The sequence below is a fragment of the Methylorubrum podarium genome (assembly GCF_040270385.1).
Taxonomy (GTDB): Bacteria; Pseudomonadota; Alphaproteobacteria; order Rhizobiales; family Beijerinckiaceae; genus Methylobacterium; species Methylobacterium podarium.
The window spans coordinates 57,672-114,551 of sequence record NZ_JBELQE010000091.1; the positions used below are offsets into that span (position 1 = coordinate 57,672).

Below are 56,880 nucleotides of genomic sequence, written 5' to 3' on the forward strand. Positions count from 1 at the left end.
GGCAGGGCACCTGCCGCCCGGTACGACCGCGCCGAAACATCAAACTTCTTCTTTACGGGCCGTGGAGGGCAGAACCGTCTCCGCGCGGGCGCCGATTTGGAAAACTCGGCCATTGCTGTCGCGCTATGCTCTGCCGATCTTTTGTGAAGCTCCTCGAACTGCGCGTAGCACCATGCGTCCCGCCGACTTCGACTCATTCGGTGAGCCGATCGCCCCGCCCCTACGCGAAGAGCCCGTCGCCTCGCGGATGGCGCTTCGCACGGGCGTCGGCCTGTTCTGGGCGCTCGTGGTCGTCATCGTTGCCGCCCGGGCCGCCTATTTCGATCCGAATTTCGCGGAGAGATACGGCAGCGTCGCCGCGGTGATTGGCCAGATCAGGGCCATCGTCGGCGCCTGACGCGCCGGGCTCAGCGCGAATCCCGGTCGGCCCACGCCCGGTCCAGACGGGCGCCCCGGTAGGCGTCGGGGATGGACAGCGCCCAGACGAAGAAGCCGCCCGCATGGCGTCCGACGAGGCTTGCATCGGGCGCGGCAAACCGGGCGGTGAGCCAGCCGCCGAGAAGGGCGAACAGCGCGAAGCCGAGCCCCCGCGCCGCGCGGCCGGTCCAGACATGGCCCATGCCGGGCAGGAGCGCCGCGACGAGCAGGACTCGGGTCGGGTCAGGCAGCGCGCGCATGCCGTGTCTCCGAGGACGGTTCCGACAGGGTTCGGGCGAGGTCGAGGCCGTCGCGCAGGATGCCGTCGAGCAACTCCGGCGCGACGCGCGTGAGCGGGAAGCGGCTGCCGCGCAGGAGCAGGTAGGCGCCCCGCGCGCCCTGGCTCGCCTGCACCGTCAGACGCAGGCCATCCGGCGTCGCGAGAACCTCCTTCACCCTCGGATCCGCGAGGATGCGGTCCAGCGCGGGTCGCGCGAGGTCGAGGAGCGCGTCCGCGCCCGCCGTGCCGCGCACGAGGGTGTCGGGCGGCCATGTCGCGGGGACGGGAAGGCGGAGCGGAAGCCGGTCGGGCGCGTAGAACTCCGCGCCGGCCGGTCGCCGCAGGACGTCGAGGATCGCATCGGTCGGGAGCGGCGTCCGCAGGGTCACCTGCAGCCAGAGCTGCGGCAGCCGCCGATGCACCAGGGTGTCCGGCACGAGGCGGACATCGATTGCGGCCTCGCCGCGGCCACCGCGCAGCGTCGCGAAGCCGGCCCGGTCGCGCCCGAGCCGCGGCGCCGCGAGTTGCGCGGCGCACTCGTCGAGGAGCCGGCCCCGCCACGCCGCCTCCCTCCGGTGCTGGTGCACGCAGACGACGGCGCTGCCGAGGAGGATCAGGACGATGAGGCCGACGAGCATCGCCGTGCCTCAGTAGCCGCGCGGCTTCGGCCAAGGCATCGTGAACTGGTCGCCGCGGCGGACATACTTGTATCGGTGCAGGACGAACCAGGCCGAGGCGGTGATGTAGAAGGCCATCATCGCCAGGAGCTGGGTGCCGTAGCCCAGGAAGACCGCGAGATAGGTGACCACGCACAGGACGAGCAGCAGCACGGCCGGCAGCGGGTGGAGCGGATGCACGTAGCCGCGCTGGATCGAGCCGAGCGGCCATTTGCGGCGGAACAGCACGATCGACAGCGCCATCAGCGTGTAGCCGAGCAGCCCCGACAGGATCGAGAAGGTGATGGTCTGGTCGAGCGGCGTCGAGACGGCGAACAGGATCGCGATCGGTACGAAGAAGACGATGGCGCGGTAGGGCGTGCGATAGGTCGGGTGGACGGCGCCGAACCAGACCGGCATGTAGCGGTCGCGGCCCATGGCGAACCACGCCCGCGAGGCGTCGTTGATGCAGCCGTTGGCCGAGGCGACCGTGGCGAACAGCGTGCCGAGGAACAGGAACAGCTCCAGCCAGCGGCTGCCGGTGAGGCGGGCAGCGTCGTAGAGCGGCGTCACCGCCTGGCCGAGATATTCCCACGGCATCAGGCCCGAGCAGATGTACCACGTCAGCGTGGCGGCGATCAGCAGGGTCATCATGCCGGTCATGGTGCCGAGCGGCAGGGCGCGAGCGGGCGAGCGGACCTCCTCGGCGGCCTGGGTCGTGCCCTCGATGCCGAGATAGAACCACAGCCCGAAATGCATCGCCGCCAGGATCCCGAGCGAGCCGTAGGGGAGGGCGCCCAGCAGCGCCTCGTGCTTCAGCACCGCGCCGGGCGCCCAGGGCTGGGTGGCGACGAACAGCACCACGATCGCCGCGAAGGCGGCGGAGGTGATGACGAGGTTCAGCGTCAGCGTGGCGAGGACGCCGCGATAGTTGAGGAAGGCGAGCGCCACGACGGTGAGCACCATGAAGGCGCGCTTGTCGACCGCGCCTTCGAGCCCGAGGCTCTGAGCGAACGCCTCGATCAGGTCGCCCGCGACGATGGCGTTCGACACCTCCAGCATGGTGTAGGCCATGACGAGGTAGAGGCCGACGTTGAAGGCCGCGAGCGGTCCGATGATGTGCTTGGCCTGGGCGTACTGGCCGCCCGCCGCGGCCACCGTCGAGGTGATCTCGGAGTCGATCATCGCGACGCAGGTGTAGAGAATGCCCGCGAGCCAGCAGGCCGCCAGCGCCGCCACCGCGCCGCCCTTTCCGACGGCGAAGTTCCAGCCCATGAACTCGCCGACGAGGACGATGCCGACGCCGAGCGCCCAGACATGGCCGGGCCCCAGCACGCGCAGCAGCGCGACCTTACGGCTCGCGTCCGGGGGCGGCGCCGTGGCGGCGGGTGCCCCGGCGGGCGGCTGAGCGGAGACGCGCTCCGCGATCGGTTGAACGCTCGTCATCACGACCTCGCCGCCGTCTCGCCGACCTCGGAATCGACGATCTCGCCCTCCTCGGACGAGAGGAGGTAGCTCTCGTCGTAGGTTCGGTTGGTACGCAGGAGGTCGAACCCCATCCAGAGGGCGAGGGCGGCCGCGGCCGCCCAGGCGCCCCAATTCATGACGAACACCATGACGTGGTCCCCCGATGGTGCAGGAAGGTTCTGAAGACGACCTCGGCAGCGGGGACGGCGGATCGAGCGGCGGACCGCTCGAACTCAGGCCTTCGGCGTGCCGTCGAAACGCTCGGCGATGACCTCGCGGTACTCGCGATCCGAGTAGCGGAACATGAAGATGAAGTAGCCGACGATGATCGCGGCGGTGAGCGCCACGAGGCCCCAGTTGAAAGCGTAGTCGAAGCGCGTGCCGATGATCCCGGCCGCCTTTTCAGGGGTGAAGCCGAGCTTCTCCCACTGCCCGGCCATGGTCGGGTTCTGACCGAGGGATTCCCAGGTCGGGTTCGGCGCGGCGGTCGTGGTGGTGCCGCCGCCGGCGAGCTTGAGCAGGAGGGGAAGGTAGAGGGTGATGAAGACCAGGACCAGCATCAGCACCGCGTCGATGATCTGTCCGACGACGGACTGAACCGGCGGCTCGTAAGGCGTGCGCCCGGCCATGTCAGGCCTCCCCCGACCGGCGCATCGCCCGCAGGCGATCGAGATAGTACAGGTCCATCCCGTAGATGGCGTCCCGGTCCTCGCGGTAGTGCCGGATCATGGCCGCGATCGCCGCCGTGTTGAGCAGCACGACGCAGGCGCCCACACCCAGGACGAGGAACGTGACGCCGCACGCGTCGCAGGCCTGTCGCATGGTCCAGAAGGTGAAGGCGTAGACGAGCCAGACCATCCCGACGGCGAAGATGGCAGCCGCTCGATCTCGGCCGAACATGGCTGCGACGCGCGCATCCTGCATGGCACATCTCCTCCCGGAGGATCATTCTTGCAAGGAATTCTGGCTTCCTTTCGAGAAATATCCTGCCGTTTCGAACGTGCGTCAAGCCATATTCTGCGTCGCACCGCACCATATTGCCGATCGCCTGGGCACATTGCCGCCCGACCGGGCAGGGCTGACCGCCGGGTTCGCGAGCGAAGACGGGACTGGAGAAGGGAACCGGACGTTCCTCCAACTTCGTCGCGATGAGCGGGGGACGGATGCTCGACGTTGCCATCTACGACCGGCTGCTCGGCACGGCCGCCACGATCTCGGAGCCGCTGCGGGCCGCCATCGCGTCGGTCGGCCTGATCGAGATCGCGCCGCCGTCCCATCGCAGCCTCGCCGAGCGTCTGTTCGTCGAGGTCGTCAACCAGCAGCTCTCGACGAAGGCGGCCCTCACGATCTGGACCCGGGTCGAGGCCGCCGCGGCCGCCCAGCGCGTCGCGCCGCGCGATCTCTTCGTTCCAGGCTTCGAGGCGCTGCTGCGCGCGTGCGGTGTCTCGGCGAACAAGGTGCGCGCGCTGCAGGCCATCCGCGCGGCCGAGGAGGCCGGGCTGCTCGGCCTGGAACTCGCCGCGCTCCCGCATGCCGAGCGCTCCGGCGCCCTGTGCCGCATCCGCGGCGTCGGCCCCTGGACCGCCGACATGGCCGGCATCTTCCACTTCCTCGACCCGGACATCTGGCCCGCCGGCGACGTGGCGGCCGTCGGCGTCCTGCGCCGGCTCACGGGGATCGACGACACCGTCGCGACGGCCGCGCGATTCGCGCCCTATCGCTCGATCCTGGCCCGCTACATGTGGCGCAGCCGGGACGCCGCCTCCGCCGCCGCCTGAGGCCGTCAGCGGCCCGCCTCGAAGAACGGCCGGAAGTTCTCCAGCCACTCGCGCAGCCAGACCTCGACCGCCTGCTTGGCCCCGTCCGCCTCGGTCGCGTGGCCCCAGATGTCCTCGGAGAGCGGGCTCCACCATGTCCAGAGGCGGTTCGATCCGTCGTACTCGACGGTGGCGACCTCGATCGCACCGATCCGTCCGGTGAAACGCTGCAGAGGCACCTCGGAGAGGCCGCCCTGCGTCCAGGTGATCGTGTCGTTCGCCATGGCTTCACAACGCGGGCGGCGCCGCGCGCGTTCGATGGTCAGAGGGGCGGTCGAAGGGTGATGTCGGGATGCGACGGGGACGAAGAATCAGAGCGCGCAGGGCCGTTCGGACTTGACGGGATCGAACCCTTCCGGCATGCGCGCGTTGTCTGCCCATCGTCGCCGTGCGCTCGATGTGCGGCTCCACAGGAACTACCGAACCCCATGCCCGACGACAGTAGTCGATCGACCACGCCGCCTTCGGCCAACCGCGTGATCTGCGCCTGATCGTCTGATCCGGCTCACCCGCGACCGGCCTTTGGCGGCTGGTCCGACAAGAGGTGAGCCATGACTGACTCCACCACCATTTCCCGGCGTGCCCGCTCCCGCGCGGCGAAGTCCGGCCGCAACAGCAGCGTCGTGCTCGTCGTGGCGCTGATGATGGCACTCGTCTTCGTACCCGTGCTGGCCCTCCACGTGGCCGCCCTCTCGGGCGCCGTGGCCGGCGACGAGGTTCGGCCGGACGAAGTCGCCACCGCCGTGACCCACAAGAAGGTGCCGGGTTGACGCCTTAGACCGAAGGCGGCGCCGTCCTCGGCGACCGCTTTCGCTGATCGCAAGAAAAGGGGGCGCCCGAAGCGCCCCCTTTTCTCATAAGATCATGGTCTCGTACGGCTTCCGTTTGATCACTTCGGTTTCTCCCCCGTCATTGCGAGGCGAAGCCGTGGCAATCCAGGGCGCGCGCTTTCCGGAGAGGTCGCGCCCTGGATCGCTTCGGCTCCGCCTCGCGATGACGAATCAGGCAAAGCCCGAGGTGATCAGCCGGAAACCGTCTCAGGCCGCGCGCACCGTCGAGAGGAAGTGCGCGACTTCCGCCCGCAGATGCTCGGATTGCCGCGACAGTTCGGAGGCGGAGGCCAGCACCTGGGTGGCGGCGGCGCCGGTCTCTTCCGAGGCCTGCGCCACGCCCGCGATGTTGCTGGTCACCTCGCCCGCCCCGACCGCCGCCTGGGAGACGTTGCGCACGATCTCCTGGGTTGCCGCGCCCTGCTCCTCCACCGCCGCCGCGATCGTCGCGGTCACGGAGTTGATCTCGCGGATGCGCCCGGTGATGCCGCCGATCGCCGTGACCGCCTGTCCGGTCGCGCCCTGGATCTGCGCGATCTGGCCCGAGATCTCGTCCGTCGCCCGCGAGGTCTGGGCGGCGAGTTCCTTCACCTCGCTCGCCACCACGGCGAAGCCCCGGCCGGCCTCTCCGGCCCGTGCCGCCTCGATCGTCGCGTTGAGGGCCAGCAGGTTCGTTTGGCTGGCGATGTCGGCGATGAGCTTGACCACGTCGCCGATCCGGGCCGCCGCCTGGCTCAGCTCGTGGACGAGGACGGCGCTCTGGTCCGCCTCGCCGACCGCGAGCTGAGCCATCTCGGCCGAGGTGCCGACCTGCCGGCCGATCTCGTGCACGGAGGCGCCGAGCTCTTCGGCCGCGGCCGCGACGGTGCTGACGTTGGAGGCGGCCTCTTCGGCCGCCGCCGCGACGGTGGTCGACTGGCCCGCCGTCTCGGTGGCGGTGGCGGTCATCTGCTGGGCGGTGGCCTGCAGCTCGGTCGCCGAGGACGAGACCATGCCGACCACGCCGCCCACGGCGCGCTCGAAGCCGTCGGCCAGCTCGATCATGGTGCGGCGGCGCTCGATGGCGGCAGCTTCGTCCGCCGCGCGGCGGAGTTCGGCCTGCTCGACGGCCTTGCGCGCGACGAGGGCCTTGATTCCTTCCACGGCACGGGCGACGGCACCGATCTCGTCGCCGCGGCGCGCCTCGGCGATGTCGGTCTCGATCTCGCCCTCGGCCATCCGCTGAAGCACGCGAACGAGCCGGTTGATCGGCCGTGCGACGCCGGCGACGGCGATCAGACCGAGCAGGCCGAAGGCGACGATCAGGCCGGAGACGGCAATCGCCGTCAGTGCCAGCGCGGCGGACTTGCCGAGCTCCCCGGCCTGACGCTTCGCCTCTTCGAGATCGCTGATGTTCGACGCGATGCGCTTCTGGATGGCGTCGATCACCTTGGCGCGGACCGGACGGACCACTTCGAACGAAACCTTCGACGCCTCTTCGTTCCGGTTCTTCATTCCCAGATCGATCGAACGCTCCATCGTCGTGAAGAAGCCTGAGACCGTGGCCTTGACCTCGCCGAGCATGGTCCGGCGCGCGTCGGAGTCGGCAAGCGCGACCAGTCGGTCCATGCCGGCCAGCGCGCGCTCCCGCGCCTCCTCGAAGCGCCGGTGCTGGGCCGCGAGGGTGGACGGATCGGTCTCGAGGATGATGTTCTTCTCGCTGATCACCGACTCGTCGATGGCGAGGGCGGTCTGCAGCGCCGTGATCACCCGCGCCGCGCGCACGTCCACGACGTCCTGGGTCGTTCGCTCCAACTGGTCGAGCGTGTCTCGCGCAAGAACGACGATGCCGGCCGCGACGAGCGCGACCAGTGCCGCCGGAATGGCCAGCTTGCCGAGGAGCTTGAGATTGGTGAACCAGCGCATCTGTCTGCGTCGCAGGGACTGTATCGAAGTATCCGTAGGTCGCCCCGACCACATCGGATCACGAATTTGTGAGGCAACGATGGTTAATAAGAAGCAACTACAAGGAGAAAAACCCTCAATATCATATCACAACATATGTTGTTAAGTTCGTGACGCGAGTACGACCACCCTTGAATCGGATCCCGTCTCGAAGATCCGTTTTTTTACGCTCGTCGGTCCGATGCACGACGGACTGCCGTGGGAGGGGTCGGCCGATCATTGGCGTCGCCGCCGCGCTGCGTTGCGGTCGCCCGCCTTCCGATCGGGTCGAGCTTGGCGTAAGTGCCCTCGCAGGTTTCCCGGCAGCCCGCCCCCTCCGTCACTCTCCAGGCCCTGCGGACGCATGATTCGTCTCGACAAGATCGGTAAGCAGAACGGTCGCCAGATCGTCTTCATCGAGGCGTCGGCCGCCCTGCAGAAGGGCGAGAAGGCCGGCCTCGTCGGCCCGAACGGCGCCGGCAAGACCACGCTCTTCCGCATGATGACCGGGCAGGAACAGCCCGACGAAGGCCAGGTCTCGTCGGAGCGCGGCATCACCATCGGCTATTTCAGCCAGGATGTCGGCGAGATGGCGGGACGCACCGTCGTCGCCGAGGTGATGGACGGCGCTGGCCCCGTCAGCATCGTCGCGGCCGAGCTGAAGGAGCTCGAAGCGGCTCTGGCCGACCCCGACCGCGCCGACGAGATGGACGCCCTGGTCGAGCGCTACGGCGAGGTGCAGGCCCGGTTCGAAGAGCTCGACGGCTACGCGCTGGAGGGCCGCGCCTACGAGGTGCTGGCCGGCCTCGGCTTCTCCCAGGAGATGATGGACGGCGATGTCGGCCGGCTCTCGGGCGGCTGGAAGATGCGCGTGGCGCTGGCGCGCATCCTGCTGATGCGCCCGGACGTGATGCTGCTCGACGAGCCGAGCAACCACCTCGACCTCGAGAGCCTGATCTGGCTCGAATCCTTCCTCAAGGGCTATGACGGGGCGCTGCTGATGACCTCGCACGACCGCGAGTTCATGAACCGCATCGTCACGAAGGTCATCGAGATCGACGGCGGCACGCTTACCACCTTCTCCGGCGACTACGCCTTCTACGAGCAGCAGCGGGCGCTGAACGAGCAGCAGCAGCAGGCGCAGTTCGAGCGCCAGCAGGCGATGCTCGCCAAGGAGATCAAGTTCATCGAGCGCTTCAAGGCCCGCGCCAGCCACGCCGCGCAGGTCCAGAGCCGGGTGAAGAAGCTCGACAAGATCGAGCGGGTGGAGCCGCCGCGCCGCCGACAGACCGTCGCCTTCGAGTTCCAGCCGGCGCCGCGCTCCGGCGACGACGTCGCCATGCTCAAGGGCGTGCACAAGCGCTACGGCAGCCGGATCATCTACGAGGGGCTCGACTTCTCGATCCGGCGCAGGGAGCGCTGGTGCGTGATGGGCATCAACGGCGCCGGCAAGTCGACGCTGCTGAAGCTCGTCACCGGCACGGCCCAGCCCGATGCCGGCACGGTGGCCGTCGGCGGCAGCGTCAAGCTCGGCTACTTCGCCCAGCACGCCATGGACCTGCTCGACGGCGACCTGACGGTGTTCGAGGATCTGGAGAGCAGCTTCCCGCAGGCCGGCCAGGGCTCGCTGCGGGCGCTCGCCGGCTGCTTCGGCTTCTCCGGCGACGACGTGGAGAAGCCGTGCCGGGTCCTGTCCGGCGGCGAGAAGGCTCGGCTGGTCATGGCCAAGATGCTCTACGACCCGCCGAACTTCCTCGTCCTCGACGAGCCGACCAACCACCTCGACATCGCCACCAAGGAGATGCTGATCGGCGCGCTCTCGGGCTTCGAGGGGACGATGCTGTTCGTCAGCCACGATCGGCACTTCCTGGCCGCCCTGTCGAACCGGGTGCTCGAGGTGACGGGCGACGGCATCCGGCAGTACGGGGGCGGCTACACCGAATACGTGGCGAGCACCGGCCAGGAAGCGCCGGGCCTCCGAAGCTGACCGCCGCTCACGGATCGAGGGCGAGACCGTCGTAGCGGGCGACGAGACCGGGCGGCGCGACGATGCGCCAAGCGGTCAGCAGCGCCTCGCGCAGCGTCTCTTCCTCGGCCGAGTCGAGGTCGAGGCTGGTCCAGCCGCGCGTGCCCCAGGCGCCCGGCACGGGCTCGAAGGCGTCCGGCTCCCCTTCGATCAGGTGAGCCTGCGCCTCGGGCGTCAGCTTCACGACCACCCGCGCCTCGTCGGTCCAGAGCGTCGCGAAGATCCGTCCGCCGACCCGGAAGTCGGGATGGCCCTGATGCGCGCCCTCGACCGCCTCGGGCAACAGGAGCGCGAGGGCGCGCACGTCCTCCGGCAAACAGGCCATCCGGCGCTAGGCCCGGCTCGTCGGAGCCTGCCACGCGGTGCCCGGATGCTCGCGCACGTCGCCGTTCCGCGTCCCGGTGTCGCTGTCGCTCACCCATTCGCCCGGCTCGGCGATCTCGACGATCTCGTCCTCGGGGTAGGCCGCCTCCACGAACAGGCGAGCCTCGCCCTCGGCGGCGGCCCTCACGGTCACCAGAGGGCGCTCGCCGCCCGTGCCCCGCACCCGCGCGATGAAAAGCTTGGTCATGGATGGACCCCTCCGGCCGCTGTCCCAGGACACGATCAACGCCCGCGGCGCGGAAGAGATCATCCGGTTCGGCCCGCCCGCCCCATCCTCGATGGGCCGCGGCGGTGTCTTCGATCGGTCCAGGGGTCCTCAAACGCATTCGGACCGCGCGAGACGCGCGGTCCGAACGGAGTCGGCGGGGCGGGGCGGCCTTGGAGCCGGGTCCGGTCGGCTCGGGGGGCGAGCCGACCGGCGTGGGCCCTAGACCAGGGCGCCGTAGCGGAAGCCGCCGTCGGCGAAGTCCAGGCGTCCCTCGTAGAGGCCGTTCTGCAGGAAGTGCTGCATCGGATCGACCTGGGCGGCGGCCACGTCCTTGTAGGTGGACAGGTAGGTGGCGGTGTCGAAGGAGGCGGACGGGTCGCGGCCCTCCTTCCAGCCGTTCTGGTCGTAGTGGGTGAGCGGGTTGATGCCCGCCGCCTTCACGTCGGCGTAGGCGGCGAGATAGCCCTTGGTGTCGAAGACCGAGTTCGGGTTGCGGCCTTCCTTCCAGCCGTACTGCTCGAAATGCTGGGCGGCGAAGGCGAAGGTGTTGCCGGTGCCCGCGGCCTGGGCCACGTCGGGATTGGACAGGAGGTAGTACTCCGCGTCGAAGCCGCCGCGGATGTCGCTCGCCCGGCCGATCGCGTCGTGGATCGCCCGGCCCTCGCTCTGCCCGTACTGCAGGTAGTGCGCGAGCGGGTTCAGGCCGGCGGCCTTCACGTCCGCGTTGGCCGCCAGATAGAACTCGTTGTCGAAGCGGGCGCCCGGATCGCGGCCTTCCTTCCAGCCGGCCTGCTCGTACTGGTCGAGCGGGTTGACGCCGGAGGCCCGCACGTCGGGATTGGCCGCCAGGTAGCCCTTGGTCGAGAAGAAGGCGTTCGGGTCGCGGCCCTCGCGGGCACCGTACTGGGCGAAGTGGGTGTCGGCGTCCTGGCCGGCCTGGAACACGTCCTTGTTGCGGGCGAGGTAGTAGAGGTCGTCGACCAGCGGCTTGCCGTCGTTCACGACGATCGTCGCATCCGAGAACAGGTAGCGCTCGAACCCGCTGACGAGATCGCGGCCCTCCGGCCCGGTGATGGCGGTGATGCCGCCGACGTCCGTGACGGTGATGGACGCGAAGGACGAGTTGAAGACGAGCGTGTCCGTGCCGCGCCCGCCGGACAGGATGTCGTCGCCCGCGCTGTTGGTGATGATGTCGTCGCCCGCACCGCCGGAGAGGCGGTCGGCGAAGGCCGTTCCCTGCAGCACGTCGTTGCCGTTCGTTCCAAGCCCGCTGACGCCGCGGGCGAGGACGCTGTCGCCGCGGACGGCGAGGTTCTGGATCCGCGTGTCGGCGGCGGGTCCAGTATCGGCCTGGCCGTAGGGCGTCACGGTGTAGAAGGCCTTGAGATACTCGGCCATGGCGTCCTGCTCGGTGCCCTGCGCCGAGAAGGTCTCGGTGTTGGGCAGCGAGGTCGGCGCGGCGTTGCTCAGCGCGACGCGGTTCTCGCCGTAGGCCGGGAAGGGATAGTTGTCGCCGCCCAGGCCCGGGGCTGAACTCGTCCCCGTGGTCAGGAAGTCGAGGGTCACGGCGCGGATGCCCCGGTTCGCGTCGCCGACGAGCTGGCCGTTCTGCACCAGGGTGTCGACGAGGTAGCCGTCGGCATCGACGATCGCCGCCGAGATGATGCGGCGACCCTCCTGGGTGACGTTGCCGTTGACGTCGAGCGTCTGGGCCTGCCGAGTCGCGTCGAACGAGAAGCTGATGCCGCCGATCTGCGGGAAGGCACCCGGCGTCGCGCCCGGAGCGACCGACGAGACGGCGTGTTCGAGCACCCGCTCCAGTTCGGCGGCGGTGACGGTGACCATGGCGAGCGCGTTGTTGAAGCGCAGCGAGTTGGTGACGTCGAGCTGGGAGATGTCGCCGGCCGCCTTTCCTGCCGACGGGTTGGCGGCGGGGGGCAGCTCCGCGGTGCCGCCGCCGGCCGTCGAGAACGAGCCGATCGAGTCGCGGATGCCGCCGCCGTTCTTGATCGAGACGGTGACCGTGTTGTCGTACTGCTTGGCGTACCAGAGGTTCGCGTCGGCGCTCAGGTCGCCGAGGTTGGTCTCCTCGGTGCGGACCTCACCGCGGCGACCTTCGAGGTACACGCTGGTGCGGCCGAGGATGTTGCCGTCCTGCTGGCGGATGATGTCGGCGACGCCCGCGGTCTCCTGGATGCCGTCGTTGTTGGCGTCCAGGCCCTCGATCACCTCGCGCACGAGGTAGCCCTTGGAACCGGGGGTGAAGGCGGCCGCCGTCGAACCCCAGAGCTGCGCCACCGTGGCGTCATCGACCGCGACCGCACCGGAATTGTCCGGGGTGATCGAGTTGCGGATGACGTTGCCCTGATCGTCGAAGGTGACGTTGAGCCGGCCGACATAGGAATACTCGGAGGCGGTGTTCACCAGGGCCAGGGTCTGGCCGGAGGCGTTGGTGAAGAATTGCGGGTAGGCACCACCGCTGGTGTCGCCCGGCAGCAGACGGTCGTTGCTGTCCGAGAGCAGGGTGTGCGAGCCGCCGCCGATCAGCACGTCGACGTTGCGCAGGAGCGGCGCCAGCGCCTGCTCGTTGGCGAGCTGCTGCAGGTGGGTGCCGACGATGACCTTGTTGAGGCCGGGATTGGCCGCGAGCACCCGGTCGACCTCGGCGTTGATCTGGCTGGCCAGCAGCGCGATCTCGTCGCGGCCGGTAAAGCCGTCCACCGTGACGTTGCCGAGGGTGGTCAGCAGCGGCTCGACCTGCGTGGTGGCGCCGACGAAGGCGATCCGCTCGCCGTTCTCGACGATGACCGTCGACTTGGCGATCTTGTCCGCGCCGGTCCCGGTCTGGGTCGAGGTCGGGCCGGTCTGCGCGAAGGTGGCGAGGTCGCCGTCGCGATGCACGAGGCCCGACAGAGCGGCCTCGCGGGAGAAGTTCAGGTTGGTTGAGAGGTAGGGGAACAGCGAGCCGACCCAGGTGTCGTCGGCGGCGCCCGCCGCGGTGCCGAGATTCGCGCCGATGATGTTGGCGACCTCGGTCGGCCCCGCATCGAACTCGTGGTTGCCGAACACCGCCGCCTGGACGCCGATGATGTTCTGGATGGTGATGTCGGCGCGGCCCGGGGAGGCGGCGAGGCGGCCGTAGGCGCTCGCACCCGAGAGCCCGAAGAACTGGTTGTAGACCCCGTTATAGGTCGCCGCCATCTGCGGGTCGGCGCCGGCGATGTAGAACGGGCTCGGGATCCAGCCGTCGCCCGTCGAGAGCGTGATCGAGTTCGGGGTTGTGTCCTCGAGCCGGTCGACGATGGCCGCGAAGTTCGCCGCCCGCTGCGTCGCGAGCAGGCCGCCTTCCCAGTCCGAGGCGTGCAGGATCTGAAGCGTGTAGGTCATGGGGGCGGCCTGCTCCGTGGTGAAATCGAGATTGTCTTGAGCGATCCCGGCGAAGGCGTTGCCGGTGGTGTCGGTGAAGGCGCCGGCGGGCACGATCACGTCGTAGGCGGTGCCGGGCCGCAGGTCGGCGCTCGGATTGATCGTGACCGTGTCGCCGGTGATCCGGACCTGGGCGGTGTCGGAGACCGCGATGGTGCGGGTGTCGCCGGCGCCGTCGGTGAGGGTGATGCTGCCGGTCCCGGCCCGCACCGCCTCGCTGAAGCGCAGGACGATGTCGGCGCCCGGCGCCACCTTGGCGGCATTGTCGGCGGGCGTCGCCGCGACGAGGACCGGCGCGGTCTGGTCGAGGCGCAGGCCGACGAGGACGGGGTCGTGGTCGGATTCGCGCGCCGGCGTGCGGCCGTCGAAGTAGCTGGCGGGACGGCCGAAATCGAGGTTGTAGTCGATGGCGTCCGCCTCGTCGGCGTTGACGTGCCACTCGGTGACCCCGGTGACCTGACGGTTCAGGCTCGCGTTGGCGAAGCCGTGGTCGAGGGCGCCGTAGGCGCCGTCGAAGACGTAGGAGTAGGGGTTGGAAAGCCGGTCCTCGGCGAGGTTGGTGAAGCCGGACGCCTTGAGGATGTCGAGGGCATCCTCCTTGATGTAGGCGTTGAAGTCGCCGAGCAGGATCGTGTCGCTGTCCTGGCTGCCCGTCGGCCGCAGCGAGACCCACTGGGCGAGCGCCGTCGCCGCGAGTTCGCGCTGCTGCTGCCAGCCGCCCTGGCCGTCGCCCTGGTCGGCATCCGCCCCGGTCCCGGCACCGCTCTTCGACTTGAAGTGGTTGATGACCGCGGTGAAGTTCTCGTTGGTGGCGATCTCGTTGAAGGTCACCGCAAGCGAGGCGCGGCTGGTGTTCACGCCGTTGAAGATGTGCCCGAGGGTGCTCTGCTGGAGCAGGGCCGGGTTGAAGGCCGCCACATCCGAGTCGTCGAGCTTCTCGATCGTGGTGTTCATCGACACGCTGACCTTGCTCGGCTTGTAGATGAAGCCGACCGCGATCGCGTCGCCGCCGAGGAACTGGCCCTGGTCGAGCTGGGCGCCCGGATTGACGTAGGCGTAGGTGCCGGCGCCCGCGCGCAGGTTGAGCTGACCGACGAGGTATTCGAGCGCGTTGCCCGGATCGCCGGGACGGAACTGGTTCTCCAGCTCGGTCAGGCCGAGCACGTCGGCGCCGGTGGCGATCAGGGTGGTGACGAGCTTCTCGGTCTGGCGCGCCAGTTCCTGGGGGGTGTTGGCGCCCCGCGGCTGCTGGCCGATCGCCGTGCGGGCGGAGCTCCCGGTATCGAGGGTGGTGAAGTAGTTGAGGACGTTGAGGCTGCCGACCTTGAGCGTGCCGCCGACCGGGTCGGGCTCGGCGGGCCGCGGGTTGGCCGTCGTGAAGCGGTTGTCGCCGTCGTCGATGGCGCGCACCCGGAAGGCGTTGGTCGGACCGAAGCCGAGGGTGCCCGTCAGCCCAGTGACGGTGTCGCCCATCCGCGGCGCGGTGGCCGTGCCGTAGGTCGGACCGAAGCCGTCGAGGTTCTCCACCGGCAGGTTCTGGGTGTTCTGCCCGTCGTCGTAGGTGATCGAGCGCGCCGCCGTCTGGGCGAGGTAGGCGGCGTAGGCCGCCGAATTCGGCTCGAACTCGTTGGTGAAGGTCTCGGGCCGCCCCCCGGCCGCGAGACGGATCTCGTTGAAGCGGTCGAGGTTGAACTGCTCGGTGATCGAGAGGGTCTGCGGGATGCGGACCAGCATGCCCTCGTAGCGCTCGAGATCGGGCTGGGCGGTGGTGCCGGTGCCGACCGTGCCCGCCGCGGGAAGTTCGACCGCCGCCGCCGACGCCTTGACCTCGGCCGGCGTCAGCGCCCCCGGCGTCACCACCTGGATCGCCGCGGCGTTGCGGACGGTGAGCTGCGTCTCGCCGTTGAATTCGGTGACGGTGGCGGTGACGCGGACGCGGTCACCCTCGGCGACGTCGACGAGGCGGTTGCCGGTGCCCTCGTAGACGAACACGCCCTCCGAGGTCAGCGGGTTGCCGTCCTGATCGGTCGCCTCCTCCTGCAGGTAGAAGCCGCCGAGATTGCGCTTGGCGTCGGCATCGCCGTTCTGGAAATCGCCGACGACGATCGCCTCGACCGTGACGGTGCGGCCGACGAGCGGGCTCGCCGCCCCGGCGCCCTGAATCGCCGAGATCAGGCTCACGTCGTCGTTGACGATGGTGCCGGTCGCGGCGGCGGCCCCGGGGCGCACGGATGCGGCGATGCCGGTCTGGTTCGAGGCGGCCGAGCGCAGGGTCAGGGCGAAGGCCTCGTCGGCCTCCGGCAGGGCATCGCCCTGGACGCTGACGCTGACCTGCGCGGAGGCGGCGCCGGCGGGGATGGTGCCGGTGATCGTCAGCGGCAGGCCCGGCGCACCGGTGAAGTCGGCGCCGTCGGCCGCGCTGGCGCCGGTGCCGGCGAGTTCGGCGGTGAAGGTGACGGCGCCCAGCGTCCCGTTGCTGCGCTCCACCGTGAAGGTGAAGACCGTCTCGCCCGCATTGCCCTCCGGGCGGCTGACGGCGAGGGAGTTCGCGGCGAACCCGACCTCCTGGGTGAAGCCCTGGGGCAGGGCGGCGTAGAGGACGGCGCCGCCGTTGGCGACCTCGTTGGCGCTGACGAGCAGCGGCGTGCCGGTCGGGTTGCGGTCGGCGGCGATGAAGCTCAGCACCTCCGGGCCGAGGTCGGTCGTGGCGCCGGGAAGCGGCGGGACGTAGGAGACGTAGGAGGCGTTGGCCGGATCGGTGACGTCGTAGACGATGACGCCGCTCTGCCGCTCCAGGCCGATGAAGGCGTAGATCCGGCCGTTGACGGTGCCGATGGTGATACCCTCGGGCTCCGGCCCCTTGTTGTCCGAGCGGTCGTCCGGCGTGTTGGCCACGACCTGATCGTTGTTGAACCGCTCCGGCGCGATCTGCGCGAAGATCTTCTCGAACTCGCCGCCGGTCTCGCGCACCTTGGTGACGGAGCCGTCGTTCTGGCGGAAGATCGAGATGCCGCGCCCGCCCAGCGTGTGGAGCTGGTCGATCACGCCGTCGTTGTCGGTGTCGCCGGTGCGCAGCAGCACGTTGAGGCGGGCATAGGCCGGGTCGGCCTTGAGGAGTTGGAGTTCGGGCGTCAGGCGGCTGTTGGCGATGCTGCTCAGGCGGCCGACGTCGCCGGAATCGTCGGCGCCGCCGATCACCCGCTGATCGCCCTCGTTGGCGGTGACGAAGTAGGTCGCGCCGCCGGTCGCGAACGAGGCCACGGCATCGGGCTGGAGCAGGCCGTAGATCGGCGCGTTGGCGGGGGTCGCGGCGACGCGGATCGAGGTGGACCCGTTCGGGCCGTCGCGGTCGGAGGCGTCGAACTCGTTGCCGGCCAGGGAATGGTTGACCGCGCCCAGCGGCTGGATCGCGATCGGCGCCGTGCCGGGATTGGCGAGATCGATGATGGCGACGCCGTTCACCTCCTGCAGGGTGACGTAGGCGAAGCGGTTGTCCGGCGAGATCGCGATGTATTCGGGCTCGATGTCGGCCGCCGCGCTGTTCCCCGGCGTGATGGCGAGGCCGCGGGCGCGCAGGGCGGCTTCGCTGCCGTTGAGGCCGTCGAACCCGACGGTCGCGGTCACCGCGGCGTTGGCCGCGCCGCCCGAGACGTCGATGATCGAGATCCCGCCGACCGGGTTGCTGCCGGCGGTGGCCTGCTCGCCCTCGTTGGCGACGAGGATCCGGCCGCCGTCGCGGGTGAAGGTAAGCTGGTCGGGGCCGACGCCGACGGCGAGGGAGCGCAGCAGGCTGCCGTCGGCGTTGAACAGGGCGACCCGGCCCGGCGCGTCGCCGGTGGTGTTGGCGTAGGCGACGGCCACGAGGCCGTTGAAGACCGCGACCGAGTTGACCGAGCCGTACTGTTCCAGACCCGAGAGCAGGATCTCGCCGGTCTTGCTCAGGGTGCCGGCGGCGTCGAGCGCGACGATCTCGATGCGGCCCTCGTTGGTGTTCTGGATGTAAAAGCGGCTCGTCGTGGAGTCGTAGGCCACCACCTCGGCGTTGGGCGCCGCCTGCGTCGCCGGATCGTTCGTGGTGGCGTAGGCGCCGAGCCGTACCAGTTGCAGCGCGTTCGTCGGGATGGGCGCCGCCGTGGCGGTGGCGCCGGAGAGACCCTGGAGCGAGGGCGCCGCGTCGAAGATCGTGATGCCGTTGACGCGGGTGCCGATGTCGTCGGTGAGGATCGTGCCGACGCCCTGGCCGTCCGCCACGGTCGCTCCCACGACGTTGGAGACCGCGACCGAGAAAGTCTCGGTGGGCTCGACCGCGGTGTCGCCGAGGATGTCGACCGCGAAGGTCGCGCTGGTCTGGCCGGCCGCGATGGTCTGGCCGGTGACGGCGCGGGCGACGTAGTCGCTCCCGGCGGTGGCGGTGCCGTCCGCGGTCGCGATATCGAAGGTGACGCCGCCCGTGGGCGCGGGCGCGTTCAGGGACACGGTGAAGACGAGCTGCTTGGTGCCCGTATCGCCCTCGCTCACCTGTACGTCGCCGATCGACAGGCTCGGGACGACCGCCGCACCGGTCACCGTGAAGGCGTTGTAGCTGCCGGCCCCGATGCGGATCGCGTTGTCCTGACTCCAGGATCCGGCCGTGCCGATCGCCGTCAGCAGCTGATCGCGCGTGCCCGAGAAGGTGCCGTTGTAGCGGCCGTTATCGGCGCTCAGCGCCACGGCCGTCTGCCCGAGGACGAGGCCCGGCGGAAGCGCCGAGGTGCTGGCGTTGGTGCCGTTCGCCGCGAAGGTGCCGGTGCCGTCGGCGAAGTTGATGGCGTAGAGGAGCGTCGGGTTCGCCGCGCTGCCCTGGTAGGCGATGATCTGGTCACCGTCCGTGTTGAACGAGAAATTGGGAGCGTCGGTGGACGTGTAGACGGGGGTGTTCACCCCTCCCGCCGCACTCTCGGCTGTGGGGTGGATCACCGTGCCGGCGGAGAGTGCCGTCGGGGCCGTGTAGGTGTAGCTGCCCTCGGTGGTCCGGAGCGCGTTAGTGGTGGTGCTCCAGCCGTTGTCGGTGAAGGTGATGGTCGTGCCGGCCTCGATGTCGCGTAGGATGACGAACGCGAAGTCGTCGGGATTGTCCGCGTCGTACCCGACGAAAGCGATTTCGCCGGCGGCGAGGCTCGTGGCCATGTCCATCTCCAGGCAGCCGTGCAGGCCGAGCGTCGATGTCGCTCGATGCGAGGCCAAGGGTTGATCCTCGGCCGGATGCGGAGAGACGCCGCGGTGCCGACGTCCCCGGGGAGGGGACGCTCAAGGCCCGGACTCAGCGTTTCGTGGTATGCCAGCCGAGTGTCTGGCTAGCGGCGTTCCACAACAGTACTGTGAAGCCTCGGGCGCCGTTGCGCAGGGAGTTCGGGACGCTTCTGAAAAAGCTTGCGTGCCTGAGCTGACGAGGTTCCCGACCGGCTACACGGAACGATTGAGAGAGGCATGGCGCGCACTCAATGGGAGTTGCGTGAGCGAAATCTTTTGCCGTCGACCCATCGAGCCAGGGTGATCTTGTCCCGCCGTCGGCGGGCCCACCGATCCGGACGCAGTCGATTTCGGAGTACCTCGATCGAGGTAACTCCAATTCGCGGGTCTCCCGGCTCGGCCCATGTTCTAGGTTGGAGTGGCGCCGCTAGGGTGATCGCAGCAGGGGAGTCGCCGATGCAGTCGGAAGCCGAACGAGTTCGGCTCGCTGAGCGAGCACTTGAAGTCTTCCTCAGAGAAAGCTCGCCCTTCCGCCGCCGACCGATGATGCCACCCATCGCCGATGTCGGAGAGGGCGACATCGTCGATCTCGTCACCGACCTGCTGCTGTTTGCAGACACCGTCGGGTTTGATCCCAGCAACGTCGTGCGCAAAGCGGAGAGCCACCTCCTGGCGGAGACCGGGCATCGGCGTTGAGTGAGGAGCCGTTCGCTCTTCCCGAGTGCGAGATGCCGCACACCGGGGAAGCAGCGAAGAGAGCGTGAACGCATCCTCGTGTCGCGTGCCTGCGCGGTCGTCTCCGGAGGGTGCTTCGGGCACGACGCCTGCCCACTGACCGGGACGGGCGGGGCGCCGCCGCGGCGCCCGTGGATTCTGCATCCGGCGTCTGGGATTTCCGCTCAACGCAACGCAGCACGTCTCGGCGCGACGCCCCGTATTCGCGTGTCCAAAGGTCGGCATCCCTTGTCCTACGCCTGCCTGCCGAGGCTTCGCGGCTGCGTGGTGAGACGGGTCGTTCCGTCGCCCGCTCACCGGCTTGCTCCGGTCCGCCGATCTGTCGCGGAACCGTCCAGCCGAACGCGCCGACTTTGGGCGGCGGTCTGAACGAATCAGATCGTCCCGGGGTTTGTCCCTCTCAACGACGAACAGGGATGGAAACGATCATGCAATCGAAGACACTTGCGCTTGCCGCCGCGCTGACGCTCGCCCTTTCGGGCGCCGCTCTGGCCCAGACGCCCGCCGGCGGAGGAAGCGCTGAAGGCAACATGAACAACCCGGGCAGCGTGAAGAGCAATTCCGAGAAGAGCATGGAGCGCTCGACCGGCTCGGCCACCGGCGCCACGACCGGCACCGGGATGGCTCCGGCGGCGCCCGGCGCCGCTGGCGGAAGCTCCGGCGGGAGCATGGGCACCGGCACGGGTGCCGGCACCGGCGGAGCGGGTGGCGCGGCCGGCGGTCGCTGATCGATCCGTTGCAAACTCAACTCATCTCGAGCCGCAGCGCCTCGGGCGGCGGCACATGGAGGTAGGCATGACGAAGATCATCACGGCGGCGCTGGCGCTCGCCCTCATGGCCGGTTCCGCGCTGGCCCAGGACAACGGTGGGCGCGGCGGCAATCCGAGCAACGCCGGTGGCGGCAACACGAGCACCAGCGGTGGCGGCGGCTCGGGCCGCTGAGCGACCGACGATCCAGTCCCGCAGCGGACCGTCCGCTGCGGGGCACGTGTTCCATTCAACAGACGCGGCACGGCCTGTGACAGCCTCGCGCTGTATCTCGGAAGTAACCCCAAGACTATGATCGGGAGGACCAGTCCTTCGGGTCGAGAAACGGTGCAACTCATCTCCGCCAGAGTTCGACATCGAGCCTGAGCGAGCGAGGACGGCGGCAATCCGGTGGTGTTCTGCCTGGCAGTGCCGGCTGAACTCACACGATCAGGCCAGCACCCTGCTGGTGCGTGAGATCGACGCCCTGCAGGATGACAAGCGTCTGAAAGCTGTCTGCATCTCCATCCGTGTCGAGAAGCACCTCCGTCGATGACGGCAAGCGCCGGTGAGCGTCGCGGCGGTTCGAGGAAGCGGTGTCGAGCGGGCGTTTCGTGTCACGCTCGACGATGCGCACGCGGCCATCCGGCGGCATGGCCCCTCCGATGCCGGGGCCGTTGGCGAACGCCCACCCGGACAAGCGCGCTTTGCCCTACCCTGATGCCCGTCGGCGAAAGGGCGTCGGCCTCGGCGGGTCGCCCCGTGAATCGCTGCCGTGCTTCGCGATCGAGCGGCCGCGATGCGACCGAGCGTGACCTTCCGCCCATCCCGAGATCACCCTGCACGACCCGCGTTCGCTGATGTCGGTCGCTGCCGCAAAGGCGGCGCGCACGCAAGATGGATTAAAGTCCTGTCCTGCGCCTTTGGGATTAGATCGTTGGCGCGCAATAGTCGCCCACTCAGCCGAAATCTGCAAGCGATGTACACTTCGGTACTAAATCACTGATTATCACATTAGCATCGTTGACTGTATTTTATGCAGAAATTACTCGATAGCCATAGTCGTTCTGACTATACGCATCGGCGCCCAAGCTTCGATGAAGACGCGTCTTGTGTCGTTTAACGGCCGACGCACTCTTTTCGCGATGCGGCGCACGTCATTGTGGGGGCAGTTATGGTTGCGCTGGTCAAACACGATCTTGAGTTCATTCTCAGGCAGATCGAAATCGCAGAAGCGCACGCTCAGGGCGGCGTCTTGGCTGAACTGGTCGCGGGATATAACGGCAATGACGGCCTGACCCAGGCGCATCTGCTTCCCTATGGCCTCCGCACGGTCGATGGAAGTTACAACAACCTGCTTCCGGGGCGTGAGAAATGGGGCGCATCGGATCAGAGCTTCCCCGGACTGTTCACGCCGGCCTACCTCAACGACGCGGACGGCGACCGCTACGACTTCAATCCTCTCCCGAACATGGAGACGTGGTTCTCCAATAACGACTACGCCAATGCGGGCACGCGGTCGGGATCCCAGCCCGGCCCCGGGAGCGGCACGGTCATCGACGCCGATCCCCGGATCATCTCGAACCTGATCGTGGACCAGACCCTGGACAACCCGGCCGCCATCGCGGCGGCGCTGACCCATGCCGGCCTGGCGGGCCAGCCGCTGATGACGGCGCTGAGCGAGATCGCCGCCGCGCACGCCGCCGCGAAGGCGGCGCCGGCCGATATGGCCGCCAAGGCCGCGCTCGATGCGAAACTCGCGCAGTACGGCGTCGAGATGGACGGGAATACCGTCTATCTGCCGAACGTCGCGCCCGACGAAGGTTTGTCGTCGCCGTTCAACGGCTGGATGACGATCTTCGGCCAGTTCTTCGATCACGGCCTCGATCTCGTGGCCAAGGGTGGCAACGGCACCGTCTACGTCCCGCTGTCCCCGGACGATCCGCTCTACGTGCCGGGCGGGCAGAACTACATTCCGCTGACCCGCGTCACCGTCGAGGCCGGCGCGGACGGCGTTCTCGGCACGGCGGATGACGGCGCGGGCCCGAAGAACCTGACCACGCCCTGGGTCGATCAGAACCAGACCTATGCCTCGACCGCGTCGAAGCAGGTCTTCATGCGCGAGTACATCCCCGGTCCCGACGGCAAGCCGATCGCCTCCGGACACCTGCTGGAGGGCAGCAACGGCGGGCTCGCCACCTGGGCCGACATCAAGGCGCAGGCGAAGACCGTCCTCGGCATCGAGCTGACCGACCTCAACGTCGGCAACATCCCGCTGATCGCGTCGGACCCCTACGGCAACTTCATCCCCGGCCCGAACGGCTATCCGCAACTGGTCGTGGGCATGGGGCCGGACGGCAAGCTCGGCACGGCCGACGACGTGCTGCGCGAGGGCAACCCCGCCGCGCCGGTCAGCGCGCAGGGTGTGGTCCTGACGGGACACGCCTTCCTCGACGACATCGCCCACGCGGCCGTGCCCGTCATCGCCGGCGGCGTGCTGCAGGCGGACGGCGATGCGGCGCTCGGCTATGCCAACGCCGACGGCACCCCCGGTCCCCAGGGCCAGCGCGGTGCCACCGCCTACGACAACGAATTGCTCGACCGGCACTTCGTCGCCGGCGACGGCCGCGCCAACGAGAACATCGCGCTGACCGCCGTCCACCAGGTCTTCCATTCCGAGCACAACCGCATCGTCGAGATGACGAAGCAGATCGCCCTCGATTCCGGGGATCTCGCCTTCCTCAACCAGTGGCTGCTGGTCGATGTCGCGGCGATCCCGACCACCGAGGCCGACCGGGCCGCGCTGGTATGGGACGGCGAGCGCCTGTTCCAGGCCGGTCGCTTCACCAACGAGATGGAGTACCAGCATCTCGTGTTCGAAGAGTTCGGCCGGATGATGCAGCCCGACATCGACGCCTTCGTGTTCGAGCCGTCGGCCGACATCAATCCGAGCATCGCGGCGGAGTTCGCGCACGTCGTCTACCGCTTCGGCCACTCGATGCTGCGGCAGGACATCGCCACGATCGGATTGGATGCGGACGGCAAGCCGGTCCAGAACGACATCACGCTGTTCGACGGCTTCCTCAACCCGGTCATGTACGACTCGCTCGGCGATGCCGAGGCCGCCTCCGGGGCGATCATCCGGGGCATGAGCCGTCAGACCGGCAGCGAGATCGACGAGTTCGTCACCGACGTGCTGCGCAACCAGCTCCTCGGCATCCCGCTGGATCTGGCCACCATCAACCTCGCGCGCGGCCGCGATGTCGGCACGCCGACCCTGAACGTGGCCCGCGAGCGGTTCTTCGAGGAGACCGGCGACACGCTGCTCAAGCCCTACGAGAGCTGGGCCGACTTCGCGCTGAACCTCAAGAACCCGGCCTCGATCATCAATTTCATCGCGGCCTACGGCAATCACGCCTCCGTGCTGAACACGGCCGACGCGCCGCGCACGGTCGAAGACCTGCGCGCGGCCGCGACCAAGCTGGTGCTGGGTGATTCCACGCTGACGGGCGATGCCAAAGCCGCCTTCGACGCTGACCGGCTCGACTTCCTCAACCATACGGGCGCCTATGCCGGCGACGCCACGCTCGGCGGCCTCAACACCGTCGACTTCTGGATGGGCGGGCTCGCCGAGAAGAAGATGGCGTTCGGCGGCATGCTGGGCTCGACGTTCAGCTTCGTCTTCCAGATGACGATGGAGAACCTCCAGGATGCCGACCGCTTCTACTACCTGTCGCGCACGCAGGGGCTGAATCTGCTCAACGAGCTGGAGAACAACACCTTCGCCGAACTCGTGATGCGCAACACCGACCTCGGCGACGCGGACTCGACCGCGCTACCCGGCAACCTGTTCTCGGCCTTCCAGATGCCGACCCTCGAACTCGACATCAGCAAGCAGCTGGGCGCCGATCCGGTGTCGGACGATCCGTTCCTCGGCGGCTTCTCCAAGCTGATCGAGCGCGTCGACGCCAACGGCGACGGGATCGCCGAGTCGATCCGCGTCAACAGCAACGAGCATTTCACGATCGGCGGCACGGAAGGCAACGACGTCATCGTGTCCGGCGGCGGCGACGACGCGATCTGGGGCAAGGGGGGCGATGACCGGATCGAGGCCGGCTACGGCGTCGACAAGGTGTTCGGCGGAGCCGGGGACGACATCATCACCAATGCCGGCACGGATATCGGCGAGGCGGACTTCCTGCACGGCAACGAGGGCAACGACGTCATCCACGGCGGCTCGGGCCTGTCGCTGCTCTTCGGCAACCAGGGCAACGACTTCATCGTGACCGGCCCCGACGGCAAGGAGGCCTTCGCCGGGACCGGCGACGACTTCGTCCTCGGCGGAAGCGGCGGCGACGTGCTCCTGGGCAACGAGGGCAACGATTGGCTGGAGGGCGGGCAGCGCTTCGACAGCCTGTCGGGCGAGAATTCCGAGCTGTTCTTCAACTCGACCATCGTCGGCCACGACATCCTGAACGGCGGCGGCGGCGACACCGACTACGACGGCGAGTCGGGCGACGACATCATGTTCCAGAACAGCGAGGGCATCCAGCGCAGCAACGGCATGGCTGGCTTCGACTGGGCCGTCCACAAGGGCGACAGCCAGGCCGCCAACTCGAATCTGGGCATCCCGATCTTCGCGACGCAGGAAGCCTTCATCCTCCGCGACCGCTTCGATCTGGTCGAGGGCCTCTCGGGGTGGAAGCAGGACGACGTTCTCACGGGGCGCATCACCGCCGTGAACACCCGCGCGGAACTCGAGGGCACCGCGGCCATCCCCGGCCCGAATTCGCCGCTCGACTCCTACTCCAACGACCTGCTGGCCAAGAACGTCGCCCTGATCAGCGGCCTCGCCCCGCTGGTCGCCCATCTCGGCGCGGGCGTTCCGGTGACGCGGGTCGTCGACGGCCAGACGGTGCCGGTCCTCGACGAGAACGGCGTGCAGGAGCGCGTGATCTTCTCCACGGCGGATGCCTCCGACATCCTCCTGGGCGGCGGCGGCGGCGACACCATCACCGGCCTTGCCGGCAACGACATCATCGACGGCGACCGCTGGCTGAACGTGCGCATCCGCTTCGTCGAGGAGGGGGTCGCCTACACGGTCGATGAGATGGCCGGCCAGGTCTATCTCGAAGCCGAGTACGTGAACGGCGCCCCGGTGCCGAATGCGGTGCCCCAGTTCGGCGGCCGGCCGCTCACCGACCTGATGTTCGATCGCACGATCAACCCCGGTCAGCTCGCCATCGTCCGCGAGATCGTGGACGGCGACGCGTCGAACTCTGCCATCGACATCGCCGTCTATCGCGACGTGCTGGCGAATTACGACTTCACCCAGAACGCCGACGGCAGCATCACCGTCGCGCACCGCGTGGTCGCGGGCGTCGATCCGACGCCGGAGGACGACCCGGCCGGCGAGACGCCGGAGACCGAGGGCGAGCCCGACCGCGGCTCCGATGGCGTCGACCGGCTGTTCAACGTCGAGAAGCTGCGCTTCTCTGACGGGAACGGGGGCACGGTCGAGTACTTCCTCAACCAGCTGCCGTTCCCGGCCACGGGGGCGCCCGTCATCGTCGATCCGACGCCGACCAACGGCCAGGTTTCCCCGACGGAAGGGCTCGCGCTCACGGTCGATACGAGCGCGATCCAGGACGTGAACGGGCTGGGCGCCTTCAGCTATCAGTGGCAGGCCTCGGGCAACGGCGGCACCACGTGGCGCGACCTTCAGGTCAACGCGAACGGGCCCGCGTTCACACCGAACGACGGCGTCCTCGGCGTCGGCAGCCAGGTCGGCGAGATCCTCCGGGTCCGTGTCAGCTTCACGGACGGGGCCGGGCATCAGGAAGTGCTCTTCTCCGCGCCGACCGGCGTCGTCGGCGACAATTGGGATGCGATCCCGTTCGTGGCCAACACCTTCAACGGGACGGCGGGCGACGACATCGCCGACGGGACGAGCGGGTTCTTCGGTCTCGGCGCCAACGACACGCTGAACGGCAATGCCGGCAACGATATCCTCAACGGGGCCGGCGGCAGCGACACCCTGAACGGCGGCGCCGGTGACGACCGCCTGGATGGCGGCGCCGGCACCGACGTGGCGGTCTTCGCCGGCGCCGTGGCCAACTTCGCCCTCGGCTCCAGCGGCACCAACCTAGTCGTGACCGACCTGACCGGAGCCGAAGGGACGGACACCCTCAGCACGATCGAGACCCTGCGGTTCGCCGGCGCCAACTACGCCGTCGTCGCGGGCACCGCCGGCAACAATATCGGCCTCAACGGGGCCAACGGTGCGGCCGGATCGCAGGCGGTGTTCGGCTTTGCCGGGAACGACACGCTCAACGGCGGCGCGGCCAGCGACCATCTCGTCGGCGGCCAGGGCAACGACACCATCCGGGGCGATGCCGGCGGCGATACCATCTACTGGACGGCGGGCGATGGCCGCGACCTGATCAACGGCGACACCACCGCCGCGAACATCTTCGGCAGCGTCGACACGATGAAGGTCGTCGGCGACACCTCCGCCGAGACGTTCCGGATCTACACACGGGCCGCCGCGCTGGAGGCCGGGATCGCCGATCTCAACGCCAACACCGAGATCGTCATCACCCGCAACGGCACCGGCAGCGCTTCGATCGTCGCCGAACTGGACAACATCGAGGAGATCGTGATCAGCGGCCGGGGCGGCGGCGACATCTTCATGCCGGTCGGCGACTTTACCGGCACCAGCCTCCTGACCAGCACGATCACGCTCGAAGGCTCCGGGGACGACGACACGGTCGACATGACCGGGCTGCTGTCGGCCCACCGCGTCGTCTTCCGGTCGAACGGCGGCGACGACAGGCTCGTCGGCAACCTGCGTCCCCAGGACATGATCGAGCTGCCGGACGGCGCGACCTCGGACGAGTACGAGATCGAGACCGATGCGCAGAGCGGCCTCACCACGATGACCAGGGGGGAAGACAGCATCTGCTTCACCAGCCCCGGCGGCCTGCCGCAGTTCGGATCGGGCCGGAAACACGACGACGACGACGACATCGAGGACGAGTACGAAGACGATCCTCACGACGATTACGAACCGGAAGATCGTCCGGACACCGGCGAGCCGAATCCGATCGGCAAAACCTTCGTCGGCGGCGCGGAAGACAACATCTTCACGGGCACCGCCAGAAACGACAGCTTCAACGGCGGCGGCGGAACGGATCGGGCGATCCTCAACTTCGCCTTCGGTGCGGCTTTGGTCGGCGTCACGGCCGACGGCGCCACGGTGATCACCGGCCCCGACGGGAGCGACACCTTCCGCGGCATCGAGGTGTATCAGTTCAGCGACCGCACGATCGACAATGCCGACGGCTCGCCGCTGGTGGACGACCTGTTCTATCTCAGCCGCTACGGCGACGTCGCGGCGGCTGGCATCGATGCCGACACGCACTATGCCGAGTACGGCTTCCGCGAAGGGCGCGATCCCAACGCCTTCTTCTCGACGAAGGGCTACCTCGCGGCCAATCCGGACGTGCGGGCCGCCGGCCTCAACCCGCTGTCCCACTACGATCAGTACGGCTTCCGCGAGGGCCGCGATCCCGGCGTGAACTTCGACAACGAGGCCTACTATGCCGCCAACCCGGACGTGCGGGCCGCGGGCCTCAATCCCCTGCGCCACTACCTGGAATACGGTCAGGGTGAGGGCCGCACGACCGACGACGCGATCGGCCGCCCCGCGGATCTCGGCGCGTCGCAGGGCTTCGACGCGCAATTCTACCTCCTCGGCAACGTGGACGTGGCCGAGGCGGCGATCGCGGCGGGCGGCGACAGCTTCGCCTTCGCCCTCAACCACTACACCAAGTACGGGATTGCCGAGGGTCGCGATCCGAACGCCGTCTTCGACACCGACGGCTATCTCGCCGCCTACCCCGACGTGCAGGCGGCCGGCGTCAATCCGCTGACCCACTATGTCCAGTACGGCGCCCGCGAGGGCCGCGATCCATCGACCGAGTTCGATACGACGGCCTACCTGGCGGCAAACCGGGACGTCCAGGCCGCCGGCATCAATCCGATGCTGCACTACCTGCAATACGGTCTCTACGAGGGCCGCTCACCGCAGGCTGATGTCAGCTTCGGTGCCGGGATCGTCGGATGAGGGTGGATATTTGAAGGCACGCTCCCGGTCACGACAGTGACCGCGGATCGAGGCATCGAAAGCAGCGAGCCCCGCGTCGAGGACCGTTTGGGTAAACCCCAAGCGGTCCAACACGTTGGGCTCGCGCGAAGACGGGACGACCCGGCGGAGGTGATCGGTGCGGTGTCGCTGCCGTACGATACGAGCGCCGCGGGCTTTTGCACCACCGAATGCGCGAGGATCGGCGGCAGACCAAGGTGTTGAGATGTGGCGGGACTTATCCGCATCATCAGCATGAGAGGCTGATGGCGCGCCCTGCGGGAATCGAACCCGCCTTTTCAGCGTGAAAGGCTGACGTCCTAACCGATAGACGAAGGGCGCTGTCCGACGGCGCCCGGTCTATAGTCGGGATCGCTTCCGACGGCAACGGCCTTGCCGAAGGTTTCCGCCGCTTGACGCGGAGCGGTCCCATCGGTTTCTCGGGCGTTCGAGACGCCGTCGTCATCCCTGCCTGAAAGACCCGCCATGACCCCGCCGCGCGACCGTCCGGCCAAGCCCTACGGCTTCCGGCCCCGCCCGCGAACGCAGCAGCCGCCCGGACCGACGGCCCGCGAGGGGAGGGACCACGTCGTGCTCTACGGCTGGCACCCCGTGTCGCAGGCGCTGGCGAATGCCGGCCGCCAGTTCCACCGGCTGCTCGCCACCGAGAACGCCCTGGCCCGCCTGAACGAGGCCGGGATCGCTCTGCCGGTCGAGCCGGAGATCGTCCGGCCGAGCGCCATCGACCGGCTGCTCGGCCCGGACGCCGTGCATCAGGGCCTCTACGCGGAGGCCGAGCCGCTGGCCGCGCCCGACCTCGATGCGATGCCGGACGACGCGCTGCTGCTCGCCCTCGATCAGATCACCGACCCGCACAATGTCGGCGCCATCGTCCGCACGGCGGCCGCCTTCGGGGTCACCGCGATCGTCACCACCGCGCGCCACTCGCCCAATGCCACCGGCGTGCTGGCGAAATCCGCCTCGGGCGGCCTCGAACACGTGCCGCTGGTGATCGTGCGCAACCTTGCGGAGGCGCTGATCACCCTCGGCGAGCGGGGCTTCACCCGGATCGGCCTCGACTCCGACGCCGGAACCTCGCTCGATGCCGTCGGCCCGCGCCGTCCGGCCGTGCTCGTGCTCGGCGCCGAGGGCAAGGGCCTGCGCCAGCGCACGACCGAGTGCTGCGACCTGCTCGTGCGCATCGACGCGACGGGCGCGATCCGCAGCCTCAACGTGTCGAACGCGGCGGCGATCACGCTCTACGCCCTGACCCGCACCGCCGGCACGACGGGCTGAGGGCCGGATCGTCCGCTCTGAGACGGCGCCTAAGCAGCGCCCCGGCACGATCGGTCTTGCCCCTCTGGCGCGAGGGTCGGCCGGCTCGTCGATGACGAGGCGGCACGAGACGTTGCGTCGGCGACGCGGATCCGGTATCGCTCGCACCGATTTCCTCATCGGTACCGTCAGGATCCGGGCGCTCACGCCCGGCGGTCGCGCCGCTAAGGGACTCGGCCCTCGACCATCGCTTTGAGCATGCGTCGGCCCTCCGAGAGGAGGCGAGCCCGACCGGATCGTCCATCCGGCGGGCGGCGGTGACGGGGGTATTCCGCAACACGAGCCGCCGACGCCGGCCTCACGCGATGAGGCCATTCAGGAGAAAGAATGTCTGCTGGTCTGAACGCAAGCTCTTCGGCCCGCGAAGATTTCGCGGCCCTGCTCGAGGAATCCTTCCTCCAGCACGAGATCACCGAAGGTTCGGTCGTCAAGGGCACCGTCGTCGGCATCGAGAAGGATGTCGCCGTCATCGATATCGGTGCCAAGACCGAGGGGCGCGTCCCCCTCAAGGAATTCACCGGCCCGGGCCGCGAGGGCGAGCTCAAGGTCGGCGATGAGGTCGAAGTCTACGTCGACCGCATCGAGAACGCGCTGGGCGAGGCCGTCATCTCGCGCGACAAGGCGCGCCGCGAGGAGAGCTGGGTCAAGCTCGAGAAGGCTTTTGAAGCCAACGAGCGCGTCACCGGCACGATCTTCAACCAGGTCAAGGGCGGCTACACCGTCGATCTCGACGGCGCCGTGGCGTTCCTGCCGCGCTCCCAGGTCGATATCCGCCCGGTGCGCGACGTGACCCCGCTGCTCGGCACGCCGCAGCCCTTCCAGATCCTCAAGATGGATCGCCGCCGCGGCAACATCGTCGTGTCGCGCCGTACCGTGCTCGAAGAGAGCCGCGCCGAGCAGCGCTCGGAGCTGGTGGCCAACCTCGAGGAAGGTCAGGTCATCGACGGCGTCGTCAAGAACATCACCGAGTACGGCGCCTTCGTCGATCTCGGCGGCATCGACGGCCTGCTGCACGTCACCGACATGGCGTGGCGCCGCGTGAACCACCCGTCCGAGGTCGTGACCATCGGCCAGACGGTGAAGGTCAAGATCATCAAGATCAACCACGAGACGCACCGCATCTCGCTCGGCATCAAGCAGCTCCTCGCCGATCCGTGGGAGGGCATCGCCGCCCGCTACCCGGAGGGCGCCAAGCTCAAGGGCCGCGTGACCAACATCACCGACTACGGCGCCTTCGTGGAGCTGGAGCCGGGGATCGAGGGCCTGATCCACGTCTCCGAGATGAGCTGGACCAAGAAGAACGTCCATCCGGGCAAGATCGTCTCCACCTCCCAGGAGGTCGAGGTGCAGATTCTCGAGGTCGACTCGGTCAAGCGCCGCATCTCGCTCGGCCTCAAGCAGACCCTGCAGAACCCGTGGGAAGCCTTCGCCGAGAAGCACCCGGTCGGGTCCGAGGTCGAGGGCGAGGTCAAGAACAAAACCGAGTTCGGCCTGTTCATCGGCCTCGAAGGCGACGTCGACGGCATGGTCCACCTGTCGGATCTCGACTGGAACCGTCCCGGCGAGCAGGTCATCGAGGAGTTCAAGAAGGGCGACATGGTGCGCGCCCAGGTTCTCGACGTCGACGTCGAGAAGGAGCGCATCTCGCTCGGCGTGAAGCAGCTCGGCGGCGATCCCTTCGCGGAAGCCGGCGAGATCAAGAAGGGTCAGGTCGTGACCTGCGAGGTCGTCGAGGTGAAGGATTCCGGCCTGGAGGTGAAGCTCGTCGACACCGACATGCAGACCTTCATCCGCCGCGCCGAGCTCGCCCGTGACCGCGGCGACCAGCGTCCCGAACGGTTCGCCGCCGGCGAGAAGTTCGACGCCCGCGTCATCCAGTTCGACCGCAAGGCCCGCCGCGTGCAGGTCTCGATCAAGGCGCTGGAAGTCGCCGAGGAGAAGGAGGCGATGGCCCAGTTCGGCTCGGCCGACTCGGGTGCCTCGCTCGGCGACATCCTGGGTGCCGCCTTCAACAAGAAGAAGGGCGGCGACGAGGAGTAAGCCTCGCCGTTGTCCGACGACGTCTCGGGGCTGGCTCTGCCGGCCCCGAACTTGTTTTGGTCCCGTTTTCGAAGCGTCCCGAGGCGAGCGCGATGGCAGACCGCCTCCCGAGCTTAGGCGCCGGCCTGAGATGGTTGAGGGGGAAGCCCAATGGACGGCGTCCCGACCCGCTCCCACCCGATTTCGATCCCGAGCTCTACCTCGATCTGAACGCCGACGTGGCGATGGCGGTCGAGGCCGGCCTCATCGCTTCGCCGGAAGAGCATTACCGCGTCTTCGGTCATCGCGAGGGCCGGCCGTTTCGCGCGCCGTCCGTGCGGGCCGAACTCGGCGGCGGCCTAGCTGGGCCGTGGACCTACCGCTATCCCTACCGCGCCTGGCCGGATCTTCCGGCGATCGCCTTCGCCCAGCCCCGCCCCGGCCCGGAAGACGAGGCCATCGCGCGCCGGCTCATCGCCGCGTGGCGCTCCGGCGCCGGACGCTCGCCCGTCCAGGCGGACAGCGAGGGCATGTGGGCGGCGCGGACGCAGGGTTTTCCCGCCTTCCACGGCGCCCTGCGGGACGGCGACGCCGCGGTGCTCGCCGGCCTGCTGAACAACCTGTTCCAGTCGCACCTCGCGCACGGCATCGCCATGGGGCGCACGATGGCGACCCTCGCCCGTCACGCTCCGGTGCCCTTCGCCGCGAGCTGGTGCGACCGGCTCCTGCGGCTTTCCGAGGCCCTCGGCCTCGCCCAGGTCCGCTCGCCAGAGCAGGGCGACTTCGCCGCGCCGCTGGCCGGCTCTCTCGATCGGCACGCGGAGCCGGCGCGCCTCGAAGCCGAACTCGGCTTTCCCCTGGCCTTTCCCGATGTCGGCGCGCCGTTCGGCGTGCGCTACGGCGCCGGCATCCTGCCCGAGCACGCCTTCAGCCACGCCTATGCCGCCTGGCGGATCGGACAGCTCGGCCGCCTCGACCGCGTCGTCGAGATCGGCGGCGGCTTTGGCGGCCTCGCTTGGTTCCTGCGGCGGGCCGGCCGGCACTACACGATCCTCGATCTGCCCTTCACCAACGTCCTCCAGGGCTGGTTCCTGCTGAAGGCCGGCCTCGACGTGTCCCTGGCCGGCGAGCCCGAGGCCGCGATCCGGGTCCTGCCGTGGTGGGAGATCGAGCGGGACGAGCGCTACGACCTGGCCATCAACCAGGATTCCATTCCCGAAATGCCCCCGGAAACGGCGGCCATGTACATCGCGCGTATTCGCACCATCGCCCCGCTGTTCTACTCGATCAATCAGGAGGCGGCGGCACCGAACACCGGCGAGTTCCGGCAGGGCGTCGTTCCCGATCTCGTCGCGCGGGACGGCGGCTATCGGAGAGTGAGCCGGAATCTGTTCTGGATGCGCGACGGCTACGTCGAGGAACTCTACGCTCGGCGCTGAACCGGCCGCGTCCTGGGGACAGCGCTTTCGGCGACGACCGCCGCGGGTTGTACGGGCGGGAACGGAACAGGCTCTTGCCCGCTTGCCTCGGGCAGCGTTAAACACGGTCCCCGACTCGGCAGTCCTGCTCGAATCCAAGCCCATCAAGGACTTGGCCGGCATCCGGATCGGCACCGGAACAGTTTGCGGGATCAACCCGTCTCGGCGAGGCGGGCCGGTCCACGGATCAGGCAGGACCGCGTTCGGGCAGGGCGCGGCGTGTACGATCCCAACAGAACAACGGTCGCGCAGCGCCGCTTGGAGAGGAGTACATCGTCGGATGGCCGCAGACGCCGAGTTTCTCATCGACCGCCGCCGTCTGCGCCGCAAGCTGACGCTGTGGCGCGTGCTCGGCATCGGTGCCGCCATCATCGCCGTGGGTGCTCTGGGCTACCGCGCGCGGGTCGGCGACGGCCGCTTCTTCCCGGCCACGGAGAAACAGATCGCCCGGATCTCGATCGGCGGCTTCATCGCCGGCAGCGAATCGACCAAGAAGCTGATCGAGCGGGTCGGCAAGTCGGACGCGGTCGAGGGCGTGGTGATCTCGATCTCCTCGCCCGGCGGCACGACGACCGGCTCGGAGGAGCTCTACCGCAACCTGCGCGCGCTGGCGGCGAAGAAGCCGATGGTCGCGTTCGTCGACGGGACGGCCGCCTCGGGCGCCTACATCACCGCCATCGCCGCCGACCACATCGTCGCCCGCGAGACCGCGCTGGTCGGCTCGATCGGCGTGCTGTTCCAGTATCCGGACGTGTCCGGCCTGCTCGACAAGGTCGGCGTGAAGGTCGAGTCCGTCAAATCCTCGCCGCTGAAGGCGGAGCCTTCGGGCTTCAGCCCGACCTCCCCGGAGGCCCGCGCCGCCCTGTCCTCGATCGTCCTCGACACCTACGGCTGGTTCAAGGGCTTGGTGGCCGAGCGTCGCGGCATGAACGAGAGCCAGCTCTCGGCGGTCGCGGACGGGCGCGTCTTCAGCGGGCGCCAGAGCCTGCCGCTCAAGCTGGTCGATGAGCTCGGCGGCGAGCGCCAGGCCGTGGCGTGGCTCGAGAATGAGAAGAAGGTCTCCCCGAACCTCCCGGTGAAGGATTGGAAGCCGAAGGCCGAGGGCGGGTTCAAGCTCTGGTCGGCGCTCGGGGTCGGGGCCGACCTGCTCGGCCTCGACGGGCTCGCCACCCGCCTCCGCGCGGTCGAGGACGAGGCCGCGGGCGTTGCCCATGGCGGGCTCCTGGCCGTCTGGCGTCCGGCTCCCTGAGGTTTCGCGCCATCTCGCGCCCGCCCCCCATCCGGAAGAGAGCCGCATGATCAAGTCGGAACTCGTGCTCAAGATTGCTGAGCAGAACCCCCATCTCTACCAGCGCGACGTCGAGACCCTCGTCAACGCGATCCTCGACACCATCGCCGACGCCCTCGCCCAGGGCGATCGGGTGGAGTTGCGCGGCTTCGGCGCCTTCTCGGTCAAGCGCCGCGAGGCCCGGCGCGGTCGCAACCCCCGCACCGGCGAGTCCGTGGCGGTGTCGGAGAAGGCGATCCCGGTCTTCAAGACCGGCAAGGAGATGCGCCTGCGTCTCAACCGGGCCGGCATCGGCGACGAGCAGCCGAGCGCTTGATCCGCCGCGACCCGAACCCACCTCCCGGTGGCCGCGTCGGGCCCGGGGCGGCCCCGAATCCCGTTTCGATGCACCCCTCGCGCCGATCCGCCATCCCCATCGGTGACGCGCGCGCTAGTTCTGCGGTCGGAGCCGCAAACGCTCCCGCTCGATCGCCGATCGCGGCATCCGGGCGGGGTCGGCTGAAGGCTCCTGCCGTCCGTCGGAGACCCGTTGCATGATCCGTTTTCTGAAGGCGCTGGTTCTGCTGCCGATCGCGGTGGTGGTCGTTCTGCTCGCGGTCGCCAACCGCGAGCCCGTGACGCTCTCCTTCGATCCGTTCTCGCCGGAGCCGGTGTTCAGCCTCGTCCTGCCGCTCTACGCCGTGCTGTTCGGCGCCGTGGCCCTCGGCGTCCTCGTCGGCGGCATCGGCAGCTGGCTCGGACAGAGCGGAACCCGCCAGCGCGCGCGCCATCACCGCCGCGAGGCCGAACGCTTCGCCAAGGAGGCGGCGGAGCTGAAGACGTTCGGCGCGCCGGGCGTCGAGCCGTCCTACGGCCGAGCCGGCACCCACACGGCGCTGCCGGCCCCGGCCGCGGCGCGCTGAAACGCGGAGCGTTCCACCCCCGATGTCCGAGGTATGCGTCAAGATCTGCGGCCTCGGCACGGAGGCGACGCTCGACGCGGCGCTCGAAGCGGGCGCCGACCTCGTCGGCTTCGTCCATTTCCCCAGGAGTCCGCGCCACGTCACCCTGGAGCAGGGGCGTGATCTCGCGCGGCGGGCACGGGGGAGGGCGGAGCGCGTCGTCCTGCTGGTCGATCCGGACGACGCCCTCCTCGCGGCCGCCATCGACGCCCTCGATCCCGACCTGATCCAGCTTCACGGCAAGGAGAGCCCGCAGCGCCTCGCGGAGATCCGCGCCCGGACCGGGCGGCCCGTCATGAAGGCCGTCGGCATCGCCACCGCGGGTGATCTCGCGGTGCTCCCGGACTACGCCTCCGTGGCCGACCGGCTCCTGCTGGACGCCAAGCCGCCGCCCGGCGCCGACCTTCCCGGCGGCAACGGGCGCAGCTTCGACTGGGACATCCTGAGAGACGCCGTTCTGCCCGCCGGCACGATGCTGTCGGGCGGCCTCGACGCCGGCAATGTCGGGCTGGCGCTGGCCCGCACGGGCCTTTCCGCGGTCGACGTCTCGTCGGGGGTCGAGCTCCGCCCGGGTGAGAAGGATCCGGTCAGGATCGCGGCCTTCGTCGCCGCCGCGCGCCGCCGGGCCTGACCGCCGGGCCCCAGGCCCGTCTTCCCGCCGTGGCCGTCAGGCTGTCGTTCCGGCGCGTTTGTCCGGCTGTGCCGCATTGCGGCCGTCGCCCCATGGGTCTAGCACGCGAGCAGAACCCTGTTTCTCGCGAAGGACCGTCCCCGTGACGCTGAACCCCGCTCCCAATTCCTTCCGCACCGGGCCGGACGAGCGCGGCCGCTTCGGCATCTTCGGCGGCCGTTTCGTGGCCGAGACGCTGATGCCGCTGATCCTCGACCTCGAGAAGGCCTACGCCGACGCCAAGGCCGACCCGTCGTTCAAGGCGGATATGGAGTCCTACGGCACCCACTATATCGGCCGGCCGAGCCCGCTCTACTACGCGGAGCGCCTGACCGAGCACCTGCGCGCGAAGGCTCCGGCGGGGCAGGGCGCGAAGATCTACTTCAAGCGCGAGGAACTGAACCACACCGGCTCGCACAAGGTGAACAACGTGCTCGGCCAAATCCTGCTCGCCCGCCGGATGGGCAAGCCGCGGATTATCGCCGAGACGGGTGCCGGTCAGCACGGGGTCGCCACGGCGACGCTCTGCGCGCGGTTCGGCCTCAAATGCGTCGTCTACATGGGCGCCGTCGACGTCGAGCGGCAGGCGCCCAACGTGTTCCGCATGAAGATGCTGGGCGCCGAGGTGGTGCCGGTGCAATCGGGCACGCGCACCCTCAAGGATGCGATGAACGAGGCCCTGCGCGACTGGGTCACGAACGTCGCCGACACCTTCTACTGCATCGGCACCGTGGCCGGCCCCCATCCCTATCCGGCGATGGTGCGCGACTTCCAGTCCGTCATCGGCATCGAGACGAAGCGCCAGATGCAGGAGTTGGAGGGTCGCCTGCCGGACTCGCTCGTCGCCTGCATCGGCGGCGGCTCGAACGCCATGGGCCTGTTCCACCCCTTCCTCGACGACCGCGAGGTCGAGATCTACGGCGTCGAGGCGGCCGGCCACGGCGTGCAGAGCGGCCTCCACGCCGCCTCGCTCACCGGCGGTCGCCCGGGCGTGCTGCACGGCAACCGCACCTACCTCCTGATGAACGAGGACGGACAGATCGCCGACGCGCACTCGATCTCGGCCGGCCTCGACTATCCCGGCATCGGTCCCGAGCACGCGTGGCTGCACGAGATGGGCCGCGTCACCTACCTGTCCGCGACCGACGCCGAGACCCTGGAGGCGTTCAAGCTCTGCTCGATGCTGGAGGGCATCATCCCGGCGCTCGAACCGGCCCACGCGCTGTCGAAGGTGCTGGAACTCGCCCCCGCCAAGCCGGCCGAGCACCTGATGGTGATGAACCTGTCCGGACGCGGCGACAAGGACATCCCGCAGGTGGCCCAGATCTTCGGCCAGACGCTCTGAGCGGGAGAACGGCCGCGCGGTTCGCAACAGACCGTTGACACCGCCACGCGCTTCTCCATATACCGCGCCCACCGGACGACGCCTCGGCGCCGTCCGCCCCTGTGGCGGGGTAGCTCAGCTGGTTAGAGCAGAGGAATCATAATCCTTGTGTCGGGGGTTCAAATCCCTCCCTCGCTACCACCATCCTTCAGCCTTCACAGGCACTGAGACCGAGCCCTGGACCTGCCGTCCGGGGCTTTTCGTTTTCGGGCTGATCGGTCTGCGACCGCCGACGGCTCCGTCTGCTCGGCCGGCACACCCTGCGCGGCGTCCAGCGCATCGACGGGCTCGCGAACGCGGCCAACGGAACCGCTCTCGTGGATCGGCCTTGTTCCTCGACCTTCGTCGCGGATCTCGCCCCCGATGGACAAGTTCCTCTACTACCTCGTCACGCTGCTCGAATCCGCCTTGTCGGTCGTCGGCATCCGCGCAGCCTACGAGGAGCCGCGCTACGCGGTGGTCGAACGGCTCGACCGCGGAGTCGAGATCCGGGCCTACGACGCGCGCGTGGCGGTCGAGACGGACGCCAGGGGCCAGCAGGACGGCGAGGCTTTCGGGCGCTTGTTCCGCTACATCACCGGCGCGAACGGCGGCGAAGCCCGCATCGCGATGACGGCGCCGGTCGAGTCCGGCGGCCGTCTGATCGCGATGACCGTCCCGGTCGAGCAGGGTGCGGCGGGCACGATGCGGTTCTACCTGCCCCGTACGGTCGCCGAGGCCGGGGCGCCCGAGCCGACCGAAGCCGGCGTCCGGCTAGTGCGGATTCCGCCGGAACGGCTGGCCGTGCTGCGCTTCTCCGGCAGCGCGACGCCCGAAGCGCGTGATGCGCAATCCCGCCGTCTCGCCGAGGTGCTGGAGAGAGCCGGACGGAAGCCGGAGGGGCTGCCCTTCTTCATGGGCTACGATCCGCCCTTCTCGATCCCCTTCCTGCGGAGAAACGAAGTCGCCGTGCGGCTCCCGTCCGCGAAGACGTGACCCGTAGAGGTTTTTCGTCCGACCTGTCGCCCACGGCTGGATCGGAGCGGCCGCACAGCCGCTGTCCCACGGTTACCGGTTGATCACCTCGGTCATTGCCCATCCCGTCATCGCGAGCGGCTGCGAAGCGATCCAGAGCGCGCCCTATCCGGAAAGGTCGCGCCCTGGATCGCCACGGCTTCGCCTCGCGATGACGTGGGTGGCGAAGTGACCGAGCGAACGGCGATCGTCGCCGGATCGGCTTCTCAGCGCCCTCTGATCCAATCCACGGCACCCGCGGCGGAGCGGAATTCTTCGAGGGCGTGAACCCGTGAAGCCGGGATCGCGTCGCGGGCCATGGTCGCGAGGGCGTGGCCGGGGCCGAGTTCCAGAACGGTGTCGCAGCCGTACTCGCGGCAGGCCACCAGGCAGGCGGCCCAGTCGATCGTCTGAGAGATCTGACCCGCGAGCTTCGACAATCCGGACCGAACATCGAACACGACGGCGCCGTCGAGGCCGCTGATCAGCCTGGGAGCTCCTGCCGACGGGCGCCGCGGGCTCTCAGCGGCCAGGGCCTCCGCGAAGCGCCGGCTCGCTTCGCGCAACAGCGGCGTGTGCGAGGGCGTCCGCACCGAGAGGAGCACGGCCCGCTGCGCCCCGGCCGCACGCGCCGCCGAGCAAAGCTCCTCGAGGTCGGCGCGCGCGCCGCCGACGACGGCGCTGTCGGCCCCGTTGCGGATCGCGAGGTGGCAGCCATGACGCCCGGCCATGATCTCGATCTCCGCGAGGCGCAGCCCCCGGATGCCGGCGAGCGCGAAGCCCTCGCCGCTGGCCGCATCCATCGCCTCGGCACGGATCGCCGCGAGGCGCAGGATCGCCTCCGCGTCGAAGCGCCCGGCGCAGCCCCAGGCCGCGAGATCGCCGATACTGTAGCCGGCGACGATCGCGCGGGCGGGGCGCGCCGCCTCGACGAGGGTCCAACCCGCCAGCGCGGCGGCGCAGCAGAGGATCTGCCCGGTGCGGTTGCCGTGCAGGTCCGCGCCGGGAGCGCGCACGAAATCCCGCGGGTCGCGGCCGAGGACGCGCTCCGCCGCCGCGAAGACCGGCGCCGCGGCCGGCCAGTCGGCGGTGAGATCGAACATCCCCGGATGCTGGCCGCCCTGGCCGGAGAGGAGAACGGCGAGGGTCACGGGCGCGCCTCGATCGCGTCGACGAACAGCGTCATGGCGAGCAGGTCGGCGGCGCCGCCGGGGCTGAGGTTCCGGGCGACGAAGGCGCGGTGCAGCGCCTCCGCGCGCCTCCGCCAGCCGGCTTGCGCCACGCCGCCCTCGGCGATGAACCGCGCGGCCTCGTCCCGCGCGAAGGCGAACCCGTCCGGACCGCCCCGATGCAGGAGGTTCGTGTCCTCGACATGCGCGATCAGGGCGAGACAAGCCTCGACCCGCGCCGCCTCCTCGTCGCCGGGATGCATCCGCCGGCCCCGCTGCAGGGCCGGCAAGCCGACCCGGTAGAGGCTCGGAAACCCGGCGGCGGCCTCGGCCGGTGCACCACCGACGCCGTGCCGGCGGCGAGCCCGCGCGCCGGGGGCGTGGAGCAGCACCGGACCGTCGAGGATCGCCGCGCCGTAGCGCTCGCGCACGAGGGCGCCGAGCGCCCCGGCAGCCGGGCGCGGCAGGGCACCGGCCGCGGCGCAGAGCAAGCCGAGGCCGAAGATGGCGCCGCGATGCGTGTTCACGCCGCCGGTGGCCACCCGCATCGCCGCCTCCGCCTCGAGGCCGATACGGCGCAGCGCCGGCATTGGCGCGCCCGCCGCGCCGGCGCGGGCGAGGTCGCGGAAGAAGGGCGCGATCGCCGCGGTGCTCGCGCGGAAGGTGCCCGCGTCCATGTCGGCGTGGCTGCCGGGATCGACGTGGCTGACGAGGCCCGGTTTCGGGTAGGTTTCGAGTTCGAGCCGGAGGGCGCGAGCGGCCGTCCGCGCGATCGCCTCGACCCACGACCGATCAATGGCCTCCTCGGCGAGCGACCGGCTTGCTGCGAGCGGAATCATGCCAAAACTCCCGCGCGAAGGGCGCCGGCCTCGCGCAGGGCGAGGCGGTCGCGATGCTTGACCAGAACCGTCTCTCCGGGCGCCGCGGCGTGCAGTTCGCGCCAGTTCACGCCGCCGCCGTCGGCGAACACGATCTCGCCGTCGAGTCGCATGGGCGAGCTCGCCTCGATGGCGGCGAGACCGTCGAGGAGGCTGGGCGGGATCGCGTCGGCGACCGGCCAGAGCAGGTCGAGATCCGACCGCTCCGACAGGTAGGGCAGGCCGGTCAGGCTTTGCCAGAGAAGGCTCCCGAACGGGCGCGGCGACAGGTTTCGGCGCTCACCGAGGGCGATGATTGCATCGAGCGTCGCGGCCCAGGAGACCGGCCAGGCACCGCGCGCCTCGGCGAGGAGAACGGGAGGGCGCGGGCGGACTGCGTTCGGCGGCAGGGCGAGGCCGATGCGGCGCTTGCCGTCCCGCGGCGGCAGCGGCAGGCCGACCGGGACGAGCGCCGTATCCTCCCCCGGATGCGAGCGGCGCAGGATGACCGGCCGCCCGGCTTCGATCCAGGCCGCGACGTGGGGCACTCCCGCGAGGTCCGATCGGCCGGCGAGTGCCGTCGCCCAGGCCCGCGGCTCGACGTCGAGAAGGTCGTGGCGCCGGTACGCTTCAGCCAAGCGCGGCGTCCCGCACCACCTGCGCGGCGATCTCCTCCGCCACCGGGCGCCCGCCGCGCTCGCGCCCGGCGCGGTCGCGGACATCCTCAGCGGGCATGGCGTCGATCACGGAGGCGATCTGCTCCGCCAGAGGCCGGTTCGGATCGAGTACCGCCTGCACCGCGCCGGTGCGCACCATGTTGTCGAGGCCCGGCGCGAAGACCGGCGTGTCCTTGGCCATGGCCTCAAGCCGGTCGAGGGGCAGCTTCGTCACGCGCGCGACGGACGGCAGGTCCATCACGCTCGGATTCGCCCCCGGCAGGCCGACGAGGACGCGGGTCGCCAGCGCCGTGGCGATGAAGGCGCCCGCGGCCGAGTGGCCGTAGATCAGCCCGACGGTCGGGTGGCCCTGGGCATCGGCGAGCAGCAGCGTCTTGGCGAGGTGGGCGAGATACTCGTTGAGGCCAAGCAACTCGTCGCGCCGGCTCATCCGCTGGCTGTCGGAATCGATCACGACGAGGATCGGCGTGCCGCCGCCCCGGCGCACCACGTCGAGGACGTGGCGCGAGAGCCGGCAGGCGCCGTCGACGCCGAGCGCCGTGTCGCCGTCGATGCCGATCACCGCGAGCCGGCCGCCCCGGAACGGACCCTCGCCGCCGACGAGCCCGTCCTCGACCGCGACGGAATGGCCCTCGGGAAAGACCGAGGCCAGGATCTCAGCGAGCGTCATGGGTCGTCTCTCCAAGGCCGGCGAGCAGGGCGTCGAAATCGGCGGTCGCGAGGGCCGGCACCGTCTCCGGGTCGTTCACCCCGAGGCGCGCCCAGATCTCGGTGGCGTCGCGGCAATCGCCGAAGCGGGTGAGCCGCTCCTCAAGCCGCGCCTGCTCCGCCTCCAGAGTGGCGAGATCGAAGGCCGGGGCGCGGCCGATCAGGTCGAGCGCCGCCTGCCGGAAGGCGGCGACCGTGTCGTCGGCAAAGGCGTCGGCGCCGCCCGTCAGCCGGCGGTGCTTGCCGCCCATGGTGCGCCAGACCAGGGCGCGGTCGCGGGAGTCGAATTCCTCCGCCCCCTTGTTGGTCTCGATCACCTCCGGCCCCGAGACGGAGATGCGCCCGCCCTCGGAGACGACGAGCCGCGAGCAGGTGCCCGCGATCAGCCCGCCGCCGCCATAGGCGCCGGCCCGGCCGCCGATCAGGCCGATCACCGGCACGCCGGCCGCGCGGACCTGCGCGATGGCGCGCATCACCTCGGCGATGGCGGTCTCGCCGGCATTGGCCTCTTGGAGCCGCACGCCGCCGGTGTCGAACAGGATCAGCACCGCCGCGGGCTTCAGCGCCAGGGCGGCGCGCAGCAGGCCGACGAGCTTGGCGCCGTGCACCTCCCCGAAGGCGCCGCCCATGAAGCGGCCCTCCTGCGCGGCGAGGAGGACGGGTCTGCCGTCGAGGCGGCCCGAGCCGACGATCATGCCGTCGTCGAAGGCGCGCGGCAGGTCGAACAGCGGCAGGTGCGGGCTCATCCGGCGCTGCTCGGGGCCGATGATTTCTTGGAACGACCCGTCATCGAGGAGGCCGTCGATGCGGGCGCGGGCGCTGGCCTCGTACCAGCTCGTGGCCCAGCCCTTGGCGGCGGGGTCGATGATCCGTTCGCTCATCTTCAGACCTCCATCAGCCGGGCGCCCTGGAGCAGGCGCAGGGACACGGTGTCGGGGCGTGCGCCGCCGTCGTTGACGGTGATGCGCAGGCCCCCCGGCTGGGCGCGGGCGACGAAGTCGGCGACGACCGCCGCCCAGACATCGCCGTAGCCGCGGATCGGCGTCTCGATCTCGACCGTGCACTCGGTCGGGGCGAGCGCGCGCTCCAGCAGCACTTCGAGGTTGCCGGAGGCGACGACGCCGGTGATGGCCTGCGCCTTCGTGCCAGGCAGGGCCTTCTGCGTCGTGTGTCGGAAGCTGAGCTTTTCCATCGCGGCCTCACCAGTTCCGGAACTTCGCCGGCGGCTCGTAGAGCCCGCCCGACCAGTGCACGAGATCCTTGATCGACTTCGCCGCGAGGAGGGAGCGGTCCGCGTCGAGGGGCTCGATGCCGAGATCCTCCGGGCGGCGCACGATGCCGCGCTCGCGCAACCGCTCGACCATGGCCCGGTCGCGCCCGCGGCCGATCTCGGTGTAGCCGGCAACGCCCCGGATCGCCTGCTCGCGCTCGTCGGCGGTGCGGCAGAGCAGGAGGTTGGCGATGCCTTCCTCGGTGACGATGTGGGTGACGTCGTCGGCGTAGACCATCACCGGGGCGAGTTCCAAGCCGATCTTCTTCGCCAGTTCGAGCGCGTCGAGCCGCTCGACGAAGGCGGGCGCTAGACCTTCGCCGAAGGTCTCGACGATCTGCACCACGAGCTTGCGCCCGCGCATCAGGGCGGGATCGCCGGTGATCTGGGCCTCGCGCCCTGCCTTCATCCAAGTATCGGAGGGGTGGCGCCGCCCGTGCGGGTCCGAGCCCATGTTGGGCGCGCCGCCGAAGCCCGCCACGCGGTTCTGCGTCACCGTCGAGGAATGGCCGGCGAGGTCGATCTGCAGGGTCGAGCCGATGAACAGGTCGCAGGCGTAGAGCCCGGCCGTCTGGCAGAAGGCGCGGTTCGAGCGCAGCGACCCGTCGGCGCCGGTGAAGAAGATGTCGGAGCGCTCGCGGATGTAGCGGTCCATGCCGACTTCCGAGCCGAAGCAGTGGACCTGCTTCACCCAGCCCGACTCGATCGCCGGGATCAGGGTCGGGTGCGGGTTGAGCGCCCAGTGGGTGGCGATCTCGCCCTTCAAGCCGAGGCGCTCGGCGTAGGTCGGCAGCAGCAGCTCGATCGCCGCCGTGCCGAAGCCGATGCCGTGGTTGAGTCGGCGGATGCCGTACTCGGCGTAGATCCCCTTGATCGCCATCATGGCCATCAGGATCTGCGTCTCGGTCATCGCCGCCGGGTCGCGGGTGAAGAGCGGCTCGACGTAGAACGGCTTGTCGGCCTCGACCACGAAGTCGATCCGGTCGCCGGGGATGTCGACGCGGGGCACGCGCTCGACGATCTCGTTGACCTGCGCCACCACGACGCCGTTCTTGAAGGCGGTGGCCTCCACCACCGTCGGCGTGTCCTCGGTGTTCGGCCCCGTATAGAGATTGCCGTCCCTATCGGCCGAGACGCCCGCGATCAGCGCCACGTTCGGGGTGAGATCGACGAAGTAGCGGGCGAACAGCTCGAGATAGGTGTGCACCGCCCCGAGCTCGATCTGCCCGCCGTAGAGCATCCGGGCGATGCGCCCGCCCTGCGGTCCGGAATAGGAATAGTCGAGCCGCTTCGCGATCCCCTGCTCGAAGATGTCGAGATGTTCGGGAAGCACGATGCCGGACTGGACCATGTGCAGGTCGTGCACGCGGGCCGGATCGCACTGGCTCAGCGCCCGCGCGAGGCAATCGGCCTGCTTCTGGTTATCGCCCTCCAGGCAGACCCGGTCGCCGGGCCGAAGGATCGCCTCCAGGAGATCGACCACCGCGGACGCCGCCACGACCTTTCCCGCGGCATGGGTCCGGCCCGCCTCGATCCGCGCATCGCGGGCTTCCCGCTCCCGACGCCAGCCGCTCATCCGGTCCGCTCCCTATGGTGGCCTCGCTGCGCATACGCCGGCGGCCCTCATGAACCGCGCCGTATGTCCTGCGGCGTTCCGATGCCCCTCTTGTATTCTGACTTGCGTCGAAGTCAATATATTGCATACGATAAGTCAACAAGAACGAATCAGCGCATACAGGAAGGAGACGGCTCATGACGGCTGCATGCACACCGCCCATGCACGGCGCAATCGTCGTGCCGCTGCAGCCCGATCCGGCTGGCCGATGGGGGAGGGACGTTCGATGACGATCCTCGGCGTCGCGCTCCTCGCGCTTTGCACCCTTGTCGGCGTGTTCCTGGGCGACCTGCTCGGGATCCTGCTCGACGTGAAGGCCAATGTCGGCGGCGTCGGCATCGCGATGATGCTGCTGATCGCCGCCCGGGTCTGGCTGATGCGCCAGGACCGGCTCGGCCACGCGACCAAGCTCGGGGTCGAGTTCTGGGCCAGCATGTACATCCCGATCGTGGTGGCCATGGCCGCGCAGCAGAACGTCGTCGCGGCGGTGAGCGGCGGGCCGATCGTGATCATCGCGGCGGTCGGCAGCGTGCTCCTGTGCTTCGCCGCAACGGCCCTGCTCGGCCGGATCGGCGGACGGCCGGCGCAGGACGCCGCCGAGGTCGCGCAGGCGGGCGCGGTCATCGCCGGCGAGGGCGCCGAGGCGCCGTCACGGCCTTCCACCACGGCCCGGAGGTGAGTCCCATGCTGCACATGCTGGAACACATCTTCGTCGAGCAGAGCCTGGTCGCCGCCTTCGCGGTGATCGGCGGCCTGATGCTGGTGTCGAACCTCATCGGGAAACGCCTGACGGGCGGGCGGGTCCACGGCTCAGCCATCGCCATCGTGCTCGGCCTCGGGCTGGCCTATCTCGGCGGGCTCGCGACCGGCGGCAAGCACGGGCTTGCCGACATTCCGGCCCTGTCCGGCATCGGGCTGATGGGCGGCGCCATGCTGCGCGACTTCGCCATCGTCGCCACCGCCTTCGAGGTGGACGTGATCGAAGCGCGCCGCGCGGGGCTGCTCGGCGTCGTCGCGCTCGCGCTCGGCACGGTGCTGCCCTTCATCGTCGGCACCCTGACGGCCATCGCCTTCGGCTACCACGACGCGGTGTCGATCACGACGATCGGGGCGGGCGCCATCACCTACATCGTCGGCCCGGTGACCGGCGCAGCGCTCGGCGCCGACTCGACCGTGATGGCGCTCTCCATCGCCACCGGCGTCACCAAGGCCGTGATGGTGATGGTGGGCACGCCCTTGGTCGCCCGGCTGATCGGTCTCGATAACCCGCGCTCGGCGATGGCCTATGGCGGGCTGATGGGCACGGTCAGCGGCGTCGCGGGCGGGCTCGCCGCGACCGATCCGAAGCTCGTTCCCTACGGGGCGTTGACCGCGACCTTCCACACCGGCATCGGCTGCCTCGTCGGCCCGTCGCTGCTGTTCCTGATCGTGCGGGCGCTGGTGGGATGACGCGGATGGGCGAGGGCGGCGAGATGGACGGCATGGCCGAGGGGCGCGGCCTCCTCTCGGATCAGATCCGCAATGCCCTGACGGACGAGATCGCCTCGGGCGTCCTCGCGGCGGGGATCGCCCTCGACGAGCAGGATCTCGCCGACCGCTTCGGCGCCTCGCGCACCCCCGTCCGCGAGGCTCTGCGCCAGCTCGCCTCCAGCGGTCTCGTCGAGATGCGGCCGCGGCGCGGCGTCGTCGTGACCCGCATGACCCCCGAGCGGATCATGGAGATGTTCGAGACGACCGCCGAGTTCGAGGCCCTGTGCGTGCGTCTCGCGACCTACCGGATGACGCCGCTCGAACTGAGCGCCCTGATGGACCTGCACGAGCAGTCGGCGGAGCCGGTGGCGGCGCAGGACTACGACACCTACGACGCCCTCAACCGGTCCTTCCACGAGGCGCTCTACCGCGCGACCCATAACGGCTTCATGGCCGAGCAGGCGCTGGCGATCCGCTCCCGCCTGTCGGCCTTCCGCCGGACCCAGCTGCGCCAGGGCGAGCGGATCCTCCGCTCGCGCGCCGAGCACGGCGAGATCCTGCAGGCGATCGCGGAGGGCGACGGCGACGCCGCGGCCCGGCGCATGCGCGCCCACATGCTCAACGCCGCGAGCGCGCTCGGCCGCTACGTCGCGGACCACGCGAGCGCGTGAGGGTCCGGACCTTATCCTGGAGTGTCCGGCCTGCGCGGTTTCAGCGCGGGCCGAAACCGTTCGGCCCGTCGCGGGTAGCCCCATCGCGCGTCGATCGACGCGACAGGACAGGAGCGGGCCGGAATGGGACACAAGCCGCTGCGCGAGCAGGTCATCGTCGTCACGGGAGCATCCAGCGGGATCGGGTTGGCGACCGCGCGGATGGCCGCGCAACGCGGCGCCCGGGTCGTGCTCGCCGCGAGAAGCGAGGAGGCCCTGGCCGAGGCCGCCGCCGCGTTCGGTCCCCGCGCCACCTACGTGGTCGCGGATGTCGGCCGGCGCGAGGACGTTCAGGCCATCGCCGATAGGGCAATCGCGACCTTCGGCGGCTTCGATACCTGGGTGAACGTCGCCGGCCTGACGGTCTACGGTCCGCTCCGCGAGATCACCGCCGAGGACCACGAGCGGCTGATCCGCACCAATTTCTGGGGCACGGTGTACGGCTCGCTGGTTGCCGCGGAGCACCTGCGCGAGCGCGGCGGCGCAATCATCAATGTCGGCAGCATCGCCTCGGATCTCGCCTTCCCGTTCCAGGGTCTCTACGCCGCTTCGAAGCACGCGGTGAAAGGCTTCACCGACACCCTGCGGATGGAATTCCGCGCGGAGGGCGCGCCGGTCTCCGTCACGCTGGTGAAGCCCGCCTCCATCGATACGCCGCTGCCGAACCGGGCGCGCAACTACATGGACCGCGAGCCGACGCTGCCGCCGCCGATCTATCCGCCGCGGGAGGTGGCCAACGCGATCCTGCACGCCGCCGTGCACCCGCAGCGGGACATCGTGGTGGGCGGAGGCGGCAAGCTCTTCGTCATGGGCAAGGAGTTCGCCCCCGGCGCCTACGACGAGCTCGCGCCGGCCATCATCGCCCTGCAGAAGCGGTCGGAATCGCCGAGGAACCCGGAGGGCGCGCTGCACGCGCCTCGGGGTGCCGGCCGGGAGCGGGGCGATCCGCCGGTCTACGTCATGCGCACGAGCGCCTACACCCGAGCGACCCTTCACCCTCTCGCCACGGCCGGGCTGGCCGCCGGCCTGGCGGCGACGGCCGCCCTTGTCCTTGGCGGGCGGCACATCGGCCGCCGGTCCTGACGCGCCCCGCCCGAGGTCAGGCGGCCTGCTCGCCGGCGTAGCGGCGGCAATGCTGGAGGTAGCCGACCTCGTGGCGGCCGGCGAGGTCGACCACGCTGGACCAGAGCCAGGACGGCGCCCCGTCCTCCACGCGGGCGCCACCCGTCACCTCGGCGCGCCAGCCCGAGCGGACGGCGTCGTCCATCTGTCGGCCATGCGCCTTGCCGACCACGTAGGCGAGGTAATGCGCCGCCCGGACCGCCTCGTCGCGGCTGAACTGATCGATATCGAGCTTCAGATCCTGCGGCGCGAGTTCACGCATCACGACCGGCTTGCCGAGGAGATGTACCGGCAGCATGCGTTCGCCGAGGTTCGGCGAGAGGGCCCGTGCGCCGGCCACCACGCGCTCGGCCGGGTCCGACGGCATCGCCGCGCCCGGCGCGGGCGGTGCGGCGGGCTCGACCGCCTCCTTCAGATCCACCAGTGCGAGGCGCTGCTTGTCGCGGGACCCGGCGATGCCGATCAGCGCGGCGTAGCGCAGGAAACCGAGCGAGCTGCAGCCCTTCATCCAGTAGGCCGCGTCGATGAGGTGGGCCTCGGCCTCCTCGCTCCGCCCGCTCAGTGCCAGCACGAGGCGGCGCACCTCGTCCTCCTGAAACAGATCTTCCAGCGCCCGGCGCTCCTGCGCGTCGAGAGCCCAGAATTTGCGTCCCAGCGGAATGGCCGGCTCCACCCTCTTCAGGCGTTCCCGCGCGAGGTGTTTCCAGTGCCGACCGAGGGCGCGGCGGCGCACCGAGCGCACCACGTCGGGCTCGGGAGGCTGCCGGTTCTCCTCATCCCCACCCAGGCCCACCGCGTAGCCCGCGATCATCTCCTCCAGCATCCGGGCCGTGACGACGCCCGGAAGGTCCGAGCCGCGGGCGGCGCTCGCGAGCGACAGCCCGAGGCGGACGAGGTCGTGCGTCGGGTTGCCGATCACGGTCTGGTCGAGATCCCGGATCTGGATGTCCACCCGCCCGTCGGCGTCGGCCAGCGGACCCAGGTTGCCGAGATGACAATCACCGCAGATCCAAACCGGAGGCCCCTCCGGAAGGGTGCCGCGCGGAAGGCCGTCCAACCACTCGTAGAATTTCAGGGTGTTGCCGCGAACGTAGGCGTGGGCCGACCGGGCCATCTTGAGCGTGCGCTGCCGCTCCAGCACGATCGCACGCTGCTCAGGACCATACGCGTCGTTCACACGCATCAAGACACCTTCAACCCGCAGGCCGCGCCCGTCGCGCGGTGAAGCGTCAACGCGCGCGGGCCGATCCCTGTAGCGCGGCCGATCGTCCCCAGCCCGGATTATGGTGAGCCAGAGAACGTGTCGATGGCCGGGGCTGCCGAGTAGGATCAACCTCGAGCGAGAGACCGGCTTCTGGACCTGCTGTCGGCCGATCCCTGCGCATCCGCCCGGTGGACGCATCGAGAGCACGTGTGCGAGATGCATCGCAAGGACGCGTCGGGCGTCGACCGCCCTGGTTGCATGAAGAGGCTTATCACTACGATTGCGCAGCATTCGCCGAATGTATCGGGACCGGCCAGACTAAAACTATGATGTGATGACAAACTTCCTTCCTGCGCTGGCAAGGACAAGGACGTCTAGCGCTGATTGACACCTTCAGCCTGACCATGTGACGAGAGCGAATGCCGGCGACCCGACCCTACGGATTTTCCTCCTCTCGCGGCGTGAGTGCTGTCTCCGGCGAAGAGGCCGTCTCGGGTCGAGACGACCCGACGGTTGCGTTCACCCAATCCGGTCAACGGGTCGTGGGCGGACGGGTCGCGGCGCCTATTTCCATCAATCCTATCGAATCCAGGAACCCTGCGCGTGACGGACGCTGAGGTCGAGGAACTCCGCCGGCATGTGGCGGCGCTCGAAGCCGAGAATGCGCGCCTGCGTGAAGCGCTCAAGGATCAGGACCGCGGTTCCGACCCCGACCCGCACGCGACCCCGGCCTCCACACTGGCGGCCAGTCCGGCGCGGCTGCGGGAGGCGCTCACCATCGCCACGGTGGGCGGCATCTACTTCGACCTGAATGGCCGGCTCCTCGACGCCAACGACGCCTTCCTGGCCATGGGCGGCTACAGCCGCGAGGACCTCAATGCCGGGCGGCTCAGCTGGCAAGTCCTGACACCGCCCGAGTGGCTCGACATGTCCTGGCGTGCCTTCAACGACCTGAAGACCACGGGGCACACGTCACCGTACGAGAAGCAGTATTTCCGCAAGGACGGCTCTCGCTTCTGGGCCTTGTTCGGCGCCACGCTTCTGGACGACGGCCGCGGGTTCGAGTTCGTCGTCGACATCACGGACCGCAAGCAGGCGGAGGCGGAGCTTGCCGCGCGCGAGGCGGAACTCCGGCTGATCGCCGACGCGATGCCGGTGCTGATCGCCTTCATCGACCGCGCCTTCACCTACCGCTTCGCCAACGCGGCCTACGAAACGTGGTTCGGCCGCAGGCCCGAGCAGGTCGTCGGCCGCACGATCGCGGAACTCCTCGGCACCGCCGAGTTCGAGGCCCGCCGCCCCTTCATCGAACAGGCCCTGGCCGGCGCGGACATCCACCTCGAGCGGTCGTGGCCGCATCCGGATGGCCAGCCGCGCGAGGCGGCGATCCGCTACATTCCGAGCCGCGACTCGTCCGGTGAGGTCACCGGCATCTACGTGTTCGTGCAGGACATCACGGACCGCAAGCAGACCGAGGAACTGCTGGCCTCGCGGGCGCTGCAGCTCGAAGCGCAGGTCGCCGAACAGGAAAAAGCGCGGGACCGCATTTGGAACCTGTCGCCGGTGCTCAAGTTCGTCGCGCGCCACGACGGCGAGATCCGATCGGTGAATCCATCCTGGACGCGCTCCCTCGGCTGGTCGGAACAGGAGACCCTCGGGCGCAACGTGCTCGACTTCGTCGCCCCCGAAGGACGGCGGCAGGCCGCCTCGGACCTGATGCTGGGTGCCGCGACGCCCTTGTCCGGCGACATCGAACTCACGTTGCTCACCAAGGGGAACGGCCCCCGCCACGTCTCCTGGACCGTCGTGCCGGGAGACGACCTCCTCTTCGGCTTCGGCCGGGACATCACCGAGCAGCGGGTGGCCGAGGAGGCCCTGCGGCAGTCGCAGAAGCTGGAGGCTGTCGGCCAGCTCACCGGCGGCGTGGCGCACGACTTCAACAACCTGCTCACCATCATCCGCTCGTCCGTCGACTTCCTGCGCCGGCCGGAGCTGCCGGAGACCCGCAAGGCGCGCTATCTCGACGCCGTGTCCGAGACGGTGGACCGGGCGGCGAAGCTGACCGGACAGCTCCTCGCCTTCGCCCGCCGCCAGACGCTCAAGCCCGAGGTGTTCGAAGTCGCCGGGCGGCTGCACGCTGTCGCCGACATGCTCGACACGGTGACGGGCGCCCGCATCCGGGTCGTGACGCAGGGCCTGGACATCCCCTGTTTCGTGCGTGCCGACATCAGCCAGTTCGAGACCGCGCTCATCAACATGGCGGTCAACGCCCGCGACGCCATGGAGGGGGAGGGCACCCTCACGCTACGGCTGGTCTGCTCCGTGCCGATGCCGCCGATCCGCGGGCATGCCGGCGGTCCCGGCCCCTTCGCGGCGATCTCGCTGTCCGACACCGGAGCGGGCATTCCCCCGGACCGGATCGGCCGGATCTTCGAGCCCTTCTTCACGACGAAGGAGGTGGGCCGCGGGACCGGGCTCGGCCTCAGCCAGGTTTTCGGCTTCGCCAAGCAATCCGGCGGCGACGTCTCGGTCGAGAGCGTGGTGGGATGCGGCACCACCTTCACCCTCTACCTGCCGGAAACCGAGGCCGCACAGGAATCGGCGGAGACGGGGCGCCCGGGCGACGCGCCGCCGATCGGGGCCGGCCAGCGGATCCTGGTGGTCGAGGACAATGTCGAGGTCGGGCGTTTCGCGACGCAGATCCTTCAGGATCTCGGGTTCGAGACCCGCTGGGCGGCGAATGCCGAGGAAGCACTGGACGCGTTGGGCTCCGAGGACGCGGCCTTCGAGGCGGTCTTCTCCGACGTCGTGATGCCGGGCATGGGCGGGATCGAGCTGGCCAAGCGCCTGCGCCGCACCCACCCGCATCTGCCGGTGATCCTCACCTCGGGCTACAGCCACGTGCTGGCTCAGGAAGGGGCGCACGGTTTCAACCTGGTGCAGAAGCCCTACTCGGCCGAACAGGTCTCGCAGGCCCTGTGCAAGGCGATCAGCCCGCGGGTCCGGCACGGACGAGTCGGATAGACTTGACGCGGGAGCCCGCGTACCGGCCCCGCGCATCGGACGCGACGTTCCGCGCTCATCCGTCTCGAACGGGAGTCGGCGATCGATGACACCATCCGCCCGTCCCGTGTGTTATCGCCGACGCTGACGCGGGATTACGCGGCGTTTACGCTGCGCTCGCGCGCAACCGCCGGACACGGCATGGGAGCTTCGTTGGAACCGATGGCCGAGGCGATGGAGACGACGGGCGCTCGATCCGGTTCCGACACCCGGATCTCCACCGGCATCGCCGGCTTGAACGAGATCCTCGGCGGCGGCCTGACGCCGGATCGGCTCTACCTGCTCGAAGGCACGCCCGGCACCGGCAAGACGACTCTCGCGCTGCAGTTCCTGCTCGACGGAGCGGCCCGGAACGAGCGCAGCCTCTACGTGACGCTGTCGGAGACCGCGGACGAACTCCGTGCGGCGGCGGCGAGCCACGGCTGGTCGCTCGACAACATCGACGTCTACGAACTCGTCAACGAGCTGGGTCTCGATCCCGACAGCGAGCAGTCGATCCTGCACCCGTCCGAGATCGAACTCGGCGAGACGGTGCGGGAGGTCATCACCCGGGTCGAGAGCCTCAAGCCCGAGCGCGTGGTGTTCGACAGCCTGTCGGAACTGCGTCTGCTCGCGCAGAACCCGCTGCGCTACCGTCGCCAGATCCTCGCCCTGAAGCACTTCTTCTCCAAGCGGTCCTGCACGGTGCTGATGCTCGACGACCGCACCTCGGAGGCCGGCGATCCGCAGCTCCACAGCATCGCGCACGGGGTGATCTCACTCGATCAGATGCCGCGGGAGTTCGGCTCGGAGCGTCGGCGCCTGCGCATCGTGAAGATGCGCGGCATCAAGTTCCGGGGCGGTTACCACGACTTCGTCATGGAGACCGGCGGCATCGAGGTCTTCCCGCGCCTCGTCGCTGCCGACCATCACGCGACCTTCGACGCGCAGGCGCGGTCGACGGGCTCGCCGGAACTGGACGCCCTGCTGGGCGGCGGCCTCGTGCCCGGCACCAACACGCTCCTGCTCGGCCCGTCCGGCGTGGGGAAGACGACGACCGCGATGCGCTGCATGCTGGCCGCACTCGATCGCGGCGAGACGGCGACGTACTACCTGTTCGACGAGGGGCTCGGCACCCTGATCGCCCGCGCCGCCCTGCTCGGCATGGACCTGAGGCCGCATCTCGATTCGGGGCGTCTCACCCTCACGCAGATCGACCCCGCGGAACTCTCGCCCGGCGAGTTCGCCGCGATCGTCAGGCATGCCGTCGAGCAGCGCGGATCGACCTTCGTCGCCGTCGACAGCCTGAACGCCTACCTGCACGCGATGCCGGGCGAGGAGTACCTCGTCCTGCAGATGCACGAGCTCTTGAGCTACCTGAATCAGAAGGGCGTGACGACGCTCCTCGTCCTGGGGCAGCACGGCGTCATCGGCGAGGTCCGCACCGATATCGATCTGAGCTACCTGAGCGACTGCATCCTGCTGTTCCGCTTCTTCGAGGCGAGGGCCGAGATCCGCGCCGCGCTCTCCGTGGTGAAGAGCCGGGTGAACGCCCACGAGCGCACGATCCGCGAGTTGCGGCTCTCGTCCGAGGGGCTTCGCGTCGGCGAGGCGCTCGACGATTTCGAGGGCGTGCTCACGGGCCTGCCGGCCTATCGCGGACGGGTGGCGATGCTGAGGGATGCGGACGCGCCGGGGGACGAGGCGTGAGCGCATCCCCGGAGGAGCGCGTCCTCATCCTGGCCCCGCGCGGGCGGGATGCCGCGGTAGTCGAGCAGGTGCTGCACCGCTCGGGCATCGCCAACGCCGTCTGCGCGGACGTGACGGAATGGGTCGCGTGCCTGCAGGAAGGTGCCGGCACCGCGATCGTCACCGAGGAGGCCCTGGCCGACGGCGACCTCGCGGCGTTGTCCGCCTGGCTCGACGCGCAGCCGCCGTGGTCGGACTTTCCCTTCGTCGTGCTGGCCACGCGCCAAGCCGGCCCCCGGGCGCGGGGCGCGGCCGAATCGCTGAAGCGGCTCGGCAACGTGGTCCTGCTCGAGCGGCCGATCAACGCCGAGACGCTGACGAGCGCCGTCCTGTCGTCCCTGCGCGCCCGCCGCCGCCAGTACCAGGCGCGGGAGCACCTGCGCGAGCGGGAGCGGGCGCAGGAACAGCTTCGGCTGGCGAACGAGGAGCTGGAGCGGCGCGTGGCCGAGCGGACGCGCGAGCTCGAAGCGGCCCACGAAACCCTCGCCTTCGCCCTCGACGCGGCCGGGATGAGTTCGTGGGACATCGACGTCTCGACCGGCCTCCACCGCCGCTCGCCGCGCTTCGATGCGGTGTTCGGCTACGAGGGCGCGGGGCGCGCCTGGGATCGCGAGACCTTCCTCGATCACGTGCTGCAGGAGGATCGCGGGATCGCCGAGGCGGCGTTCGCGGGCGTCGTCGAGACCGGCAAGCTCGACCTGGAATGCCGGATCCGGCGCGCCGACGGAGCGGTGCGCTGGATCGCCATGCGCGGGCAGGTCAAGCGCGACGAGGCCGGCCGGCCGCTGCGCGTCGCCGGCATCCTCATGGACCGCACGGAGCAGCACGTCACGGAGGAGGCGCTGCGGCAGGCGCAGAAGATGGAGGCCATCGGCCAGCTCACCGGGGGCGTGGCGCACGACTTCAACAACCTGCTCACCGTCATCGTCGGCGGCCTCGACATGATGCTGCGGCGCCCCGATCAGACCGACCGGGTGAAGCGCTTGGCCGAGGCGGCCATGGGCGCGGCGCGGCGCGGCGAGCAGCTGACCCAGCAGCTGCTCGCCTTCTCCCGCCGCCAGATGCTGCGGCCACAAACGCTCAACCCGAACCGCCTGTTGCTGGACTTCCGGCCGCTCGCCGAGCGCGCCGCCACCGGTGCCGTCGAGCTGGCCTTCGATCTCGATCCGGCGCTGGACCCGATCCGCATCGACCCGGCGCAGTTCGAGGCGGCGGTGCTGAACCTGATCGTGAACGCCCGCGACGCCCTGGAGGGCCGCGACGGACCGGCGCGCATCACGGTCACGAGCCGCAACGTCCGGCTCGGCACGGCGGCGGTGGCGGACAAGGGGGTGCCACCGGGCCCCTATGTCGTGATCTCGGTGACGGATACCGGCAGCGGCATCCCGGCCGACAAGCTCCAGCGCGTCTTCGAGCCGTTCTTCACCACGAAGGAGGTCGGCAAGGGGACGGGACTCGGGTTGAGCCAGGTCTACGGCTTCACCAGCAGCGCCAAGGGCTTCGCGCAGATCGAATCAGAGGTGGACCGGGGCACGACGATCAGCCTGTACTTTCCGCGCTCGACCGACCCGGCCGGCGAGGAGATCGGGACCGGCGCGATCGGCGCCATTCCGCTGCGCCGCGCGGGCGACGGCGAGACGGTGCTGCTCGTCGAGGACGATGAACAGGTGCTCGGCATGGCCGTGGAGAGCCTCGAGGAGCTGCGCTACCGGGTCATCGTGACCCGCAACGCCGCCGAGGCGCTGGAGCACCTGCGCGGCGTCGAGCGCATCGATATCCTGTTCTCGGACGTCGTCATGCCCGGCGGGATGAACGGCTCGCAGCTCGCCGCCGAGGCCCGGCGGGTGCGCCCGGACATCAAGATCCTGCTCACCTCAGGCTATGTCGCCAATCTCGACGAAGGGCAGGTCCTCGGCCAGGGCGAGCTCCCGGTGCTCAACAAGCCCTATCGCCGCGACGAGCTCGCGCGGTCGCTCCGCCTGGTGCTCGGCGGCGAGAGGGCCTGACACGCCGCCGGTCGATCACCTTGGGCATCGCCTAATCCCGTCATCGCGAGCGGCAGCGAAGCGATCCAGTGCGCGACCTCTCCGGAAGGCGCGCGCCCTGGATCGCTTTCGCTGAGCCTCGCGATGACGGAGGAGAGACCGAAGCGATCAAACGGAAATGGTATCACTTGCTGAGATCGATCACGCCGCGCTTCGGCGGTGACCGCTCCGGTGCCTTGCCGCCGCGACCCAGCCATTCGGGCGAGTCCTTGAAACTCGTATTCGGCGGGACCTTGCTGTCGAGTTGGTCCCGCTCCGCCTGGGCCGGGGTCTCGATCGGCGGGATCGGCGCGGATTGCGGGTATTGCGCCGCCGGTCCGCGCTGCTGAAACCCGTCGATGCAGCGCCGGAGCGCGATCGGATCGGTGATGAAGGTGCACTCGTTCACGTTGGTGATGGCCTGAGCCAGGCCGATCCCGGGCGGGACCGAGAACAGGATCGCGAGAGCGGGCAACATCCATCGCATCGGCAGCCTCCCGTTCGTGACGCCCCGGCCTCGGCGATCCGGCCGCACTCAGCGCCCCGCCGACGGTGCGACCTGCCGGATCTCGACCTCGCTCGGCTCGCTCGGGCGGGGACGCTTCGCCTGCACCTGCGGCGCCGCGGTGGCGGCCTGTCCGCGTCCCGCACCGGCCGCGCCGGCGGGAAGGGCGGCGGCGCCGGCATTCGCGCCCTTACCGTCGATCCGCCCGAGGCGGACCTTGACGCCGCGAGCGGACCGCGCCGCGGTGTCGTAGTCGCACTCGTAGGTAATCCGCACCCACTGACCCTGCGGATTGAGGAAGCGCACCGAGTCGCCGCGGAACTTCACGACGGTGTCCGTCCCAGCGGGCGGCTCGGCTT

Annotated in this window: 46 protein-coding genes and 2 tRNA genes (1 of these 48 cut by a window edge); 25 read left to right on the plus strand and 23 right to left on the minus strand. The window is 69.6% G+C overall.

Translation table 11 applies throughout. The features are described from left to right. The first annotated feature begins 247 nt into the window (after positions 1–247). Positions 248–397, plus strand: coding sequence for a hypothetical protein (locus tag ABS772_RS17890; RefSeq protein WP_350396144.1), 150 nt, complete (start codon positions 248–250; stop codon positions 395–397). A gap of 10 nt (positions 398–407) precedes the next feature. Here the strand turns inward: ABS772_RS17890 and ABS772_RS17895 are convergent, their stop codons facing one another. The 6 genes from ABS772_RS17895 to ABS772_RS17920 all read right to left on the minus strand — a co-directional run bounded on the left by ABS772_RS17895 (position 408) and on the right by ABS772_RS17920 (position 3,744). Next, positions 408–677 (minus strand): hypothetical protein, encoded by a 270-nt coding sequence (locus ABS772_RS17895; RefSeq protein WP_350396145.1) that lies wholly within the window; start codon positions 675–677, stop codon positions 408–410. Beyond that, positions 661–1,335 (minus strand): hypothetical protein, encoded by a 675-nt coding sequence (locus ABS772_RS17900; protein WP_350396146.1) that lies wholly within the window; start codon positions 1,333–1,335, stop codon positions 661–663. The genes ABS772_RS17895 and ABS772_RS17900 overlap by 17 nt, the downstream gene beginning before the upstream one ends. A 9-nt stretch (positions 1,336–1,344) precedes the next feature. Then, positions 1,345–2,799, minus strand: a complete 1,455-nt coding sequence (locus tag ABS772_RS17905; protein WP_350396147.1) for an APC family permease — start codon at positions 2,797–2,799, stop codon at positions 1,345–1,347. Then, positions 2,799–2,969, minus strand: coding sequence for a hypothetical protein (locus ABS772_RS17910; protein WP_238253913.1), 171 nt, complete (start codon positions 2,967–2,969; stop codon positions 2,799–2,801). The genes ABS772_RS17905 and ABS772_RS17910 overlap by 1 nt, the downstream gene beginning before the upstream one ends. Positions 2,970–3,053: 84 nt before the next feature. Continuing rightward, complete coding sequence (locus tag ABS772_RS17915; protein WP_350396148.1) at positions 3,054–3,449, minus strand: hypothetical protein; 396 nt, start codon at positions 3,447–3,449, stop codon at positions 3,054–3,056. A 1-nt stretch (position 3,450) separates the two neighbouring features. After that, positions 3,451–3,744, minus strand: coding sequence for a hypothetical protein (locus tag ABS772_RS17920; RefSeq protein ID WP_238253917.1), 294 nt, complete (start codon positions 3,742–3,744; stop codon positions 3,451–3,453). A 239-nt stretch (positions 3,745–3,983) separates the two neighbouring features. On the opposite strand from ABS772_RS17920, the gene ABS772_RS17925 reads away from it, so the two are divergent. After that, positions 3,984–4,598, plus strand: a complete 615-nt coding sequence (locus tag ABS772_RS17925; protein WP_350396150.1) for a DNA-3-methyladenine glycosylase family protein — start codon at positions 3,984–3,986, stop codon at positions 4,596–4,598. Between the two features lie 5 nt (positions 4,599–4,603). Here ABS772_RS17925 and ABS772_RS17930 read toward each other — a convergent pair whose 3' ends face one another. Next, positions 4,604–4,861, minus strand: a complete 258-nt coding sequence (locus ABS772_RS17930) for a hypothetical protein (RefSeq protein WP_350396151.1) — start codon at positions 4,859–4,861, stop codon at positions 4,604–4,606. A gap of 327 nt (positions 4,862–5,188) precedes the next feature. On the opposite strand from ABS772_RS17930, the gene ABS772_RS17935 reads away from it, so the two are divergent. Continuing rightward, entirely contained in the window at positions 5,189–5,407 is a 219-nt protein-coding gene (locus ABS772_RS17935; RefSeq protein WP_350396152.1) for a hypothetical protein, read from the plus strand. 267 nt (positions 5,408–5,674) lie between these two features. Here the strand turns inward: ABS772_RS17935 and ABS772_RS17940 are convergent, their stop codons facing one another. Beyond that, positions 5,675–7,372, minus strand: a complete 1,698-nt coding sequence (locus ABS772_RS17940) for a methyl-accepting chemotaxis protein (protein WP_350396153.1) — start codon at positions 7,370–7,372, stop codon at positions 5,675–5,677. Between the two features lie 382 nt (positions 7,373–7,754). Here ABS772_RS17940 and ABS772_RS17945 point away from each other — a divergent pair, with 382 nt between their 5' ends. Continuing rightward, positions 7,755–9,377 carry an ABC-F family ATP-binding cassette domain-containing protein gene (locus ABS772_RS17945; protein WP_350396154.1) on the plus strand — a complete coding sequence of 541 codons (1,623 nt, stop codon included), beginning with the start codon at positions 7,755–7,757 and terminating at the stop codon, positions 9,375–9,377. Positions 9,378–9,384: 7 nt separating this feature from the next. On the opposite strand, the gene ABS772_RS17950 is transcribed toward ABS772_RS17945, so the two are convergent. The 3 genes from ABS772_RS17950 to ABS772_RS17960 all read right to left on the minus strand — a co-directional run bounded on the left by ABS772_RS17950 (position 9,385) and on the right by ABS772_RS17960 (position 18,600). Next, positions 9,385–9,741 (minus strand): MmcQ/YjbR family DNA-binding protein, encoded by a 357-nt coding sequence (locus ABS772_RS17950; protein WP_350396155.1) that lies wholly within the window; start codon positions 9,739–9,741, stop codon positions 9,385–9,387. A gap of 6 nt (positions 9,742–9,747) precedes the next feature. Beyond that, positions 9,748–9,987 (minus strand): hypothetical protein, encoded by a 240-nt coding sequence (locus ABS772_RS17955; protein ID WP_238253936.1) that lies wholly within the window; start codon positions 9,985–9,987, stop codon positions 9,748–9,750. Positions 9,988–10,227: 240 nt separating this feature from the next. Next, the gene (locus ABS772_RS17960; RefSeq protein ID WP_350396238.1) at positions 10,228–18,600 is read right to left on the minus strand and encodes an ExeM/NucH family extracellular endonuclease; all 8,373 of its coding nucleotides are present in this window, start codon (positions 18,598–18,600) and stop codon (positions 10,228–10,230) included. 519 nt (positions 18,601–19,119) lie between these two features. Between ABS772_RS17960 and ABS772_RS17965 the strand changes: the two genes are divergently transcribed. From ABS772_RS17965 to ABS772_RS17975, 3 genes are all read left to right on the plus strand, one after another. Beyond that, a complete protein-coding gene (locus ABS772_RS17965) occupies positions 19,120–19,359 on the plus strand; it encodes a hypothetical protein (RefSeq protein ID WP_350396156.1) in 240 nt (79 codons plus the stop codon). A 467-nt stretch (positions 19,360–19,826) separates the two neighbouring features. Then, the gene (locus tag ABS772_RS17970) at positions 19,827–20,126 is read left to right on the plus strand and encodes a hypothetical protein (protein ID WP_350396157.1); all 300 of its coding nucleotides are present in this window, start codon (positions 19,827–19,829) and stop codon (positions 20,124–20,126) included. A 67-nt stretch (positions 20,127–20,193) separates the two neighbouring features. After that, on the plus strand, positions 20,194–20,340 hold the full coding sequence (locus ABS772_RS17975) for a hypothetical protein (protein ID WP_350396158.1): 147 nt from the start codon (positions 20,194–20,196) through the stop codon (positions 20,338–20,340). A gap of 247 nt (positions 20,341–20,587) precedes the next feature. On the opposite strand, the gene ABS772_RS17980 is transcribed toward ABS772_RS17975, so the two are convergent. Next, positions 20,588–20,782: a hypothetical protein gene (locus ABS772_RS17980; protein ID WP_350396159.1), complete on the minus strand. Its 195-nt coding sequence runs from the start codon at positions 20,780–20,782 to the stop codon at positions 20,588–20,590. A gap of 537 nt (positions 20,783–21,319) precedes the next feature. Here ABS772_RS17980 and ABS772_RS17985 point away from each other — a divergent pair. After that, positions 21,320–28,273, plus strand: a complete 6,954-nt coding sequence (locus tag ABS772_RS17985; protein WP_350396160.1) for a peroxidase family protein — start codon at positions 21,320–21,322, stop codon at positions 28,271–28,273. A gap of 285 nt (positions 28,274–28,558) precedes the next feature. Here ABS772_RS17985 and ABS772_RS17990 read toward each other — a convergent pair. Continuing rightward, positions 28,559–28,633 (minus strand) — tRNA-Glu (locus tag ABS772_RS17990). A gap of 144 nt (positions 28,634–28,777) precedes the next feature. Here ABS772_RS17990 and rlmB point away from each other — a divergent pair. From rlmB to ABS772_RS18040, 10 genes are all read left to right on the plus strand, one after another. Beyond that, positions 28,778–29,587, plus strand: coding sequence for a 23S rRNA (guanosine(2251)-2'-O)-methyltransferase RlmB (rlmB, locus tag ABS772_RS17995; protein WP_350396161.1), 810 nt, complete (start codon positions 28,778–28,780; stop codon positions 29,585–29,587). Between the two features lie 366 nt (positions 29,588–29,953). Next, the gene (gene rpsA / locus ABS772_RS18000; RefSeq protein WP_350396162.1) at positions 29,954–31,666 is read left to right on the plus strand and encodes a 30S ribosomal protein S1; all 1,713 of its coding nucleotides are present in this window, start codon (positions 29,954–29,956) and stop codon (positions 31,664–31,666) included. Between the two features lie 134 nt (positions 31,667–31,800). Continuing rightward, positions 31,801–33,084: a hypothetical protein gene (locus tag ABS772_RS18005; protein ID WP_350396163.1), complete on the plus strand. Its 1,284-nt coding sequence runs from the start codon at positions 31,801–31,803 to the stop codon at positions 33,082–33,084. A 319-nt stretch (positions 33,085–33,403) separates the two neighbouring features. Next, entirely contained in the window at positions 33,404–34,372 is a 969-nt protein-coding gene (gene sppA / locus ABS772_RS18010; protein ID WP_350396164.1) for a signal peptide peptidase SppA, read from the plus strand. A 46-nt stretch (positions 34,373–34,418) separates the two neighbouring features. Then, positions 34,419–34,727: an integration host factor subunit beta gene (ihfB, locus tag ABS772_RS18015; RefSeq protein WP_003600667.1), complete on the plus strand. Its 309-nt coding sequence runs from the start codon at positions 34,419–34,421 to the stop codon at positions 34,725–34,727. Between the two features lie 217 nt (positions 34,728–34,944). Then, positions 34,945–35,313, plus strand: coding sequence for a LapA family protein (locus ABS772_RS18020; protein ID WP_350396165.1), 369 nt, complete (start codon positions 34,945–34,947; stop codon positions 35,311–35,313). A gap of 22 nt (positions 35,314–35,335) precedes the next feature. Beyond that, positions 35,336–35,983, plus strand: a complete 648-nt coding sequence (locus tag ABS772_RS18025) for a phosphoribosylanthranilate isomerase (protein WP_350396166.1) — start codon at positions 35,336–35,338, stop codon at positions 35,981–35,983. 142 nt (positions 35,984–36,125) lie between these two features. Further along, on the plus strand, positions 36,126–37,367 hold the full coding sequence (gene trpB / locus ABS772_RS18030; RefSeq protein WP_350396168.1) for a tryptophan synthase subunit beta: 1,242 nt from the start codon (positions 36,126–36,128) through the stop codon (positions 37,365–37,367). A gap of 103 nt (positions 37,368–37,470) precedes the next feature. Then, positions 37,471–37,547: transfer RNA gene (locus ABS772_RS18035), tRNA-Met, on the plus strand. A 222-nt stretch (positions 37,548–37,769) separates the two neighbouring features. Continuing rightward, entirely contained in the window at positions 37,770–38,381 is a 612-nt protein-coding gene (locus ABS772_RS18040) for an SOUL family heme-binding protein (RefSeq protein ID WP_350396169.1), read from the plus strand. Positions 38,382–38,626: 245 nt separating this feature from the next. Here ABS772_RS18040 and ABS772_RS18045 read toward each other — a convergent pair whose 3' ends face one another. From ABS772_RS18045 to mdcA, 7 genes are read right to left on the minus strand one after another with little or no spacing between them, the layout of a single operon-like run. Beyond that, a complete protein-coding gene (locus tag ABS772_RS18045) occupies positions 38,627–39,550 on the minus strand; it encodes an acyltransferase domain-containing protein (protein WP_350396170.1) in 924 nt (307 codons plus the stop codon). Further along, positions 39,547–40,407, minus strand: coding sequence for a triphosphoribosyl-dephospho-CoA synthase MdcB (gene mdcB, locus ABS772_RS18050; RefSeq protein WP_350396171.1), 861 nt, complete (start codon positions 40,405–40,407; stop codon positions 39,547–39,549). Before mdcB ends, ABS772_RS18045 begins: the two co-directional genes overlap by 4 nt. Then, positions 40,404–41,063, minus strand: coding sequence for a malonate decarboxylase holo-[acyl-carrier-protein] synthase (gene mdcG / locus ABS772_RS18055; RefSeq protein WP_350396172.1), 660 nt, complete (start codon positions 41,061–41,063; stop codon positions 40,404–40,406). The genes mdcB and mdcG overlap by 4 nt, the downstream gene beginning before the upstream one ends. Next, positions 41,056–41,772, minus strand: coding sequence for a biotin-independent malonate decarboxylase subunit gamma (mdcE, locus tag ABS772_RS18060; protein WP_350396174.1), 717 nt, complete (start codon positions 41,770–41,772; stop codon positions 41,056–41,058). Before mdcE ends, mdcG begins: the two co-directional genes overlap by 8 nt. Then, positions 41,759–42,691: a biotin-independent malonate decarboxylase subunit beta gene (locus ABS772_RS18065; RefSeq protein ID WP_350396175.1), complete on the minus strand. Its 933-nt coding sequence runs from the start codon at positions 42,689–42,691 to the stop codon at positions 41,759–41,761. The genes mdcE and ABS772_RS18065 overlap by 14 nt, the downstream gene beginning before the upstream one ends. 2 nt (positions 42,692–42,693) lie before the next feature. Next, positions 42,694–43,002, minus strand: coding sequence for a malonate decarboxylase acyl carrier protein (gene mdcC, locus ABS772_RS18070; RefSeq protein WP_350396177.1), 309 nt, complete (start codon positions 43,000–43,002; stop codon positions 42,694–42,696). Positions 43,003–43,009: 7 nt separating this feature from the next. After that, positions 43,010–44,656: a malonate decarboxylase subunit alpha gene (gene mdcA / locus ABS772_RS18075; RefSeq protein WP_238256313.1), complete on the minus strand. Its 1,647-nt coding sequence runs from the start codon at positions 44,654–44,656 to the stop codon at positions 43,010–43,012. Positions 44,657–44,921: 265 nt separating this feature from the next. Between mdcA and madL the strand changes: the two genes are divergently transcribed. The 4 genes from madL to ABS772_RS18095 all read left to right on the plus strand — a co-directional run bounded on the left by madL (position 44,922) and on the right by ABS772_RS18095 (position 47,958). After that, on the plus strand, positions 44,922–45,374 hold the full coding sequence (madL, locus tag ABS772_RS18080; protein ID WP_238256312.1) for a malonate transporter subunit MadL: 453 nt from the start codon (positions 44,922–44,924) through the stop codon (positions 45,372–45,374). Positions 45,375–45,379: 5 nt separating this feature from the next. After that, complete coding sequence (madM, locus tag ABS772_RS18085) at positions 45,380–46,144, plus strand: malonate transporter subunit MadM (protein ID WP_350396178.1); 765 nt, start codon at positions 45,380–45,382, stop codon at positions 46,142–46,144. A gap of 5 nt (positions 46,145–46,149) precedes the next feature. After that, positions 46,150–46,836, plus strand: a complete 687-nt coding sequence (locus ABS772_RS18090; RefSeq protein WP_350396240.1) for a GntR family transcriptional regulator — start codon at positions 46,150–46,152, stop codon at positions 46,834–46,836. 123 nt (positions 46,837–46,959) lie between these two features. Further along, the gene (locus ABS772_RS18095; protein WP_350396179.1) at positions 46,960–47,958 is read left to right on the plus strand and encodes an SDR family oxidoreductase; all 999 of its coding nucleotides are present in this window, start codon (positions 46,960–46,962) and stop codon (positions 47,956–47,958) included. Positions 47,959–47,974: 16 nt separating this feature from the next. Here ABS772_RS18095 and ABS772_RS18100 read toward each other — a convergent pair whose 3' ends face one another. Beyond that, complete coding sequence (locus tag ABS772_RS18100) at positions 47,975–49,180, minus strand: DUF2252 family protein (RefSeq protein ID WP_350396180.1); 1,206 nt, start codon at positions 49,178–49,180, stop codon at positions 47,975–47,977. A gap of 624 nt (positions 49,181–49,804) precedes the next feature. Between ABS772_RS18100 and ABS772_RS18105 the strand changes: the two genes are divergently transcribed. The 3 genes from ABS772_RS18105 to ABS772_RS18115 all read left to right on the plus strand — a co-directional run bounded on the left by ABS772_RS18105 (position 49,805) and on the right by ABS772_RS18115 (position 55,998). Further along, on the plus strand, positions 49,805–52,225 hold the full coding sequence (locus ABS772_RS18105; RefSeq protein ID WP_350396182.1) for a PAS domain S-box protein: 2,421 nt from the start codon (positions 49,805–49,807) through the stop codon (positions 52,223–52,225). A gap of 201 nt (positions 52,226–52,426) precedes the next feature. Further along, positions 52,427–53,953 (plus strand): ATPase domain-containing protein, encoded by a 1,527-nt coding sequence (locus ABS772_RS18110; protein WP_350396242.1) that lies wholly within the window; start codon positions 52,427–52,429, stop codon positions 53,951–53,953. After that, positions 53,950–55,998: a PAS domain-containing hybrid sensor histidine kinase/response regulator gene (locus ABS772_RS18115; protein WP_350396183.1), complete on the plus strand. Its 2,049-nt coding sequence runs from the start codon at positions 53,950–53,952 to the stop codon at positions 55,996–55,998. The genes ABS772_RS18110 and ABS772_RS18115 overlap by 4 nt, the downstream gene beginning before the upstream one ends. 163 nt (positions 55,999–56,161) lie before the next feature. Here ABS772_RS18115 and ABS772_RS18120 read toward each other — a convergent pair whose 3' ends face one another. Together ABS772_RS18120 and ABS772_RS18125 are read right to left on the minus strand one after the other, a co-directional pair. Beyond that, complete coding sequence (locus ABS772_RS18120; protein ID WP_350396184.1) at positions 56,162–56,494, minus strand: hypothetical protein; 333 nt, start codon at positions 56,492–56,494, stop codon at positions 56,162–56,164. 57 nt (positions 56,495–56,551) lie between these two features. Next, a protein-coding gene (locus tag ABS772_RS18125) for a hypothetical protein (RefSeq protein ID WP_350396186.1) crosses the window boundary here: on the minus strand, positions 56,552–56,880 show its 3' portion. Its footprint extends 292 nt past the window's final position; the window shows 329 of its 621 coding nt (coding positions 293–621); its start codon lies off the right edge, out of view; its stop codon occupies positions 56,552–56,554.

What these genes read in the sequence shown, in the direction of transcription:
- ABS772_RS17890 (WP_350396144.1), top strand. Translation starts at nt 248, where the DNA reads ATGGCGCTTCGCACGGGCGTCGGCCTGTTCTGGGCGCTCGTGGTCGTC.
- ABS772_RS17895 (WP_350396145.1), bottom strand. Translation starts at nt 677, where the DNA reads ATGCGCGCGCTGCCTGACCCGACCCGAGTCCTGCTCGTCGCGGCGCTC.
- ABS772_RS17900 (WP_350396146.1), bottom strand. Translation starts at nt 1,335, where the DNA reads ATGCTCGTCGGCCTCATCGTCCTGATCCTCCTCGGCAGCGCCGTCGTC.
- ABS772_RS17905 (WP_350396147.1), bottom strand. Translation starts at nt 2,799, where the DNA reads ATGACGAGCGTTCAACCGATCGCGGAGCGCGTCTCCGCTCAGCCGCCC.
- ABS772_RS17910 (WP_238253913.1), bottom strand. Translation starts at nt 2,969, where the DNA reads ATGGTGTTCGTCATGAATTGGGGCGCCTGGGCGGCCGCGGCCGCCCTC.
- ABS772_RS17915 (WP_350396148.1), bottom strand. Translation starts at nt 3,449, where the DNA reads ATGGCCGGGCGCACGCCTTACGAGCCGCCGGTTCAGTCCGTCGTCGGA.
- ABS772_RS17920 (WP_238253917.1), bottom strand. Translation starts at nt 3,744, where the DNA reads ATGCAGGATGCGCGCGTCGCAGCCATGTTCGGCCGAGATCGAGCGGCT.
- ABS772_RS17925 (WP_350396150.1), top strand. Translation starts at nt 3,984, where the DNA reads ATGCTCGACGTTGCCATCTACGACCGGCTGCTCGGCACGGCCGCCACG.
- ABS772_RS17930 (WP_350396151.1), bottom strand. Translation starts at nt 4,861, where the DNA reads ATGGCGAACGACACGATCACCTGGACGCAGGGCGGCCTCTCCGAGGTG.
- ABS772_RS17935 (WP_350396152.1), top strand. Translation starts at nt 5,189, where the DNA reads ATGACTGACTCCACCACCATTTCCCGGCGTGCCCGCTCCCGCGCGGCG.
- ABS772_RS17940 (WP_350396153.1), bottom strand. Translation starts at nt 7,372, where the DNA reads ATGCGCTGGTTCACCAATCTCAAGCTCCTCGGCAAGCTGGCCATTCCG.
- ABS772_RS17945 (WP_350396154.1), top strand. Translation starts at nt 7,755, where the DNA reads ATGATTCGTCTCGACAAGATCGGTAAGCAGAACGGTCGCCAGATCGTC.
- ABS772_RS17950 (WP_350396155.1), bottom strand. Translation starts at nt 9,741, where the DNA reads ATGGCCTGTTTGCCGGAGGACGTGCGCGCCCTCGCGCTCCTGTTGCCC.
- ABS772_RS17955 (WP_238253936.1), bottom strand. Translation starts at nt 9,987, where the DNA reads ATGACCAAGCTTTTCATCGCGCGGGTGCGGGGCACGGGCGGCGAGCGC.
- ABS772_RS17960 (WP_350396238.1), bottom strand. Translation starts at nt 18,600, where the DNA reads ATGGCCACGAGCCTCGCCGCCGGCGAAATCGCTTTCGTCGGGTACGAC.
- ABS772_RS17965 (WP_350396156.1), top strand. Translation starts at nt 19,120, where the DNA reads ATGCAGTCGGAAGCCGAACGAGTTCGGCTCGCTGAGCGAGCACTTGAA.
- ABS772_RS17970 (WP_350396157.1), top strand. Translation starts at nt 19,827, where the DNA reads ATGCAATCGAAGACACTTGCGCTTGCCGCCGCGCTGACGCTCGCCCTT.
- ABS772_RS17975 (WP_350396158.1), top strand. Translation starts at nt 20,194, where the DNA reads ATGACGAAGATCATCACGGCGGCGCTGGCGCTCGCCCTCATGGCCGGT.
- ABS772_RS17985 (WP_350396160.1), top strand. Translation starts at nt 21,320, where the DNA reads ATGGTTGCGCTGGTCAAACACGATCTTGAGTTCATTCTCAGGCAGATC.
- rlmB (WP_350396161.1), top strand. Translation starts at nt 28,778, where the DNA reads ATGACCCCGCCGCGCGACCGTCCGGCCAAGCCCTACGGCTTCCGGCCC.
- rpsA (WP_350396162.1), top strand. Translation starts at nt 29,954, where the DNA reads ATGTCTGCTGGTCTGAACGCAAGCTCTTCGGCCCGCGAAGATTTCGCG.
- sppA (WP_350396164.1), top strand. Translation starts at nt 33,404, where the DNA reads ATGGCCGCAGACGCCGAGTTTCTCATCGACCGCCGCCGTCTGCGCCGC.
- ihfB (WP_003600667.1), top strand. Translation starts at nt 34,419, where the DNA reads ATGATCAAGTCGGAACTCGTGCTCAAGATTGCTGAGCAGAACCCCCAT.
- ABS772_RS18020 (WP_350396165.1), top strand. Translation starts at nt 34,945, where the DNA reads ATGATCCGTTTTCTGAAGGCGCTGGTTCTGCTGCCGATCGCGGTGGTG.
- ABS772_RS18025 (WP_350396166.1), top strand. Translation starts at nt 35,336, where the DNA reads ATGTCCGAGGTATGCGTCAAGATCTGCGGCCTCGGCACGGAGGCGACG.
- ABS772_RS18040 (WP_350396169.1), top strand. Translation starts at nt 37,770, where the DNA reads ATGGACAAGTTCCTCTACTACCTCGTCACGCTGCTCGAATCCGCCTTG.
- mdcB (WP_350396171.1), bottom strand. Translation starts at nt 40,407, where the DNA reads ATGATTCCGCTCGCAGCAAGCCGGTCGCTCGCCGAGGAGGCCATTGAT.
- mdcE (WP_350396174.1), bottom strand. Translation starts at nt 41,772, where the DNA reads ATGACGCTCGCTGAGATCCTGGCCTCGGTCTTTCCCGAGGGCCATTCC.
- ABS772_RS18065 (WP_350396175.1), bottom strand. Translation starts at nt 42,691, where the DNA reads ATGAGCGAACGGATCATCGACCCCGCCGCCAAGGGCTGGGCCACGAGC.
- mdcC (WP_350396177.1), bottom strand. Translation starts at nt 43,002, where the DNA reads ATGGAAAAGCTCAGCTTCCGACACACGACGCAGAAGGCCCTGCCTGGC.
- mdcA (WP_238256313.1), bottom strand. Translation starts at nt 44,656, where the DNA reads ATGAGCGGCTGGCGTCGGGAGCGGGAAGCCCGCGATGCGCGGATCGAG.
- madL (WP_238256312.1), top strand. Translation starts at nt 44,922, where the DNA reads ATGACGATCCTCGGCGTCGCGCTCCTCGCGCTTTGCACCCTTGTCGGC.
- madM (WP_350396178.1), top strand. Translation starts at nt 45,380, where the DNA reads ATGCTGCACATGCTGGAACACATCTTCGTCGAGCAGAGCCTGGTCGCC.
- ABS772_RS18090 (WP_350396240.1), top strand. Translation starts at nt 46,150, where the DNA reads ATGGGCGAGGGCGGCGAGATGGACGGCATGGCCGAGGGGCGCGGCCTC.
- ABS772_RS18095 (WP_350396179.1), top strand. Translation starts at nt 46,960, where the DNA reads ATGGGACACAAGCCGCTGCGCGAGCAGGTCATCGTCGTCACGGGAGCA.
- ABS772_RS18100 (WP_350396180.1), bottom strand. Translation starts at nt 49,180, where the DNA reads ATGCGTGTGAACGACGCGTATGGTCCTGAGCAGCGTGCGATCGTGCTG.
- ABS772_RS18110 (WP_350396242.1), top strand. Translation starts at nt 52,427, where the DNA reads ATGGCCGAGGCGATGGAGACGACGGGCGCTCGATCCGGTTCCGACACC.
- ABS772_RS18120 (WP_350396184.1), bottom strand. Translation starts at nt 56,494, where the DNA reads ATGTTGCCCGCTCTCGCGATCCTGTTCTCGGTCCCGCCCGGGATCGGC.